Origin of the sequence: Curtobacterium sp. BH-2-1-1 (genome assembly GCF_001806325.1) — a bacterium.
In the GTDB taxonomy this organism is placed as follows: domain Bacteria; phylum Actinomycetota; class Actinomycetes; order Actinomycetales; family Microbacteriaceae; genus Curtobacterium.
On record NZ_CP017580.1, the window covers coordinates 2,770,054 to 2,824,953 of the forward strand.

Here is a 54,900-nt window from a genome sequence, read left to right on the forward strand (position 1 = left end):
TCGTTCGCCATCTTCACGTTCGCGGGGAAGACGGCGAGGAACAGCGCGGCGGCGGCCCAGCCCGCGGCACGGCGGGTGGCCGGGATCGCCAGGCCGGTCGCGATGCCGAGCTCGGCGGCGCCGGACGCCAGGGTGGTCAGGCGCGGCGGGAGGGCGTCCGGGACGATCCGGTCGTAGCCCCTCGGCCGCAGGAAGTGGGTGACGCCGGCCCCGCCCAGCACGACGGCGAGGAAGGTGGCGGTCCGGGTGGCGCGTCGTGCGCGCTCGCGTCGTCGCATGCGTCCATGGTGCCCGCGGCGCGCTCGGGACGCACGGAGAGTCCCCAGGTCGGCTCAGCTCAGCTCAGGTCAGTGCGGTCGCGACGAGGTCGAGGACGACCGTCGCGACGTCGGCCTTGCTGCCGGAGGCCTCGCGGACCACCTCGCCGCCGAGGTCGAGCACCTCGACGGCGTTCTCCTCGCGTTCGAACCCCGCGGACCAGCCGACGTGGTTCACGACGAGCATGTCCGCCGGCTTGCGGGCGATCTTGGCGCGGCCGAGCTCGATGCGCGCGGCACGGTCGGGTTCGGTCTCCGCGGCGAAGCCGACGATGATCTGGCCGGTCCGGCGGGACGCGACGAGGTCGGCGAGGACGTCGGGGTTCCGCACCAGCTCCAGCGTCATGGTGTCGCCCTGCGCCTCCTTCTTGAGCTTGTCGGCACGCACCTCGGCGGGCCGGTAGTCGGCCACGGCCGCGGTCATCACGACGACGTCGGCATCGGCTGCTGCGGCGTGGACGGCGTCGGCGAGCTCCAGGGCGGACCCCACCGGCACGACGGTCGCGTCGAGTCCGGCGGTCAGCGACGCGTCCACGTTCGCGCTCACGAGCGTCACGGCCGCGCCGCGTCGGGCCGCGTCGGCGGCGATCGCGACGCCCTGACGACCGCTCGAACGGTTGCCGACGAACCGGACCGGGTCGAAGGGCTCGCGCGTGCCGCCGGCGCTCACGACGACGCGGACGCCGGCGAGGTCGCCGAGCTCGCCGCGGGCGCCGGTGGTCCCCGCCTTCTCGGCGGCGGCTGCGGTCGGCGGGAAGGCGGTGTCGGTCGGGAGGCGCGGGTCGTCCCCGTCGCCGCGACCCGCGTCCGTCGGGTGGTCCGCGCCGGTCCGGCCGGCCGGTGCCGGGTCGTCCAGCACCGCGAGTGCCCCGGCGACGATGTCCTCGGGCTCCGCCATCCGGCCGATCCCCGCGTCGTCGCCCGTCAGGGCCCCGACCACGGGGCCGACGAACCGGACGCCGCGCTCCCGCAGGGTCTGGACGTTCGCCCGGGTCGCCGGGTGCTCCCACATCTGCGGGTGCATCGCGGGAGCCACGACGACGGGCGCCTCGGTCGCGAGCAGCGTCGTGCCGAGCAGGTCCCCGGCGAGCCCCGCGGTCATCCGGGCGAGCGCGTCCGCGGTGGCGGGGGCGACGACCACGAGGTCCGCCCGGCGCCCGAGCGAGACGTGGCGTACCTCGGCGACGTCCTCGAACACGCTCGTGGTGACCGGGTTGCGGCTGAGCGCCTCGAGGGTCGGCAGCCCGACGAAGCGGAGCGCGCCCTCGGTCGGGACGACGTGCACGTCGTGTCCCCGCTTGACGAGGTCGCGGACCACGCCGACGGCCTTGTACGCGGCGATGCCCCCGGTGATCCCGACGACGACGGTCAGACGGCGCTCTGCTGCTGCGTTCACACCGGTCACGCTACCCGGCACGTCGTGCGAGGATCGATCCCATGTGCACCGTCGTCGTCCGCGTCGACCCCGGGTCCGAGTGGCCCGTCACGATGCTCGCCATGCGCGACGAGTCGCCGGAGCGGCCGTGGGACCCGCCGGCAGCCTGGTGGCCCGAGCGCGACCCGTCGATCCGCGGCGTCCGCGACCGTTCGGCGGGCGGGGCGTGGCTCGCGGCGTCGGACGGTGCCGGGCTCGCGGTCGTGCTCAACCGGGGCGAACCGGTGCCGAGCGACGACGGCACGTGGACCACCCGCGGGGTCGTCCCGCTCGACGCGGTCACCGGTGCGCTCCCCGGCCACGACGGCACCCTGCCCACGACGCGCGCGTTCAACCTCGTGCGGGCGACGGCCGACGGCGCCGAGGTCACGACCTGGGACGGCACCGAGGTCCGGACGACCGCGCTCGGCCCCGGCGTGCACATGGTCACGCACGGCGAACCGGACGACCCCGCGGCGCCGCGCATCGGGCGGTGGCTCGACGCCTTCCGTGCCGTGGGCGCTCCGGTCGGGCCGCCGGTGCTCGGCCCCTTCGACGAACTGCGGGCGGCCGACGCCGGTGCCGACGCCGGCGACGGGTGGGGCGGCTGGTTCGGACTGCTCGCCGGGTCGGCGTCGCTGCCGGCGGACGACCCGGACGCGATCCTCCGGGACGCGCACGAGCCGGACGGGCACTTCGCGACGCTGTCGATCGTGGCCGCGGCGGTCGGCCCCGGGCGCACCGTCCTGCAGCACGCGCGGCTGACCGAACCGGGCCGGTTGGACGGTTCGGTCGAGCTGCACCGCGCCTGAGCGCGGTCCTCGCCGAGCCGAACCGCGCTGCACCGCGCCTGAGCGCACCCGCAGCGCGCACCCGCGGCCGGGCATGGCCGGAGCGCGTACCTTCACCGTTCGTGACCACCGCAACCCGGAGCGTGCTCGCCGTCCTCACGGCGGTCGTCGTGGCCGTCTCCCTCGGGGCGTGCGCCTCGAGCCCGCCGGCCGCTGCCGACGCGACGTCCCACCCGACGACGGCGACGACCCGCCCCTGGGACGACGCCGCGGGTGTCGGCGTGGTGGTCGTCGGCGACTCGATCAGCGGCGGGCACGGCCTCACCACCGCCGAGGCGTGGCCGGCCATCGTCGCGGACGCCCAGGGCTGGTCGCTCACGAACCTGTCGTGCGACGGCGCAGGCGTGGCTGCCCTCGGTGACGACGACGACTGCGCGAGCGACTACGCGACCATCGTCGGGCGTGCGGTCGGCCTCCGTCCCGAGGTCGTCCTCGTGCAGGCGAGCTCGAACGACCTCGGACTCGACACCGCCGAGGTCCGGAGCGCCACCGACCAGGTCGTCGACGAGGTGCACCGTCGGCTGCCGCACGCGCGGCTCATCGGCCTCAGTGCCATCTGGAACCAGGACGCCCCGCCCGCGCAGCTCGCGTCCATCTCGGGGGCGCTCCGGCACGCCCTCGCCCGCGAGGGCGGCACCTACGTCGACATCGGCGAGCCGCTGCGGGGGCACCCGACGTGGATGCAGTCCGACGACGTGCACCCGACCGTGCGCGGACAGCGGGCCATCGCGGCGGCGGTGACGGCCGCGTTCGAACGGGACCACGTGCGGTTCTGACGGCGGACGGGCGGGGACGAGCCGCGCCTCCTGGACCGACCGACCCGCCGACTCAGACGGGCGGGGTGGTCCCGGTGAGGTCCTCGGCGACCGCCCAGAGGGAACGCGCCAGATCGGCCTTCCGTGCCGAACCGGGGATCGACACGGTCGTGGTCGGCCCGACGAGCCCGAACGGCCCCGACGGTCCGTAGTACGCCCCGCCGACCGCGTTCGGCCCGACCGCGGCGTACAGCAGCGGCTCGGAGCCCTGCTCGACGTCCTGCGTGAAGGGCAGCGCGCGGTTCGAGGACCGGACCGGCTTCGACCGACCGAGCGACCGCCCCGCCGACTGCAGGTTCGTCCGGGTGTAGCCGGGGTGCGCGGCGGTGCTCACGAGCGGCCAGTCGAGCTCGACCGACAGCCGGTGCAGGTGCAGCGCCAGCAGCAGGTCGGCGAGCTTCGACTGCGCGTACGCCCGCCAGCCGTTGTAGCCGCGCTCCCACTGCAGGTCGTCGAAGCGGATCCGGCCGGGGATCGCCGCGAGGCTCGACATCGTGGCGACCCGGGCGTCTGGTGAGCGCAGCAGTGTCGGGAGCAGCAGGTTCGTCAGGGCGAACGGGCCGAGGAAGTTCGTGCCGAACTGCAGCTCGAAGCCGTCGACCGTCTCGAACCGCTTCGGTGGCGCCATCACCCCGGCATTGTTGACGAGGACGTCGAGCGTCCGGTCGTCCGCGGCGATGCCCGCGGCGAAGCGCCGCACGCTCGCGAGGTCGGCGAGGTCGAGCTCCCGCACCTCGACGTCGGCGCCGGGGTGCGCGGCACGGATGTCGGCTGCGGCCTGGTCGCCCTTCGCGGTCGTGCGGACGGCGAGGACGACGGACGCGCCAGCTGCTGCCAGGCGGGTGGCGGTCTCCTTGCCGGTTCCGCTGTTCGCGCCGGTGACGACGATGCGGCGGCCGGTCTGGTCGGGGATCTGCGGCATGGGCGTGACCGTACTCCGCCGGGGGTGCGGATCCGGTGCGAGGGTGCTAGATTGATGCGAACGCATGAACATGCACATGCATGGACGTGCGGTCGGGAGGACAGGACACCATGAGCAACGCATTCGGCACCGACCGCCCCTCGGACGTGCCACCGCCCGCCCCCGAACGGATCGGCCCCGTGCAGCTCGGCCTCGACACGTTCGGCGACGTCACCGAGCTGCCCGACGGCAGCGTCAAGTCGGACGCCCAGAGCATCCGCGACGTCGTCGACCAGGCGGTCCTCGCCGACCAGGTCGGCCTCGACTTCATCGGCGTCGGCGAGCACCACCGCGCCGACTTCATCGTGAGCGCTCCCGAGGTCGTCCTCGCCGCGATCGCCGCCCGGACCTCCTCGATCCGGATCGGGTCCGCCGTCACCGTGCTCTCGTCCGACGACCCGGTGCGGGTGTACGAGCGCTTCGCCACCGTCGACGCGATCTCCGACGGTCGTGCCGAGGTCATCCTCGGCCGCGGGTCCTTCACCGAGTCCTTCCCGCTCTTCGGGTACGAGCTCTCCGACTACGAGGTCCTCTTCGAGGAGAAGCTCCAGCTCTGGGCAGCCCTCCGCGGTGGCGACGCGGTCACCTGGTCCGGCACGAAGCGCGCCTCGCTCGTCGACCAGGACGTCTACCCGAAGCTCGAGCACGGCCCCATCCCGACCTGGATCGGCGTCGGCGGGTCCCCGCAGTCCGTCATCCGTGCGGCGTCGTACGGTCTGCCGCTGTTCCTCGCGATCATCGGCGGACAGCCCGCGCAGTTCGCGCCGTTCTCGCGCCTCTACCGCCAGGCGCTCACGCAGCTCGACCTGCCGCAGCAGCCGATCGCGATGCACTCGCCCGGGTTCGTCGCCGCCACCGACGAAGAGGCGGCCGAGCGCTACTGGCCGTACCACAAGGCCGTCACCGACCAGCTCGGTCGGGAGCGCGGCTGGCCGCCCCTGGACGTCGCCGGCTACCGTGCCGGGCTGTCCGCGGGCGGGTCACTCTACGTCGGGTCGCCGGAGACGGTCGCCCGGAAGATCGCGCGGAACATGCGGATCCTCGGCGTCTCGCGGTTCGACATGCGGTACGCGACGGGGCGTCTGCCGCACGAGGACATGATGCGGTCGATCGAGCTCTACGGCACGCAGGTCGCGCCGCGGGTGCGCGAGCTGCTCGCGGCGCCGGTGCCGGTCGCGTAGGCGCTGGGTCGACCGCGGAGGGTCGGCCGGGTCGGCCGGGTCGGCCGGGTGGGCGGGTCCGTCCGGGTCCTTCCGGCGGGCCTGGAGGCGCGGCTCGGCCCGTCCGCGCCGCTCACGGGGTCGCCGGGTACGGTCCAGGGCATGTCGTCACGCCCCGCTGCACTCGAACGTCGGTTCCGTGGTCGGATCATGGGCGTCGGCACGACCTCGGGCATCCGCATCGTGGTCGGCATGTGGGAGCGCTCGCCGTTCGGAGCCTTCACGGACGTCTTCCTCGAGCTGCCGGACGGCTCCTCGGTGCTCCTCGCGCCCGACGAGATCGTGGCCGCGTACGTCTCCGGGACCTACCGGTTCGACACGGTCTCGGTCGTCGACGTCTCGGCTCGCCGGACCGCCAGGGGACTCGAGCTGTCGGCGGGCGCCCTCGAGGCCTCCATCGACGTCGGCACGATCTCCCCGCTCGGGAGGGTGCTCCGCATCGTCCCCAAGCAGATCGCCCGCGACCCCCGGTGGCTCGCCGCGATCGACCCGGTCGCACGGCTCGTCGCTCCCGGATCGGGGACCGCGGGGTCGGCGGGCAACGGGCGTCGCGAGTACTACGGCGTGACCGGGGCGCACGACGTCACGGGCGTACGGGGGACCTGGGCGGGGGAGTCGCTCGGGTCGTTGGCGCCGCTCGACCCGCCCGTGGCGTTCGGGTTCGCCTCGATGCCGCGGATCCCGCAGGTCGTCGACGTCGAGACGACCATCCGCGAGCCGGTCTGAGGCGCGGCGCGCGTCCGGGTCCCACCGCGTTTCCGACGTTCCGCCAGTCGATCCACTCGCGTGGTGTCGCTCGTTGCGCACGCATCCGATGCTCGTGCATGCTCCGACATCCCATCCGTCGATCGACGTGCGGAACGTCGAACCCCGCCCGCGCCCGCGCCTGCACGGCCCCGCAGCCCCGTCCGCCGGACGCGCTCAGCGTCGAGGGGCAGACTGGCCGGAACGGACAGCGCCCCGAGGGCCGGCCGCACGTCGAGCACAACGGGGCGCACGACGCGAGAGGAGCACCATGACCGACACAGAGGCAGACCAGCGCGCAGCCATCTCGGACATCGTCCACGGAGCCCACACGGCACTCCTGACGACCGTGAGCGAGGACGGCCAGCTCCACGCACGGCCCCTCGCCGTGCAGGACAAGGCGTTCCACGGCACACTCCGCTTCCTCGTGCAGGACGGGAGCGAGAAGGTCGAGGACATCGCCCGGAACCCGCACGTCAACGTCGCGATCGAGTCGCAGGGCGGGTACCTGTCGATCGCCGGCACCGCGACGGTCAGCCAGGACGACTCCGTCATCGACGAGCTGTGGTCCCCGTTCGCCGAGGCCTGGTTCCCGGACGGCCGCGAGGACCCCTCGATCCGACTCCTCACCGTCGAGGGCGACTCGGTCGAGTACTGGACGCAGGACACCGGCCCGGTCGGCAGCCTCGTGCAGACCCTCAAGGCCGCCATCGGCAAGCAGAGTCAGCCGGACACCGGCGACCACGGCACGATCGAGCTCTAGCGCCGAAGACGGACGCCCGGCACCACGCCCGGTCCCTGCACACCGCGGGGGCCGGGCGTCGTCCGTTCGGTCAGGGCGGGCCGAGCAGCCACAGCACGGCGACGAGCACCGGCTGCCCGAGCACCGCGCAGACCACCAGGGTCCACCGCATCCACGGCTTCGCCACGAGCTCCGGCGACCCGAACAGCGGCGCGAGCGGCATCAGGAGCCGGGGCGTCGAGGCCATCGGCAACGACACCGCGAAGACGTAGAGCGCGTACGAGGCCGAGAAGACCACGGTCGTGAACCCGAGGCGCCGGGTCGACCGACGCAGCAGCCAGACCGGGTACGACACGAGCAGGAACACCACGATGAGGATCCCGCCCACGCCCAACCACCGGCCGGCGATGAGGAACCACGGTGTGAGCGGCATGAAGTCCACCCGCCCGATGAAGTTCACCCACCAGGACATCTCGGTCTCGAGGTAGGCGTTCGGCGACCCGGTCACGTGCGCGGCGATGAGCGGCCACGCGAACCCGGCGACCACCATCACGACGCCGGCGGCCACGACCCGCACGCGCTCCGCCACGGGGAACGCGTCGAGCGAGCGGACCCCCTCGGTCCGACGTGCTCGGATCCACCGCACCAGCGCGATGACCCCGAGGACCAGCGGGATCGCCAGGGCTCCGGGCCGGGTGAACGCGGCGACGACCCCGAGCACCGTGAGGAGCCCGTACCGCCGACGGTCGAGCGCGAGGAGCGCCCCGAACACGAGGGCGAGGAACATGCTCTCGGCGTACCCGACCTGCAGCAGGAACGACAGCGGACCGCACGTGAAGAAGAAGACCGCCCACATGGCCGCCGCCGACCCCGCACGGTCGCGGACGAGCCGGTGCAGCAGGTAGGTGGCGAGCAGTCCGGCGAGGAGTGCGATCGCCGGTGCGCCGACGTCGAACGGGACACCGGTCGACGCGGTCAGCATCCGGATCGTGAAGGGGAACGCCGGGAGGAACGCCCACGCGTTCTGCGCGACGTGGCCCGCGGCGTCGAGCGGCAGGGTCGTCGGGTACCCGTGCACCGAGATCTGCTCGTAGTACTGCCCGTCCCACGCCGTCAGGAAGTTGAGGAAGCCGTGGTCGTTGCCCCAGATCGCGTTCTCCGGCAGGGCGCGCCCGATGAGCGGGAACGCGAGCGCCAACCAGAACGTCGACACGATGCGCCCGCCGGTCCACACCAGGAGCACGGCGGCCCACGCCGGCAGGGCGGTCGCGAGGTCGAGGACACGGCGGCGTCCGCTCGCGATCGACTCCGTCAGGGTCCCGTCCAGGCGGCTCACCGCGGCGCTCCGCGGTGTTCGGGCATGGCAGAGGGCACGGTACGAGCGTAGACGGCGATTGCCTGGGTGTTCCTCACGGCTCGGCTCGGGAGGCGCGACTCGCGTTCTGCAGACCGGAACGAGCCCGACGGACGGCCGGGTCCGGCGCGGGGCGCTCACCTAGCCTGGGAGCGTCGTCCTCCGGCCGCGACGGCGCGGTCGGAGCCGTGGGCGACGTCCGACCGACCCCGATCGACACCGAGGAGCACCGTGCCGAACAAGACCGCCATCGTGACCGACAACGCGCCGAAGCCCGCCGGCCCGTACAGCCAGGGGATCGTCGCGAACGGCTTCCTCTACACCGCCGGCTTCGGCCCGCAGGACCCGGCCACGGGCGAGATCGCCGACGACGTCGCCGGTCAGACCGCCCAGGTGCTCGCGAACGTCGCCGCCGTCCTGGCCGAGCACGGCGCCACGCTCGACGACGTCGTGAAGTCGACCGTGCACCTCGAGCACTCCGACCGCGACTTCCCCGCCTTCAACGAGGAGTACGCCAAGCACTTCTCGCAGCCGTACCCGGTCCGCACCACGGTGCAGTCGCACCTGGCGAACATCCTCGTCGAGATCGACGTCGTGGCGGTGCTCCCGACGGCGGAGTGACCCGGCCGGCCCCGGCGTGATCGCTCGGCGTGCTCGCTGAGCGAAGCCTCATCGACCCCCGGTGCGCGCACCGCCCGGACGGCTCCACGTCGTCCGGCGGATGCCGGCACCGGGGGTCGCGTGCGTCAGGGCGCCGTCGGTGAGCACCAGGACGCCCGCGACGAGGACGTCGTCGACGCCCTCGGCCAGCAGCATCGGCTCGGCGTACGTCGATCGGGCTCGGACGCGCTCGGGGTCGACGACGACGAGGTCGGCGACCCACCCGGGTGCGACGGCGCCGCGGTGCCCGAGTCCGAAGCGCTCGGCGGGCAGGGTCGACAGGTGCTGCTGGACCTCCCACCACGTGAGCAGCCCGGGCCGTGCGTAGTCCCCGAGGTACCGTGCGAAGGTGCCGTACGCACGGGGGTGCGGGTGCGTCCCGACGAAGATGCCGTCGGACCCGCCGGTGTGGCCGCCGGACCGGAACAGCTCCGCCAGCTGCTCGGGCGTCCGCGGGTGCGGCACCCGCATCACGACCGTGACCTGCAGGTCCGAGTCGACCAGGACGTCGAGCGCGAGGTCGACCGCGTCCGTCCCGGTGGCCGTGGCGGCCTCGGCGAGGGTGCGGCCCTGCAGCGCGTGGAACTCGGGAGCGGGGACGTGCGAGAGCGTGATCTGCTCGGCCCAGCCCGGTCCGAGGTCGGCGCGCCCGAGGACCCGTTCGAGCACCGCGGCGCGGACGGCAGCGCGTCCGCCGTCCACTGCGAGCGCCCGGGCGAGGTCGTCGGTGCCCGGCCGGGCCAGGCCCGCGGGCAGGAGCAGCATCGACAGGATCGTGCAGCCGCGCGAGTACGGGTAGGCGTCGAACGACAGCGGGGTGCCCTGGGCCTCGGCGTGGGCGAGCTCCGCCAGCGCGAGGTCGACGGGAGCGTGGAGGTGCGAGACGTGGGCGCGGCCGCCGCCGGCGCGCACGATCCGGACGACCTCCTCGATGCCGGCGCCGGCGTTGGTCTCGTAGCCGCCGCGCATGTGGGTCACGTAGGTGCCGCCGGCGGCCGCGGACTCGGCGGCGAGGGCGGCGATCTCCGCGGTGCCGGCGTGGAGTCCGGGGACGTAGTCGAGGCCGGTCGCGAGCCCCACGGCGCCGTCCGTCATGCCCTGCCGCACGAGGGCGCGCATGGTGTCGAGCTGGCCGGGGTCGGCCGGGGCCGGGTCGTCGCCCGTGACCTCGTGCCGGACGGTGCCGGCCGGCACGAGGGTGGCGACGTTCAGCGCGGTCGTACCGTCGTACGTCGCGAGCAGCCCTGCGATGCCGCCGCCGCGGTACGTCGGGTGGGGACCGTCGATCGCCGCGAAGTACCGTGCGGCGTAGGAGCCGTCGCCCGGTGCCGGACCGACGCCGTCCTGTCCGGTGACGATCGTCGTGACGCCCTGCCGGAGGAGGGCGAGCTGCACGCGCTCGTCGAACACGAGGGACCCGGCGTGGGAGTGCGCATCGACGAACCCGGGCATGACGAGCCGGCCGGTGCAGTCGACCACCGTGGCGTCGGCCCCGGCCCGGAGGCGCTCGCCCGGCCCGCCGCGCTCGGCGACCAGGCCGTCGCGGACGAGGACGTCCGACCGGTGGGCCGTGCCGTCGGTGTCGACGACGGACCCGCCGGTGAGCAGGACCTCGGACGTCACCGTGCGAGCCCCGCGACGAGTCGCTCGGCGCGGGTGCGGAGGCCGTCCAGGTCGCCGGTCGTCAGGGCGTCACCGACGAGCGGCGAACCCAGGCCGACGGCGACGGCGCCGGCCGCCAGGTACTCGGACGCGTCCTCGACGCCGATGCCGCCCGTGGGGATGACGTCGACGAAGTCGAGCGGGGCGAGGACCTGCTTGAGGAACGCGGGGCCGCCGAGCTGTGCGGCCGGGAACACCTTGACCGCGCGCGCCCCGAGCTGCCAGGCGCGGACGATCTCGGTCGGGGTGGCGGCGCCCGGGTACCAGCCCAGACCACGCTCGTGCGCCCGTTCCCCGATGTCCGCGTCGAGGTGCGGGCTCACCGCGAACACGGCACCCGCGGAGGCGGCCTCGTCGAGCTGTCGTGGTTCGAGGACCGTGCCGACGCCGATCGACGCGCCCGTGCCGTAGCGCTCGGCGGCCCAGGCGATGCCCTCCCGCCAGCGGGGCGTGTTGGTCGTGATCTCGATCGCCCGGACCCCGGCGTCGACCAGTGTCGCGACGACGTCCTCGACGTGGTCACCCGTCCCGCCGCGCAGGATCGCGATCGCCGGGCCGGCGGCGTGCCGGTGCCGGACGCGGGGAGCGGCGGACGGGTCGGTGCTGGTGGTCTTCGTCATGGTCTTCGTTCCTCGCCTCAGCGGTCGACGCGGTCGTGGACGGCGTGGTCGACGTCCGTGGGGGTGGTCGGGTCGTGCAGCGCCGCCGGGTCCGGGCGGCGCCAGTCGCTCTCGACCGTGCAGGCGAGCGCACCGGCGTCGGCGGCACGGTCGAGCGCCTCGGCCGTCGTGGCTCCGCCGAGGGTCGCCGCGAGCCAGCCCGCGACGAAGGCGTCACCGGCACCGACGGGGTCGACGACGCGCACCGGGGTCGCCGGGCGCCGCAGGAACGCACCGTCCACCGACGCCACCGCGCCCCGGGAGCCGAGCTTGACGACGGCACGACCCCGGCCGAGGGCGGCGAGCTCGTGCGCGAGCGTCTCGTCGTCGCCCTCGTCGTCGCCGAGTCCGAGCACGAGTCGGGCCTCGTCGTCGCCGGCGAACACGATCGACGACCGTGCGGCGACGGTCCGGTAACGGGCGCGGGCGGTCTCGGCGTCGATGAGCGTGGGCCGGTGGTTCACGTCGAAGGACACCGGGACCCCGGCGGCGTCCGCGCGGTCGAGCGCGGCCTCGACGGTGGCCCTGGCGTCCTCGGAGAGGGCGAGGGTGATGCCCGTGACGTGCAGGAGCGCGGCGCGTTCGACGGCGCTCGCCGGCAGGTCGCTCGCCCGCAGCGCCGACCCCGCCGAACCCCGGCGGTGGTAGGTCACCCGCGTGCGTCCGTCGGCCAGGCGCTCCTTCATCATGATGCCCGTCGAGCGGTCCGGGTCCGGCACCGCGACGACGTCGACGCCCGCGCTCCGGACGTCGCGCGTCACGCGGTCCCCGGCGGGGTCGGTGCCGACGCGGCCGATCCACGTCGTCGGGACGCCGGCGCGCACGAGGCCGATCGCGACGTTGCTCTCGGCTCCGCCGGTGTCGACCCGCATGTGCTCGAGGTCGGGGACGGCACCCGTGTCCCCGCCGGTGAGGAGCAGCATCGTCTCCCCGAAGGTCAGGACGCGGCCGGTCACCGGGTGCCCTTCGCCAGGGCGAGCTGGGCGGAGGAGGAGCCGAGCGCGACCGAGATCTCCAGCGCGGTCCGGACGACGCCGTCGCCGAGTTCGCGGACGGCCGCGGCGGGGAACCGGGAGGCGAGCCCCGAGATGCTCATCGCGCCGACGACCTGGTTCGCGTGGTCGAGCACGGGCGCGGCGACGCAGCGGATGTCGGGCTCGTTCTCGCGGTCGTCGATGCCGTAGCCGCGGCCGTGCGTCCGGTCGATCTCGGCGCGCCAGCGGTCGTCGTCCACGATGGAGTGCTCGGTCATCGCCGTGGCCGGTTCCGCGAGCACCCGGTCGAGCAGCTCCGGCTCGCCGAACGCCACCATCGCCTTGCCCGAGGCCGTGTTCCGCATCGGCAGTCGGTTGCCGATCCGCGACCCCATCCGGACCGTGCCCCGCGTCTCGACCTTGTCGACGTAGACGATGTCGGTGCCGTCCGGGACGACGAGGTGGCAGGTGAGCCCCGTGCGTTCCGCGGTCCGCCGGAGGAACGGCGCTGCGGCGGCGCGGAGGTCGATGCCCTCGAGGTAGCTCTGCCCGAGCAGCAGCGCCCCGAGCCCGAGGGTGAAGCCGGCGTCCGGGGTGCGGCGCAGCAGGTCGTTCTCGAGCATCGGGGCGGTCAGCCGGAGCACGGTCGACTTCGAGGTGCCGAGCTCCGCAGCGAGCACCGTCAGTGACACCGACGGCTCGCCGTTCCGGGTGCGGTCGGCGATGCGGTCGAGCAGCCGCAGCCCGCGTCGGAGCGACAGGGCGGCGTTCCGTGCCGGAGCGTCCTCGGTCGAGGGGACGACGGGGGTGGTGGCGCGCATCAGAACCACGTCGCGATCGTGTCGAGGACGGTCTCGTCGTCGTCGACGACGGTCACCTGGCGCCACTTGTCGAAGACGGTGCACGGGTGCGAGATGCCGAACACGACGACGTCTCCGGGCGTGAGCCCGGGTGCCCCGTCCGCCAGCGCGAGGTAGCAGTGCTGGTCGTCGAGGCGGGTGACGGTGACCGCCCCGGGGTCGGGTGCGACGGGGACGACGCCAGCCGTGCCTCCTGGGCCGACTTTTCGGACGGAACGGACCACCGGCAGCCCCTCGTCGAAGGAGATGTCCCGCTTGCCGACCGCGACGAGCGCGAGGCCGGGCTCGGGGCACGACGTGACGCGTCCCCAGACCTCGATCGCGGCCAGGAGCGAGCCCTCGTCGGGGTGGCGGCCGAAGGGGGTGCGCTCGGCGTAGAAGCCGTCGTCGTGGGTGAGGGACGCGCCGGACCGGAGCAGCACGTCGAGGTCGTCGGGGCGGGTGGCGACCGCGTCGACCACGCCGTCGAACCAGGCGCTGCCGCCCATGCTGAGCAGGGCGCGCGGGGCCTCGACCAGCGGGCGGACGGCTGCCGCGACGGCGAGCACCCCCTCGACGTAGGCGCGGGCGGCGTGCACGTCGGGCAGGCCGCCCTCGTACCCGGCGATCCCGCGGAGCGAGAGCCCCCGGTCGTGGGCGAGCTGTGCGAGGTCCTGTGCCTGCTGTGCGGTGCGGACGCCGGTGCGACCGCCGGGGAACCCGACCTCGACGACCACGTGCAGGTCGCCGTCGACCGAGTCCTGTGCCGCGCGGCCGGCCTCGACCCCGGCGGGGGAGTCGACCCAGCAGAGGACGTCGGCGTCCGGGTCGGCGGCGCGGCGGGAGGCGAGCCAGGCGAGACCGGTGGGGTCGAGGACCTCGTTCGCGACGACGATCCGGTGGACGCCGTGCTCCCACGCGACCATCGCCTGCTGGACCGAGGCGACCGTGACGCCCCAGGCGCCGGCGGCGATCTGTCGTGCGGCCAGTGCCGGTGCCATGTGCGTCTTCATGTGCGGCGCGAAGAGCAGACCGTGCCGCTCGACGTACGCCTGCATCACGGCGGTGTTGTTCGCCAGGGCCGACTCGCGGAGGGTCATCACCGGCAGGTACGCGTGCTCGAGGACGTGCCGGCGTGCCGGTGCTGCCGGGTCGGGCGCGCCCTTCGTGGTGACCGTGCCGGGTGTGGTCGTCATCGATCCTCCTGTGCGTCTGCGGTGCCTCCACGCTCCCGGTGGCCGGGTGTCCGGGGCAACGCGCTCGTCCTCCTCATTCTGCGGTGCAGAACACCATCGCGTCAGCGCCGTCCCCGGACGTCACGGAAACCGATCGGGCATAGCATTTGTCCTGCCATGACGACGACGATGACGACACGACGACGGGGGAGCACCGCGGTGGCCGTGCTCGTCGCAGGGACCTTCTTCATGGAGCTCCTCGACGGCACCATCCTGGCCACGGCCGCTCCCGCGATGGGCCGGGACCTCGGCGTCGACTCGGCGGCCATCGGCGTGGCGATCACGGCGTACCTGGTCACCCTCGCGGTGTTCATCCCCGTGAGCGGATGGTTGACCGACCGGATCGGCTCGCGGACGGTCTTCGCCGGCGCGATCGTCCTGTTCACCGTTGCGTCGGGGCTGTGCGCCCTCTCCACCGGGCTCGTCGACCTGACGATCTGGCGCATCGTGCAGGGGCTCGGCGGCGCGCTGATGGTCCCCGTCGGGCGGCTCGTCGTCCTGCGGAGCGCCGGACGCGAGCAGCTCGTCACGGCCATCGCGATCCTGACCTGGCCGGCCCTCGCCGCGCCGATCATCGCGCCGTTCGTGGGCGGCGTGCTCGTCGACACCCTGACGTGGCACTGGATCTTCCTCATCAACATCCCGCTCGGGGTCATCGCGTTCGTCGCCGCGCTCGTCCTCGTGCCGCAGGAGCGGGCGTCCCAGCGGGTGCCGTTCGACTGGTTCGGGTCGCTGCTCGCCTGCTTCGGCCTCGGGTCGCTCGTGGTCATGGCGTCCCTGCTCGCCCTGGACCGCGTGCCCGTCCTGGCGGTCGTGCTCTCCGGCGTCGTCGGGGCGGTCGGCTGCTGGCTGGCGATCTGGCACTTCCGTCGGGCGCCGCACCCGATCATGGGGCTCGACTCGTTCCGGCTCGAGACCTTCCGGGTGTCGCACGCCGGCGGCAGCCTGTTCCGCCTGGCCGTCTCCGCCGTGCCGTTCGTCCTGCCGCTGCTGTTCCAGGACGCGTGGGGGTGGAGCGCCGTGCTCGCCGGGTCCGCCGTGCTGTGGGTCTTCGTCGGCAACCTCGGCATCAAGCCCATGACGACGCCGTTCCTGCGCTGGTTCGGGTACCGGCCGGTGATCATCGTGTCGAGCGCGGTCGCGGCGCTGAGCGTCGTCGCGATGGTGTTCATGACCGAGGACACCCCGTTCTGGCTCCTCGCCGTGCTCCTCGTCGTCAGTGGTGCGGCGCGGTCGGTGGGCTTCACGGCCTACAACACGATCGCGTTCGCCGACGTCGAGCAGGCGGACATGACCCCGGCGAACACGCTCTCGTCGACCCTGCAGCAGACCGCCGCCGGGTTCGGTGTCGCGGTCGGCGCCGTGGTCATCCGGGCCGCGTCGGGCCTCGGCGGATCCGGTCCGTACGACGCCGCGTTCTGGGTCATCGCCGCCCTGCTCGTCGTCGCCTGCGTCGAGGGCGTCCTGATGAGCCGTACAGCCGGCGAGACCGTCCGCCCCGCCCGTCGCGCCCGGGCCTGAGCGCGCATCGTCCGTTTTCCCCGCGGTCACACGCACGAAACCGAGGCCGCGCTACAGTCTCAGCAACAGTCCGCGAACGCCGAGTACGGTTGCCGCGGCAGGGCGACCGGAAACGCCCGGAACAGGAAGGCAGCATGGCCGCGCCAGAGCAGCAGGGGACGATCACAGCCGGGACGGCCGTGGAACCGACCGGGTTGCGCGTCGTCAGCTACAACCTCCGCGAGCACACCGCGAACGGCGAGCTCGCCTCCCTGGCCGAGGCGTCCCAGGCCGACGTCATCTGCGTGCAGGAGTGCGACAGCAACGACCTCGCCCCCTCGATCGCCGGCCTCTCCCTCGCCGCGTCGACCAAGGCGAACCGACTCGGCCTCGCGATCTACAAGCGCGACGACCGGTTCGAGGTCGAGGACTTCAGCATCCACTCCCTGCAGAAGTCGCTGCACGACCGGGTCCTCGCGCCCGCGCACGAGCGCCTGATCGCGATGCACCTGCGTGACAAGGAGGTCGACGCCGAGGTCATCGTCGCGTCCTTCCACGCCTCACCCCTCACCGCCACGAACTCGCTGCGCCGCAAGCAGATCGAGGCCGCGCACCAGTTCGTCCGCGAGCTCTCGAACGACGCCCCGGCGATCATGGTCGGCGACTTCAACTACCCCTGGTTCCAGACGAACCTGCGCCGGAAGATCGAGCAGCACGGGTTCGCGCTGTCGCTCTCCGACCAGCCGACGTACCTGCGCTACCGCAAGTTCACGGGGCACTTCGACTTCGCCACGAGCGTGGGGCTGCACATCGCCGGCGTGGAGACCCTGCCCGCGGGCATCTCCGACCACCGGCCGATCCTGGTGCGTGCGCACTACGAGCACCCGGGCGCGACGGGCACCGTCGCCACCGTGGAGTCCCCGGCCGCCTGACGCGCCCGCCGAGGTCGCGCAACACGCCGCACGTGGGTCGCCGAGGTCGCGCGAACCGCCGCGCGCTCGACGCAGGGACGGCAGGACGTGCGACCTCGGCCCGCGCGGTGACGGACGCACGCACAGGAGGCGCGGTGCCGGTCTCGTGGACCGGCACCGCGCCTCCAGGCTGTCGCGGTCGCAGGACATGCCGCCAGCGTGACGCCGAGGTCGCACGACGTGCCGCTGCGCGGTGCGGACGGCGGCACTTCGTGCGACCTCCGCCCCGCGCGGCGCGCGCGGGGCGCGCGGGCGCGCGGGGCGCCCGCGCGTCAGCGACGCAGGGTCGCCCGCGCCAGCCGGTTGCCGATGAACTGGCCGAGCTGCACGATGATGACGATCGCCGCCACCGACACGTACACGATCCACCAGTCGTACCGCTGCGACCCGTACGTGATCGCGTACTCGCCGAGCCCACCGCCACCGATCAACGCCCCCTGCGCCGTCATGTCGACGATGCCGATGTAGATGAACGTGTAGCCGAGGATGAGCGGGCCGAGGCCCTCGGGGATGAGGACCGTGAGCAGGATCGACAGCGGGTGCGCTCCCGATGCCCGAGCCGCCTCGACGACGCCGGGGTCCACCGACAGCAGGTTCTGCTCGACGATCCGGGACACCGCGAACGACGCCGCGAGCGAGATCGCGAAGGTCACCGCGGGGACGCCGATCGTGGTCTGCACGACCACGCGGGAGAGCGGGGCGATCGCCGCCAGGAAGATCACGAACGGGATCGGCCGGACGAGGTTCACGACCACGTTGATGATCGTGTACGCGGCCCGGTTCCCGAGCAGGTTGCCCGGGCGGGTGGCGTACAGCGCGAGGCCGAGCGCCAGACCGATGATGCCGGCGATGACGAGCGACACCAGGGACATCACGATCGTGTCGCGGATGGACGCGACGAAGACGTCGAACGTGTCGATCACGCTCTGGAACGAGTTGTTCACGCTGCGCCCTCCTCGTCGGTGGTTATGCGCGCGGCACGGAGAGCCGCGACGGCCGCGTCGATCTCGGACGGACGGGCCGCGGTCAGCTCGTAGGTGAGCGACCCGATCCGGCGTTCCCGGATCTCGCCGACCCCGCCGTAGACGAGCTCGGCGGTCACCCCGGCGGAGCGGAAGACCTGGTCGATGCGGTTCTGCAGCCCGGCCTCGTCGGTGATCTGGACCGTGACGAGGCGACCGGGGTGCCGTTCGCGGAGCCGTGCGACGGTCTCCGCAGAGGGCCGGTCGTGCAGAGCGGTCCGGACGAAGCGCTGGGCCGCGCCGGTCTGCGGGTTCGCGAACACGTCGTAGACGTCCCCGACCTCGACGACGCGCCCCTGCTCCATGACGGCGACGCGGTCGGCGATCTGTCGGACGGCGTCCATCTCGTGCGTGATGACGATGATCGTGACGCCGAGCTCCTTGTTCACCCGGCGGAGGAGCCCGAGGACCTCGGACGTGGTCTCGGGGTCGAGCGCGCTGGTCGCCTCGTCGGCGAGGAGCAGGTCGGGCGACGCCGCGAGCGCCCGGGCGATCCCGACGCGCTGCTTCTGCCCGCCGGAGAGCTGTTCGGGGTAGGCGTACGCGCGGTCGAGGAGCCCGACGAAGTCGAGCAGCTCGGCGACCCGGCGGTCCCGTTCCTCCTTCGGCACGCCCGCGACCTTGAGCGGGTACGCGACGTTGCCGGCGATGTTGCGCGACCGGAAGAGGTTGAACTGCTGGAAGATCATCCCGATGTTGCGCCGTGCCGTCCGGCGGTCCCGCTCGGGCAGCGCCGTGAGCTCGTTGCCGGCGACCGTCACCGACCCGGACGAGGGCAGTTCGAGCGCGTTGACGAGCCGGACGAGCGTGGACTTGCCGGCACCGGAGTACCCGATGACGCCGAGGACCTCTCCCTGGTGCACGTCCAGGGAGACGTCCTCGACGGCCACCACGGTCTCGCCGGTGTCGGCGCGGCGGTAGTGCTTCGAGACGCCGCGGAGTTCGACGAGGACCGGCACTACTGCTTGGCCGCCTTCGCGTCCTGCTCGACCTTCGCGAGCTCCTCTTGCAAGGTGGACGCGCTCTCGTCACGGCTGACCGCCTCGGGCAGGTCCTTCTTGAAGACCTTCTGCACGGACTCGTCCTGGAAGAGCTTCGCGAGGTCGAGGTAGGTCGTGTTGTCCTTGTCGGCGTTGCGCACGGCGAAGACGTTGACGTACGGTGCCGCGCTCGCGCTCGAGGGGTCGTCCTGGTAGATCGCGTCGGAGATCGGCAGGCCGGCGGCGGTGGCGTAGTTGTTGTTCACCACGGCGGCCGCGACCGAGCCCTGCTGCAGGGCGTTCGCCGTCTGCGAGGCGTTGAGCGGCTGGACGTCGACCTTCGACGACTCGATGTCGGTGGTCGTCGAGAAGGCCGACCCGCCGTCCTCGAGCGTGACGAGCTTCGCCGCCTGCAGGATGAGCAGCGCGCGGGCCTGGTTGATCGAGTCGTCCGGGATCGCGACCTTGGCGCCCTCGGGCAGGTCGGCGACGTCGTCGTACTTCGTCGCGTAGAGCGGCAGCGGGTAGACGGCCGTCGAGCCGATCGGCTGCAGGTCGTCGTTCGAGGTGACGTTGTAGTCGGCCAGGTACTGGATGTGCTGGAACTGGTTGAGGTCCAGCTGCTTGTCCTTGAGCGCAGGGTTCGGCAGCGAGTAGTCCGAGAAGTTCGTCAGCTTGACCGTCACGTTGAGCTTCGACTTCGCGAGCTTCGTGTAGGTGCTCCAGTACGAGAGCGACTTGTCCGCGACGCCGATCGTGACGGTCTTCGGCGAACCACCGGCGGCAGCGCCGTCGTCGGACCCGCCGGAGCGGACGGCGCCGACGATGAGGGCGACGACGATCGCGACGACGACCACCGCGGCGGCGATGATCCAGCCGATCGGGCGCTTGCCCTTCGGCTTCTCGGGCAGAGCGGGTGCAGCGGACATGACGGAGCTCCTCGTGGGCAGTGCTGTGGGGGTCCGCGGTGGTCCGCGGCGTGCAGTCGAGTGTGACGGCCCGCCCGGCACGGTGCGAGTTCCGTTCCGCCGTGTTACATCGCTGTCACACGGTTCATTGGTTCACTCGGTACGTGCGCAGTCTCGAACTCGTCCTCGATCCGTCGTCGGACGCCGCCGTGCGCGCCGCGTGGGACGCGCTGGTCCGTGCGGACCTGCCGAGCCTCGGACGGTCGGACACCAACAGCCCCCACGTCACGCTGGCCGCGGGCGACGACCTCCGGAACCCGAGCGGGTTCGACGTGCCGGTGCCGTCGCGGCTCCGGCTCGGTGGCGTCCTGCTGTTCCCCGCGGGACCCGGGCGCTCGGTGCTCGCCCGGGCGGTGGTCGTCGACCCAGCGCTCGCCGCGTTCCACGAGGCGGTGCACCGGGCGTCCCCGGGAGGGATCGAGACCACGTCGCCGGGGGCGTGGTCGCCGCACCTGACGGTCGCGCGACGGGTCCGGGACGAGGACCTCGGTGCGGCCGTCGCGGCGCTCCGCGGGACCCCGCTCCCCGATCTCGTGGTCGGTGGCGTGCGGTTCTGGGACGGAGAGTCCAGGACGGTCACGCCGGTCGGGTGACGCGGGTTCGGCTCACGTCCGCGTCGTGACGATGGCCCAGGAGGCGCGGCTCACGTCCCCAGGACCCGCTCGCCGAACGACGACGCGAACGTCCGCTCCGGGTCGGCCGCCGCGACGAGGTCGCGGAAGTCGGCCAGCCGCGGGTACAGCCCGGCGATGGCGGCCGCGTCGCGGGAGCTCATCTTGCCCCAGTGCGGTCGTCCGTCGAACGGTGCGAGGAGCGCCTCGAGGTCCGGGAGCAACGCGGCCACCTCGACCGGGTGCTTCTGCCACGTGAACGCGATGCAGAGCACGTCCTCGCCCTGCGTCGGGCTCAACCAGAACGGATCCGCCGCCATCGTGCGGAGCTCGCAGACGTGCAGGTGCGGCTGGATGCGGGCGGCCATGGTCCGGACGGCGTCGAGCGCCGCACCCGCGTGCCGGAGCGGGACGAAGTGCTCGCTCTGCACCTCGGAGCCGTGACTCGGCACGGAGTCGATCGGGAAGTGCGGCAGCCGGTCCCACCACGGCCCGACCGAGCCGTCCCGGGCGGTGTGGTGTCCGTCGCCGGGCGAGCCGGGCAGCCGGGGCGCGCCGAACAGCTCGTCCGGGACGGCCACGTCGTCGTCGCCGTCCGGCACGCGCGACTTCAGGAGGACCTCGCTCACCGTGTCGCCGAACACCGTGTACGAGCAGACGGACGTCGCGGCGGCGTGGACCTCGGCGACGTGGGCGGTGAAGGTGCCCCACGGGATCGGTCCGTAGGTGTCCTGGCGCATCCGGTAGCTCGGCTGGACGTCGAGCGTGACCCGGGTGAGGACGCCGAGCAGGCCGAGGTGGAGCACGGCGCCGTCGAACGCCGGGTCGTCGCGGGCGATGGTCCTTGCGGACCCGTCGGGCCCGAGCACCTCGAACGACCGGACCGCGGTGCTCAGCGACCCGAGTGCGGTGCCGGAACCGTGCGTGCCGGTCGCGATCGCGCCGGCGATCGAGATGTGGGGGAGCGACCCCGTGTTGTGCAGCGCGAACCCGGCGCGGTCGATCTCGGGCGCGACGACGCCGTAGCGGGTGCCGGCGCCCATCGTGACCGTCCGTCGCTCGGCGTCGACGGCGAGGTCGGTCGGGATCCCGGTGAGGTCGAGCAGCACGCCGGGGGCGTCCGGGGCGTCGTTGAACGAGTGCCGGGTGCCGAGGCCGTGCACCCGGGGCGACCGGGCGACGATCTCGGCGGCCTCGTCGATCGACGTCGGGCGGAGGACCCGTTCGGCCGTGTAGGTGACCGTGCCGGACCAGTTCAGCTCGCTCGTCGTCGACCGCATGACGCCCACGATGCCACGCGCACCCCGGCGCGTGCGGTTCCCGTCAGTGCATCGACGGTGCGGGGGCACCGTCCGGGGTCGCCGGGCGACGCACGAGGGAGCACATCACGATCCCGAACAGCGAGATCACCGCGCCGACGAGGAACGCCGTCCGCACGCCGGAGGCCGTGGCCTCGGCGAGGCCCGCGGCGCCGCTGCCGGCCGCCGCACCCGAGGCACCGATGGTGAGGAGCGTGACGAACAGCGCCGTGCCGGCGGCTCCGGCCAGCTGCTGCGCCGTGCCGAGGACCGCGCTGCCGTGCGAGTAGAGCTTCGGGGGCAGCCCGCCGAGTGCCGCGGTGAACAGCGGCGTGAAGGTGAGGGCGAGCCCGATGCTCAGGACGACGTGGGCGCCGAGGACGAACCACACGCTGGTGTCGACGCCGACGGTCGAGAGCGCCCAGAGGACGGCGCTGACGATGATCGAGCCCGGGATGAGCAGCACCCGCGGACCACGGCGGTCGTAGACGCGACCGACGATCGGGGACAGCAGACCCATGATGAGGCCGCCGGGCAGCAGGAGCAGGCCGACGTTCAGGACGTCGAGCCCGAGGACCCGCTCGAGGTAGATCGGCAGCAGGATCAGCGTGCCGAACATCGCCATGAAGCTCAGGCCCATCGCGACGATCGGGACGGTGAAGCCCTTCGTCTGGAAGGTGCGGAGGTCGAGCAGGGCGCGGTCCGCACGCTGCAGCCGGGTCTGCCGGAACACGAACAGGGCGAGGGCGAGGGCGCCGACGACGAGGGAGACGATCGGCACGAGCGGCCCGGTGGTGCCGGCCTCGCCGATGCTCGAGAGGCCGTAGACGATGCCGCCGAACGCGAAGGCGGACAGCACGACCGAGAGCACGTCGAGCGGGGCCTTGCGGGGCGTCGACACGTTGCGGACCTTGACCATGCCGAGGATCAGCGCGGCGATGGCGATGGGCAGCACGAAGCCGAAGAGCCAGCGCCACGAGAAGGCGTTGAGGATGAGCCCGGAGATGGTCGGACCGATCGCCGGGGCGACGGAGATGACGATCGAGATGTTGCCCATCACACGGCCGCGGTGCGCCGGTTCGATGAGCGTGAGGACCGTCGTCATGAGCAGCGGCATCATGATCGCCGTCCCGCTGGCCTGCACGATGCGCCCGAGCAGCAGCATCGAGAACCCGGGCGCGAGCAGCGCGATCAGGGTGCCGGCCGAGAACAGGCTCATCGCCCAGACGAACACCGGCCGGGTGTTGAAGCGCTGGAGCAGGAACCCGGTGATCGGGATGACGACCGCCATGGTGAGCAGGAAGCCCGTGGTGAGCCACTGCCCGGTCGCGGCGCTGATGTCGAGGTCGTCCATGAGCCGCGGGAGCGCGACACCCATGATCGTCTCGTTGAGGATGACGACGAACGCCGAGACGAGCAGCAGCCCGATCACGAGTCGGGTCTCGCCGGCGGAGGGCTGCGCGACGCTCCCGGTGCGGGGTGCGGAATCGACGGCCTGGGTCATGCGGGGCTCCTGGTGGATCACGACTGGTGGAACGAGGGGGCGCCATGGGCGCAGACAGGGCAACCGCCTGAGTGGATTCGATTATTCCGCTTCGGTCCGACATCCGTCGACGTCGGGCGGCGACCGGGTCAGTGCAGGATCGCGAAGCCGTCGACGTCGCCGTGCGGCACCACCGCGCGGCAGGTCACGCCGGTGACCTCGGCGGACGGCGGGCCGGTCCGGATGAACGTCATCAGGGCGTCGACCGCGGGGGCCGGACCCTCGGCCTCGACCTCCACCGTGCCGTCGAACAGGTTCCGGGCGTACCCGGCGAGTTCGAGCCCGTCGGCCTTCCGTGCGGTCCAGTACCGGAAACCGACCCCCTGGACCGTCCCCGACACGACGGCGTGCATCCTCGTCACCGTAGTCATGCGGCTCAATGTAGGCGTGCGGTCCGACCAGGAGTTTTCGACGCTGTTTCCGTCTCGTGAAACCCGGTGATAGTGTCATCCCAACCCGAACACTTCGAGTCATCATGACACTTACTCCCGAGCTCCCCATCCGCGTCGCGGTCTCCACCGTGATCGTGGCGCTGCGCCCGCACCCGGACACCGGGGCACCGGCGCTGTGGATGCCGCTCGTGCGTCGGGTGGCCGAACCGTACGAGGGGGCGTGGGCGCTCCCGGGCGGTTGGGTGCGGCCGGACGAGGGGCTCGAGGACTCCGCCGCGGCCCGCCTCCGCGAGACCACCAACGTGCAGCCGCGCTACCTCGAGCAGCTCTACGCCTTCGGTGACGTCGACCGCTCGCCGAGCCGCGTCGTGTCGATCGTGTACTGGGCACTCGTCCACCCGGACGAGGCGAGTTCGGTCCCCGACGACTGGAACGTGCGGTGGTTCCTCGCCGACGAACACCCGCCGCTCGCCTTCGACCACGACCGGATCGTCGCGTACGCGCTCTGGCGGCTCCGCAACAAGATGTCGTACTCCCGGATCGCCCAGGCGTTCCTGGGGGACCGGTTCACCCTCGCCGAACTCCGCGGGGTGTACGAGGCGGTGCTCGGGCGTGCGCTCGACCCCGCGAACTTCCGTCGCCAGGTCGAGAAGACCGACGCGATCCTGCCGACGGACGAGACCACGAGCGGGGACCGGCACCGTCCGGCCCGGCTGTACCGCTCGAACCCCGACCTGGCCTACGCGGACAACGGTCCGCTGCAGCAGGGCAAGAAGCCGTAGAACCGAAGGAACACCCGTGTCCATCGCCACCACCATCGAACTGATCTCCAACGGTCAGGCCGCCGGCAGCACCTGCACGCCCGACCTGGCGATGCCGACGTGGGACTTCGACTCCCGGCCCGGCTACGGCCCCGGCTCGTCGATGTCGGACGTCATCCCGACCTCGGCGCCCCGGCAGGGCGTCATCCCGGACGAGTACCGGAACGCCCCGGACGACGAGCTGCACGAACGCATCGAGCGGGCGAAGGCCACCCTCGGCGACCGCGTCGTGGTCCTCGGACACTTCTACCAGCGCGACGAGGTCGTGCGGCACGCGGACTTCCTCGGCGACTCGTTCCAGCTCGCGAACGCCGCGCTGACGAAGCCCGACGCCGAGGCCATCGTGTTCTGCGGCGTGCACTTCATGGCCGAGACCGCGGACATCCTCGCCCGCGACGACCAGCGCGTGATCCTGCCGAACCTCGCCGCGGGCTGCTCGATGGCCGACATGGCCGACATCGACAGCGTCGAGGCGGCGTGGGCCGAGCTCGAGCAGGTCTACGGCACCGAGCCCGACGCCGACGGCCGCGTGCCGGTCATCCCCGTCACGTACATGAACTCCGCCGCCGACCTCAAGGCGTTCTGCGGGCGGCACGGCGGCATCGTGTGCACGTCGTCGAACGCCGCGACCGTCCTCGAGTGGGCGTTCGAGCGGGGGCAGCGCGTGCTCTTCTTCCCCGACCAGCACCTCGGCCGGAACACCGCCAAGGCGATGGGCATCAGCACCGACCTCATGCCGATGTGGAACCCGCGGAAGCCCCTCGGTGGCAACGACGAGCAGACCCTGCAGGACGCCAGGGTCGTCCTCTGGCACGGCTTCTGCTCGGTGCACCGCCGCTTCACCGTCGACCAGATCGACCAGGCCCGTCGCGAGCACCCCGGCGTGCAGGTCATCGTGCACCCCGAGTGCCCGATGGCCGTCGTCGACGCCGCCGACCACGCCGGCAGCACCGACCTCATCCGGAAGACCGTCGCAGCCGCCACCGAACCGACCACGTTCGCGATCGGCACCGAGATCAACATGGTGAACCGGCTCGCCGCCGAGTACCCGCAGCACACGATCTTCTGCCTCGACCCCGTGGTGTGCCCCTGCTCGACGATGTACCGCGTCCACCCCGGCTACCTCGCCTGGGTCCTCGAGGCGCTCGTGCGCGGCGAGGTCCTCAACGAGATCGTCGTGCCGGCGGACGTCCAGGCCGACGCCAAGGTCGCACTCGAGCGCATGCTCGCCGCCCGACCCACGGTCTGACCGTGCACGTCGTCATCGTCGGCTCCGGCATCGCCGGACTCACCGCAGCGATCCGCGCGAGTGCCCGTCACGACGTCACCCTGGTGACGAAGGGCGCGCTCGCCGACGGCGCGACGGCGTACGCGCAGGGAGGCGTCGCCGTCGCGCTCGGCGCCGATGACTCCGCCTCGCTCCACCAGGCGGACACCCACGTGGCGGCAGCGGGCAGCGCCGACGCCCGCGCCGTCGAGGTGCTCTGCACCGACGGCCCTGCGCGGGTGCGGGACCTGCTGTCGCTCGGCGTCCCCTTCGACCGCACCACCGACCCGACGAGCCTCGACCGGTACGGCGACGACCTGGCCCGCGGGCGCGAGGCAGCGCACGGCCGGTGGCGCGTCGTCCACGCGGACGGCGACGCGACCGGGGCCGCCATCGAGCGCACCCTCATCGCCGCCCTGCACCGCCGGCACGTCACGATCCTCGAACGGACCTGCCTCGTCGACCTCGTGGTCCGGGACGGCTCGGTCGTCGGGGTCGACGTCCTCGACCTCCTCGGCGAGCCCCGGCGGATCGACGCGGACGCCGTCGTGCTCGCGTCCGGTGGCGCCGGACACCTGTTCCGCGAGACCACCAACCCGCTCGTCGCGACGGGCGACGGGCAGGCAGCCGCCTGGCGTGCCGGTGCCGTGCTGGCCGACCTGGAGTTCGTGCAGTTCCACCCGACCCGCCTCGCGGTCCCCGGCGGCGGGCTCGTCTCCGAGGCGGTCCGCGGCGAGGGAGCGGTGCTCCGTGACGCACGCGGGCACCGCTTCATGGTGGACGTCCACCCCGACGCCGAGCTCGCCCCCCGCGACGTCGTCGCCCGGGGCATCGCGGCCGCCGTCCGGGAGCAGGACGGAGAGCCCGTGCTCCTCGACGCGACCGGCCTCGACCCCGCCTTCCTCGTCCGGCGCTTCCCCGGGCTCACCCGCGCCACCCGGTCCGCCGGCTTCGACTGGACCCGCGAGGGCGTCCCCGTCTCCCCGGCCGCGCACTACTCGATGGGCGGGGCCGCCACCGACGCCGAGGGACGGACGAGCCTGCCCGGCCTCCTCGCGATCGGCGAGGTCGCCTGCACGGGCGTCCACGGCGCCAACCGGCTCGCGTCGAACTCGCTGCTGGAAGGACTCGTCTTCGCGGTCCGCGCAGCGGACGCGCTCGACGTGCCGCGACCCGGCAGACTCCGCCTGCGCGGCGACGCGGGTCTCCCCGTCACCAGCGTGCCGAGTGCGACCGACGTGATCCGCGCCTCCCGTCCCCTGCTCCCAGGAGGCGCGGCTCGACCCACCGACGCCGCCGACGTCCGCCAGGCGGTCCAGTCCGTCATGACGGACCGGGTCGGGCTCCTCCGCGACGCGAGCGGTCTCGCGAGCGCACGACGCGACCTGGCCGCCCTCGTCGCGCCCGAGCCGACCGGCGTCCGTGACCTCGAGGACCGGGCACTGCTCGACCTCGCCCGGGTCACGGTGCTCGCCGCCGAGGCCCGGACCGAGTCCCGTGGGGCCCACGCCCGCACCGACCACCCCGACACCGATCCAGCAGCCCCCGCGTCGACCGCGTGGGTCGCCCAGCACACCGCCGTCCCGCAGGAGGTACCCGCATGACCGTCGACCCCGGAACGATCCCCCCGCACGCCCTCCGACGCGTCATCGACACCGCGCTCGAGGAGGACGCCCCCTGGGGCGACGTCACGAGCGAGACGCTCATCCCCGCAGACGCCACGGCGACCGCGACCCTGGCGGCGCGCGAGCCCGGCGTCCTCAGCGGGGGCGACGTGTTCGTCGCCGTGATGCACGCGGTCGACCCGACGATCGACGCGGTCCTGCACGTGCCGGACGGCAGCCGGTTCACCGCGGGCGACGTCCTCGCGACCGTGAGCGGTCCCGCCCGGTCGGTCCTCCGTGCCGAGCGGGTCGCACTGAACCTCGCCCAGCGGATGTCCGGCATCGCCACGGCGACCGCGACCTACGTGGCGGCCGTCGCCGGCACCCGTGCCCGGATCGTCGACACCCGCAAGACCACGCCCGGTCTGCGAGCCCTGGAGCGGTACGCCGTGCGGTGCGGCGGCGGGCACAACCACCGGACCTCGCTGTCCGACGCCGTGCTCGCGAAGGACAACCACCTCGCCGTGCTCCTCGCCGGCGGGATCGGCATCGGGGACGCGATCGTCGCGGCGCGCGAGCGGCTCGGGCACACGGTCCACCTCGAGGTCGAGGTGGACCGCATCGACCAGATCGAGCCCGTCGTGGCGGCCGGCGTCGACACGATCATGCTCGACAACTTCACCACCGACCAGCTCGAGGCCGGGATCCAGGTCGTCGCCGGGCGAGCCCTCGTCGAGGCCTCCGGCGGGGTGTCCCTCGACACCGTCGCCGCGATCGCCGCCACCGGGGTCGACGTGATCTCCGTCGGGGCGCTCACCCACTCGGCGCGGGCACTCGACCTCGGGCTCGACGTCGACGTGGCCGTCGGCGCCGGCGTCTGACGTGTTCTACCTGGACCGCGCGGCCACGACGCCCGTGCGCCGCGAGGTGCTCGAGGCGATGTGGCCGTACCTCACCGGGACCTTCGGCAACCCGTCCTCCACGCACGGGGTCGGCGACGCCGCAGCCCGGGGCCTCGCCGACGCCCGCGCCACCGTCGCCGCGGTCCTCGGGTGCCGCCCGGCCGAGGTGGTGTTCACCACCGGCGGGACCGAGGGTGCGAACACCGCGGTGAAGGGCATCGCCCTGGCGTCTCCCCGCGGTCGCCACGTCGTCACCAGCGCGATCGAACACGAGGCGGTGCTCGAGAGCTGCCGGTACCTCGAACGGTTCCACGGGTTCGACGTCACGGTCCTGCCGGTCGACCGCGACGGGGTCGTCGATCCGGACGTCCTCGCGGCAGCGCTCCGCCCCGACACCACCCTCGTCTCGATCGCACACGCCGACAACGAGATCGGGACGGTGCAGGACGTGCCGGCGCTCGCCGCGGTCGCCCACGCCGTCGGGGCCCGGTTCCACACCGACGCCGTCCAGTCGGCGCCGTGGCTCCCGGTCGGACTCGACGTGCTCGGCGCCGACGCGGTGTCGGTGTCCGGGCACAAGCTCGGCGCACCGAAGGGCACCGGCGTGCTCGCCGTCCGGTCCGGCGTGGCGCTCGAACCACTGCTGCACGGTGGGGGACAGGAGCGGGGGAGACGCTCCGGCACCGAGGACGTCGCGGGTGCCGTCGGCGTCGCCACGGCCTTCGCGCTCGTCGCCGCGGGCCGGGACGACGCGGCCCGGACCGCGACCGCCACCCGGGACGCCGTGCTCGACGGGGTGCTCCGGTCGGTGCCCGGGGCGTTCGTCACCGGGTCGCGGACGTCGCGGCTGCCCGGCCACGTGTCGTTCTGCTTCCCCGGGGTGAACGGCGAGACGGTCCTGCTCGAGCTCGAGGAGCGCGACGTCGTGTCGTCGTCCGGAAGCGCCTGCGCTGCCGGCAGCACCGAGGCCTCGCACGTGCTCACGGCGCTCGGCCTGTCCGACGAGGTCGCCCGGACGGCGCTGCGTCTGACGTTCGACGCCGGCCTGACCGCGGCGGACGTCCCGGTGGTCGTCGATGCCGTCGCCGCAGCCGTCGCGACCGTCCGCGCCCTCGCCTGACACCCGACGAGGGTGTACTAGACGTTCTACTCCATGAGTGGGGTCGTGTCCCCCCTTTTGCGGACCTGCGAAGTGCGCCAGAGTGTTCACATGGCAAACGCGATGACGACTCGGGTCCGGCAGGAGGACCACTTCCGGGCGGTCCAGCTCCTCCCCGCACCCGCGACCGTCCTCGCGCTCGTCCTGGCCGCGCAGCACGACCTCGGCACCGCCCCGCTCGGGCTCATCGCCGTCGTCGGAGCACTGGCGACCATCGGGAGTGCCCTGCTCCCCATGGTCCGGCCCGCCGCGGCCCGACGGTCGATGCCCGCACCGACCGAGACGGACCGGTACCGAGAGGACACCGAACACCCTTGAGGACCAGCACCGTCGAGTCCGACCCCTGCGGACTCGCCGGTGCGACGAGCCGGACCAGGTTCCCTGACCTGCGTCCGGCGCGGGGCACGACACCCCCTGATCCGTCGTGCTCCGCAGCACCTGTGACCCGTCGTGGGCGCGGGCGTCGCTTCCCCTGTGCGATGCCCGAACCCCCTGTGCCCACGGCGGGTCACGGTGCGCTGCTCCGCGCCCACGAGCCCGGGCGCTCGCACTAGCGTGGGACCGTGCCCTCCTACCGTGTGACCCTCGCCGTCGGAGCGCTCGCACCCGGCACCGCCCCGGACGCCGTGCTCCCCGAGGCCGCCCGGCTCGTCGCCGAGCTCGTGGTGGTCGAGGCGCGGGACGTCCGTCTGCTGGGCGGTGTCCCGTGCGCAGTGGTCCGGTTCGAGTCGCCGTCGGACGACGTGGCCGGAGCCGTCGCCGAGCACGCGGTCACCGGGCTGCGAGCGACGGCCGAGGTGCGGTCCGTCGCGGTCACCCGCCGTGACGGCGGTCGCTGGACCCCGATCGCCTGAGGCGACGAGGAGGACGCGTCGTCAGCGCGGCACCGGCGCGACCGTCCCCGGCCAGACGTAGTCGAGGTCGTCCGGTACGTCGGGGAACAGCGGCCGGTAGTGCTCCGGCGCCTTCTGCACGAGCTTCGACCGGTGCGAGCGGTGTACGGCGGGGTCCGCGTTCCACGACGGCACCGGGTAGTCGGCCCGCTCGTACGCGTCGAGGTCCTCGGGGACGAGCGCGAGGTCCGCGAGCGTTTTCTCCAGACAGGTGTCGGCGTACCCGCGGTCGGTCCACGCGCGGCACGTGGCCTGCTGGTACGCCATCAGGGCCGGACGGTACCCACGCCACATCGCCACGACGGGGTGGTGCTGCCAGCCGTAGTCCGGCAGCGTCAGTGCCCGCATCACCTGCAGCGTCTCGACCCGTTGCTTGCCGAGCCGCCGGTCGTCGAGCGCCTCGGCCGAGGCGCGGAAGTCCGGGTACGGCAAGAACGTCTGCATGGCGCGGACGGTACGCGGTGGCGCTGGAACCCGACACATGCCGTCACACGCCGACCGCCGGGAGTCCAGGCGTGTGAGCATCGAGCACATGAGCGAAGAACTCGTCGTCGGCGTCAGTGGCAGCCCCTCGGACCCCTCGCGGACGTCCACCCTGGTGGCTGCGACGGTGGCGCGCCTCGGGCAGGAGATCGACGACGCCCGCACCGAGACCGTCGAGATCGGGCCACTGCTCGCCGACCTCGGCGCGGCACCGTCCCGCGAGGCGATGTCGGACCGCACGCGACGCGCGCTCGAGACGGTCGAGGCGGCGGACGTCCTCGTCGTCGGCAGCCCGGCGTTCCGTGCCGCGTACTCCGGTGCGTTCAAGCTCTTCTTCGACTGGATCGGGCAGTACGACCTCGTCGACACCCCGGTGCTGCTCACCGCGACCGGCGGGAGCGATCGGCACGCCCTGCTCGTCGAGCACCAGATGCGGCCCCTGTTCGGCTTCTTCCAGTCGACGACGCTGCCGATCGGCGTCTTCGGCAACGAGCGGGACTTCGCCAAGCGCGAGGGCGGCTACGACATCGCGAACGTCGACCTCGAGCTCCGGATCGACCAGGCCGTGCAGCGGGCGCTCCCGATCATCCGCGGGGGCTTCGCCACCGCTGCCACCACCGAGGTCCGGCGCCCCGCCGACTTCTGACCCGCCCCGTGGGTTGGACGAGACCGCGCGTGGGACGGGAGGCGCGGTGCGGGCCCGACCCGCGCCTCCTGGACCCGACTCAGCCGAGCAGGGACGCGACGTGCGCGACCGCCAGGCGGTAGCCGTCCGCACCGGCGCCGGCGATGACGGCCGTCGCGGCCGTCGCGACGTGGTCGACGTGCCGGAACGGCTCCCGCTTCCACGTGTTCGAGAGGTGCACCTCGACGACCGGCACCGACAGTGCCTCGACCGCATCGTGCAGTGCGACCGAGGTGTGCGCGTAGGCGGCGGGGTTGATCACCACGCCCACGAAGTCGTCGAGTGCCTCGTGCAGCCACTCGACGAGCTCGCCCTCGCGGTTCGTCTGCCGGAAGTCCGCCTCGAGCTCGTGCACCGCGGCCTCGGTGTGCACGATCGCCTCGATCTCAGCGAGCGTCACCGTGCCGTACTGGTCCGGGTCGCGCCGTCCGAGGATGTCGAGGTTCGGGCCGTTGAGGACGAGGATGCGCGGCTGCTCGGTCATGCCAGGAGCCTACCGAGCGCCCGCAGTCTCATTGCGGGTGCGATGCATACCTCGGCTATGTGAACGGTCACAATTCGGTGTAACGTTCCCGTCCGGGTCGGCGGAGTTGTCGATCGCAACACACTGACGTGGAGTTTGAATGGTTCTCGCTGCAGCGAACAACGGGATCCGGCTCGATCTGGGCTGGGTCGACTACCTGATGATCATCGTGTACTTCGCGGTCGTCATCGGGATCGGTTTCACCGCCCGGAAGCAGGTCCGGACGAGCATGGACTTCTTCCTGTCGGGCCGCTCGATGCCCGCGTGGATCACGGGCCTCGCGTTCGTGTCCGCGAACCTCGGCGCGACCGAGATCCTCGGCATGGCCGCCAACGGTGCCCAGATCGGCATGGCGACCCTGCACTACTACCTGGTCGGTGCCGTGCCGGCCATGGTATTCCTCGGGCTCGTGATGATGCCCTTCTACTACGGGTCCAAGGTCCGCAGCGTGCCGGAGTTCATGCTCCGCCGCTTCGGCAAGGCCCCGCACCTGGTGAACTCGATCGCGTTCGCGGTGTCGAACGTACTCATCGCCGGCATCAACCTCTACGCCATGGCCATCGTCATCGAGGCGATGCTCGGCTGGCCGGAGTGGCTCGCGATCATCGTGTCCGCGGGCTTCGTGCTCGTCTACATCACCCTCGGCGGGCTCTCCAGCGCGATCTACAACGAGGTCATGCAGTTCTTCGTGATCATCGCCGGCCTCATCCCGCTGACGATCGTCGGTCTGCACCGCGTCGGCGGCTGGGACGGCCTCAGCAAGGCGATCACCGAGACCCAGGGCGTGCAGCACCTGCAGGCGTGGGCCGGCACCGGCTTCGGCGACGTCACGAACCCGATCGGTGCGAACTGGCTCGCGATCGTGCTCGGCCTCGGGTTCGTCCTCGGCTTCGGCTACTGGACGACGAACTTCACCGAGGTGCAGCGCGCGTTCTCGGCGAAGAACATGTCCGCCGCCCGCCGCACCCCGCTCATCGCCGCGATCCCGAAGCTCTTCATCCCCGCGATCGTCGTCATCCCCGGCCTCATCGCCGCGGCCGTCGTGGGCAACCAGTTCGCCTCGGGTGCCCTCGACTACAACGACGCGATCCCGAAGCTCATCCAGATGTACCTGCCGACCGGTGTGCTCGGCGTCGCGGTCACGGGTCTCCTCGCCTCGTTCATGGCGGGTATGGCGGCGAACGTCTCGTCGTTCAACACCGTCTTCACGTACGACATCTGGCAGCGCTACATCAAGCCGAACATGCCTGACGTGCACTACCTGAAGACCGGGCGCTGGGTCACCGTCGTCGGCGTGCTCGTCGGCATCGCGACCGCGTTCATCGCCGCGCAGGCGTCGAACATCATGACGTACATGCAGACGCTGTTCTCGTTCTTCAACGCGCCGCTGTTCGCCGTGTTCATCCTCGGGCTGCTCTGGAAGCGGATGACCACAGCCGGTGCGCTGTGGGGCTACATCCTCGGCATCGTGACGCCGACGATCACGTGGATCGCGTACCTCGTCAACCCGGACCTCTTCGCCACCGCGACCGCCGAGACCCTCTACGGCGCGATCATCTCGTTCGTCACCGTGCTCGTCGTCGGGTTCGTCGTGTCGATGGTCACGAAGCCGAAGGACGAGAAGGAGCTCGGCGGGCTGGTGTACGGCGTCGGCAAGATCGACCTGCACAGCGACTCCGTCGCGACCGACATCGCCTGGTACCGCTCCCCGGCGCTGCTCGGCACCGTCGCACTGATCCTGTGCGTCGTCCTGTACCTCCCGTTCCTCTAGGCCCGCGAAGACCCGCGAAGGAGATCTCCCATGAGCGACACCAACACCGCCATGACCGAGGAGCAGAAGGCCGCCCTCGTCCGCTCCACCCGCCGACTCGACCTGCGTCGCATCCTCGGTGGCCTGTTCGTCCTGTACGGCGTCATCGTGACCATCGTCGGTATCGTGCACTGGAACACCGACCCCGAGAAGACCGGTGGCATCCACATCAACCTGTGGGTCGGGCTGTCGATGCTCGTCAGCGGGCTGCTCTTCTTCCTCTGGGACCGGCTGAACCCCGTCCCGGCGGAGGACATCATCGGCCAGGCCGAGGCCGAGGAGCACCAGAAGGCGGCCGGCGAGGGCCGCGAGCTCGCGTGACCAGCTGAACAGACCGACGGACGGGAGGCGCGGTGCCGGCTGGCACCGCGCCTCCCGTCCGTCTCGGTGCCGGTTGACGGCAGTTCGGCGGCGGTCCTAGTATTGATATGTCGACCGCGTGCTGCTCGGTCGGAAGTGAGCCCCGGAGCATCCTGCAGCCAGCGCGGGACCGGGGTGTTGCGCTGTCCGGCTCGGGTCACGGCACACGGACGACCGATCCGTCGAACTCGTGGTCGAGTGCGGCGACTTGTGCGCCGCACGCCAGGTCGGCCAGCGCGACCAGCGGCTCGTCGTCCGGGCGCACGTGCTCGTGGCGGACCGAGCGCCCGACCCCTCGACGTCGGAGCGCATCGAACATCGATCGGTCGGCGTCGTCGTGGGTCCGTCCGCGGGACTCGATGACGATCTCCCCGACGCCGCGTTGTTCGAGTTCCCACACCAGGCGTTCGGGACAGTGGCGCCGTCGGCGTTCGACGCGCGCGGCCGCCCCGTCGTAGCGGACGACGACGACCGCGACCGCACGACGGAGGAGTTCGAGCCACGAGATCCGCTGCGCGTGCAGCGCTTCGTACCAGTGCAGCTTGCGCATCCGACGGGGCGTCGCGGCTCGGATCCCGGCGCGGACGTCGTCGCGCTCCCGGTCGTGCACGACCACCGCGGCCATCACGTACGCGGTGTGGTCGCGACCGCCGCCGGGCTCGGACTCGTCGACGTACGCGCGGTGCATCGATCCAGTATATTGCGTACCGGTTGCTTCGCCGATGAAACGGTTGCGCTCCGACTCCGGGCGCGCCAGGTTGAGCACGACGAAAGGATCCTCCCCATGGACACGATGGTCTTCATCAACCTGCCCGTCGCCGACCTCGAGCGCTCGAAGGAGTTCTACGAGGCCCTCGGCTACTCGATCAACCCGGCGTTCAGCGACGACACCGCGGCGTGCGTCGTGGTGAGCGACACGATCTACGTCATGGTGCTCACCCACGCCAAGTTCGCGGAGTTCACCACGAAGACCATCGCCGACGCCGACACGATCGAGGTCATCAACTCGCTCAGCGCCGACTCCAAGGACGAGGTGCACCGGATCGTCGACGCAGCGGTCGCCGCCGGTGGCTCCGAGGACCGCCCCGAGATGGACCTCGGGTTCATGTACCAGCGGAGCTTCGTCGACCCCGACGGGCACCGCTGGGAGTACGTGTGGATGGACCCGCAGGCAGCGCAGGACGGTCCGCCCGCCGAGTGAGCGACGACGGGTGTCGGCGGTGGGTGTCGGCGGCGACGGCCAGGATGGTGCCATGAGCTCCGAGCCCGTCGCCGCTGCCCCGTCCGACCTCGTCGTGGGAGACGACGGCCTCGCCCGGCCCGTGTGGGCATCGAGTGACGAGCTGTTGCGCGACTACTACGACACCGAGTGGGGCATGCCCGTGCGCGACGAGCGCGGAGTGTTCGAACGCCTGTCGCTCGAGGCGTTCCAGTCCGGGCTGTCGTGGCGGACGATCCTCGCGAAGCGTCCGGCGTTCCGGGCAGCGTTCGCGGACTTCGACGCCGACACGGTCGCGGCGTTCGGCGAGGACGACGTCGCACGGCTCATGGCCGACGCCGGCATCGTGCGGAACCGGGCGAAGATCCTCGCGACGATCACCAACGCGAACGCCACGATCGCCCTGCGCGAGGACGGCGGCCTGGCCGACTTCGTGTGGTCGTTCCGGCCGGCGACGACGCCCGAGCCGGTCACGTACGCCGACGTCCCGACGAAGTCGGACGAGTCCGTCGCACTGTCGAAGGCGCTCCGGAGGCGGGGTTTCGCCTTCGTCGGGCCCACCACGATGTACGCGCTGATGGAGGCGCTCGGCATCGTCGACACGCACCTCGTCGGCAGCCACCGCCGGGGGACCTCCGGCGTCTGGAGCTGACCCCGACGGTGCCGACGGTGCAGGGCTAGGGTCGCGGCATGAGCTCCGAGAACCCGCGCGTCCGCCCCGTCCACCCGGTCGAGGCCGAGGTGGTGGAGGTGCCCCTCGACGCCGAGGTGCCGACGCCCGAGCCGTCCGACGACCCCGGTGCCGGCACCCCCGAGCACGACCCGGCCGAGATCCGGATCGCGTTCCTGTTGTTCCCCGGCCTGACGCAGCTCGACCTGACCGGGCCGGCGCAGGTGCTGTGCCGCGTCCCGGGAGCCCGCGTCGAGTACGTCGCGGCGACGCTCGACCCGGTACCGAGCGACTGCGGGCTGTCGCTCGTACCGACCACGACCATCGGTGATGCCAGCCCGGCCGACGTGCTCGTCGTCCCCGGCGGCGACGGCGCCTTCGACGCGATGCTCGACACCGCGGTGGTCGCGTTCGTCCGGCGCGAGGCCGAGCGCGCCACGTGGGTGACCTCGGTGTGCACCGGCGCGTTCGTCATCGGCGCGGCGGGGTTGCTCGCCGGCAAGCGCGCGACGACGCACTGGGCGTCGAAGCCGATGCTCGCGGCGTTCGGCGCGCAGCCGGTCGACGACCGAGTCGTGGACGACGGAGCCGTCGTCACCGCGGCCGGGGTGAGCGCCGGCATCGACATGGCGCTCTGGCTCGCGGCCGAGCTGGCCGGGCAGCCTGCAGCCGAGGCGATCCAGCTCCAGATCGAGTACGACCCGCAGCCCCCGTTCGACGCGGGTTCGGCCGTCCGGGCGGACACCCGGATCGTGACCGAGGCGCGTGCCGCAACGGAAGCGGCACGTGGTGACCGGGTGGCGCGGGCGGCCGCGGCCGTGATGCGCTGAGTCAGTCGAGCGGGAGCTGCATCTGCGTCGCGGTGACGCCGTAGCCGAGTCGCTCGTAGAGCTCCTGCGCACCCGTGTTGTACCCGAACACGTTCAGGCCGATGGTCCGGGCGCCGTTCGCGCGGGCGACCTCGTGCGCCTGCTCGAGCGCTCGGCGGGCGTGCCCCCTGCGTCGGTGCGGCTCGTCGATCTCGACGTCGAACACCCACCAGTCGGTGCTGCCCGGTGCGAACGGGCCGATCCAGAGGTACCCGACCACGGCATCGGCACCGTCGAGGACGTCCCAGACGAAGTGCTCGGGCAGCGGCGTGCCGTCGGGGAACCACTTGTCGAGGGACTGCTGCTTGTTCGCCTCGGCACGCTCCCGCGTCTCGCCCGCCCGGATGCGTGACTCGACGTACTCCGCCATCGTTCGGTCGAGCCACCCGGGCAGTCGCTCGGCCGGCATCGCGACGAGGTGCGTGTCCGTCACCGGTTGCCCTTCGACCCGCGCTTCGGCTTGCCCTTCATGCCGCGCTGCACGCGCCCGCGACCGGTCGAGTTCTTCCCGCCGCCGCTCTTGCCACCGGTGCCCTTGGTGGCGCCGCGCTTGGCGACCGTCTTCGCGTTCGACGGTGCGGCCTTGCCGCCGCCCTTCGCCGGACGCGACCCGTCCTTCGGGTCGGGAGCCGCGCCTCCTGGCTGGTCCTGGTCGCCCCGCGAACTGTTCGCGGTGCGCCCGCGGACCACGCCGATGAACTCCTCGGTGGTCTCGGTGGCGTCCTCGGAACGCCAGACGAGCACGATCCGGGTGCCGGGCGAGCCCGCGAGCGTGCGGCTGACGAGCTCCTTGCGGCTCGCGGCACGGAAGAGGGACTGGGGGAGGACGGCCACGCCGACGTTCGCCTCGACCAGGTCGAGCGTGGCGTCGACGTCCTCCGGGACCGGGCCGGGGTCGACGACGTGCACGTCGGTCGCGGCGAGGTCGACCTCGGCGAGGTCCGCGAGCGGGGAGTCCTTCGGCATCGCGACGACCGCGGTCTCGGTCCAGAGCGGGATGGCGTTGTGCGCGTCGGAGACGGGGACCCGGGCGAACACCATGTCGGCCTCGCCGGCGAGTGCGTCGTCGACCTCGTCCGCTCCGATCGGGCGGAGTCGGAGCTCGGTCGTGGGGAAGCGCTCGCGCCAGACGCGGGCCCACTTCGCGGGGGACACCCCCGGCACGAAGGCGATGGTGAGTGCCGCGGTCATGCAACCGAGCATAGGGGCCGTACCCTTGTGTCCATGGCGCAGGAACAGACCATGAAGCCCGAGACGGCCGCGAAGAAGCTCGGCATCCTGCTGGCGGCCGCCCCGGAGACCTTCCGGGACGCGCCGATCAGCCGGACCGCGTTCGACGAACTCCGTACGGAACCCCCGACCTGGCTCGAGGACCTCCGTCGCGACGGACCGCACCCGCGACCCGTCGTGGCGCAGAAGCTCGGCGTGTCGATCTCGGGGCTGACCCGTGCGGGCATCGACGAACCGCTCACCACGGCGGAGATCAAGACGCTGCTCGAGCAGAAGCCCGAGTGGCTCGTCCGCGAGCGCGCGACGCAGGCCGCGGTGCACGCCGAGAACGCCCGCGTGAAGCAGGAGCGTGCCGCGAAGGCCGCTGGCCGCACCGAGGACTGACCCCGACCCGCACCACCCCGCCGCCCGAGGACACCCCGTGCACGAGACCGTCGCCGACGCCATGCTCGTCGTGCCGCAGTTCGCGTCGGTGTGCTGCATCGTGGGGGACCGGTACCGGCCTCGCCCGGGCGTGATCGTCCCCGCGGCGGTGATGCTCCTCGCGATGCTCATGCCCGTCGTGCACGCCGGAGCGGTGTGGACGCTCCTCGCCGCCACCGTGCTCCTGCTCCTCGCGCCGCTGCCTGTCATGCGGCGGCGCCGCGCCGACGGCCGCCGCGCTGAGCCGATGGACGTCCACCGGGCGCTGTCCGCGGTCGTGATGTCCGGGATGCTCCTGATGGGGCACGCCACGGGCATCGCCGACGGACACGCGGGCCACGGCATCGCCCTGACCGCGGTGCTCGGCGCCGGAGTGATCGGCTACGCCGCGTTCAGCGGGTGGCTGCTCCGCCACGAGTGGGCGCGAGAGGACCGGCGTGCCGTCCGGAGCGGCGAGGTCTTCGCGATGACGGTCGCCGTCGTCGGCATGACGCTCGCGATGTAGTCAGCGGTTCGCCACGCGCTCCTGCACCTCGTGGATCGTGTCGGACGGCACCGGCGGCACACCCCGACGGATGCCGGCGATGCCGACGACCGCGAGGACCGCGGTGACGACGCCGAACACGACGAGCGTGATGCCGGTCGCGGCCCAGAGCGGGAGGACGAGCGCGAGCAGCACCACCACGAACCCGGCGAGCAGGACGAGGGTCGTCAGCGCGAACGCCACCGCGACACCGGTGAGCACGAGGCCCGTCTTCGCGCCGCTGACGCGGTCGCCGATCTCGCGTCGTGCCGATGCGACCTCGTCACGGACGGCGCGGAGCACCGGCTCGAGCGCCTTCTGCACGAGCCCGGCGGTGACGGTGTCACGGAAGGACGGCTTGCCGGTCGTGGTGTCGTCGTGGTCGGTGCTCATGGTGTCTCCTGTTCCTCGGGCGCGGTCGTCCGCACCCACCAGGGTGACGCGTCGGGGACGGGAGTCGTCACGTGTCCGACGCGCATGCTCGGCGGGTTCCCAGGACCGGCGGTGACGAGCAGGTTCCGTCCGGCGCGTGACCGTTCTGGTTCGCGGATGCCGGGGATCGCGAACCGGAACGGTCACGCGCCGAGAAGAACACGGGCTTCGGCGCGTCCGCCGCGGGGACGAGCGGGTGACGGACTGGAGGCCCGGCTCGCGTCGACGACGCAGGCCGGGCCTCCGGAGACGGTCGGGTCTCGACCACCGTCGTGCGCTAGGACGCGATCTCGTCCAGGTCGTCGATCCCGCGTGCGGCGGCTGCGGCCCGCCGTGCCCGGATCGACGGTGCCGCGACGGCGGCCAGGACCGCGAGGACGGCCACGCCCGTGCACGCCCAGAACCCGATCGTGAACGCGTCGTCGGTCGGCAGCCCCTGCGCGGTGGTGTGGGACGTGATCAGCGCCGCGATGACCGCGGTGCCGACGCTGGAGCCGATCGTGCGGACGACGGTGTTGGCGCTGATGGCCTCGCCGGTCTGGTTCGCGGGGACGCTCTCGATGATCGCGTTCGAGCACGCGGCGAGGGCGAGGCCGATGCCGATGCCCGTCAGGACGCCGGACACGACGACCTCGGCGATCGCGGCGTGCGAGATCGCGGGGATGAGGAACGCGGCGACGATGGCGACCCCACCGAGCAGCATCGGCGGCTTCGGGCCGACCTTGCGGACGAGGATGCCGGCGATCGGCCCGGCGATGATCATCATGACGACGGTCGGGAGCAGGAAGAGCCCGGCTTCGGTCACGTCCTTGCCGAACCCGTACCCGAGGGCGGTCGGGAGCTGGAGGAGCGTCGGGACGAGGACGAACGTGCCGAACATCGCGAAACCGAAGACGAGCGCGACCACGTGGGCCGTCCAGACGCCGCGGACCGCGAACAGCCGGACGTCGATGAGCGGTTCGGCGACGCGGAGCTCGACGAGCACGAAGGCGACGAGTGCGACCGCGCCGAGGATCAGCAGACCGACGGTCTTGCCGTCGCCCCAACCCCAGGTCTCGCCCTCGCTGATCGCCAGCAGGATCGCGACCAGGGAGACCGCGAGCACACCGGTGCCGAGCATGTCCAGGCGACCGGGCTTCCGGACCGGGGACTCGGGCATGCCGAAGACCGCGCCGAGCAGAGCGATGACGACGAGCACGGCGGGGAGCCAGAACAGCCAGTGCCACGAGAGGTGTTCGACGATCGGGCCCGCGGCGACGATCCCGACGCCCGCGCCGATGCCGAAGATCGCCGACAGCAGGCCGATCGTGACGCTGACCTTCTCCTTCGGGAGCTCGTCGCGGACGATGCCGATCGACAGCGGCATCACGGCGCCGGCGGCGCCCTGGAGCGCGCGACCGACGATCAGCGTGCCGAGGTTCGGTGCGAGAGCGGCGAGGATGGCGCCGACGAGGAGGATCGACAGGACGACGATGAGCACCTTGCGCTTGCCGACCATGTCCCCGAGCCGGCCGAGGATCGGCGTGAGCACCGACGCCGAGAGCAGGTACGCCGTGAGCACCCAGCTCGTCGCGCTCGTGGAGGCGCCGAGGTCCTGTCCGATGGTCGACAGCGCCGGTGCGACGAGCGACTGCAGGACGGCGAAGGACAGGCCGCCGAGCGACAGGTAGACGATGATCGCCGTGCTGTTCGGTCGGCGCGCGCCGGTGGTGGGGTGGGACCCGGTCCGCGGGGTCTCCATGGTCTCGGTCATCGTGCTCCGTAGGCTCGGATGTAAACAGTTGCTGACTTGACGAGGGTACGCGGTTCCAGGCGGATGTCAACACTTGCTTACATCAGTCCCCGACCCGCTACGCTCGGATCATGAGCAAGGACGCCGAGGCAACCCGCCGACTGCTCGTGCAGGCCGCGCGACGTCGGTTCGCCTTCGACGGCTACCGGGCCACCACCGTGCGCGACATCGCCGCGGACGCCGGCGTGAACGTCGCCCTGATCAACCGGTACTTCGTGTCGAAGGAGGGGCTCTTCCGGGAGTGTCTCGACCGCGTCGCCCGCGACCTCAGCGCCGAGGAGCGGCCTGTGCCGGACCTCGAGCGGTCCCTCGCCGGCATGATCGAGCACGCCGTCCGGTCCCCGACCGACGACGACTCGCTCCAGCTCATGCTGCTGCTGCGCTCCTCGGGGGACGACGGCGCGGACGCCATCCGCCGCGAGACACTGCGCCGCTACGCCGAACGACTCGCCGGGGCGGTCCGCGACGAGGTCACCGACGACCTGCTCCTCCGCGCCGAGATCGCCCTGGCGGTGGTGCTCGGCATGACCATGCTCCGGACGTCCACGAAGGTCGAGCCGCTCGCGTCGGCCGACCACCAGGCGGTCTCGGACGCGCTCACCGGGGTCCTGCGGCAGCTCCTCGCCGGGCCGCGGTAGCGTCGAGCCGTGTCCGATCGCCACGTCCGTCGCCCCGATCCCGCGCCGCGCCTCGACGAGGTCGACGAGCGGATCCTCTGGACCCTCGCCGCCGATGCCCGGATCCCGAACAACCGCCTCGCCGCTGCGGTCGGCATCGCCCCGTCGACGTGCCTGACGCGCGTCCGCGCACTCGAGGACGCCGGGGTCATCCGTGGCTACCGGGCCGACGTGGACGTCGCACGGCTCGGCTTCGCGATCGAGGCGATGGTCTCGGTCCGGGTGCACGCCGCAGCGCGCCACGAGCTCCGCGACTTCGCGAAGCGGCTGCTCCGGGTGCCCGTCGTGCAGGACGTGTCGTTCCTGGCCGGCGACAAGGACTTCCTCGTGCACATCGCGTGCACGTCCACCGAGCAGCTCCGCGACTTCGTGGCCGACGAGCTCAGCGGCGACCCCTCGGTGGCGACGACGCAGACGAACATCGTGTTCGAACGGCTCGTCGCCGACCGTGCACAGCAGGGGCGGTCGTTCGACGAGCTCCGGCGCTGGCGGGCCTGACTCAGCGCGTGCGGGTCATCGGGAGGTGGGGGATCCCGTCCTCGTTGAAGTCCTCGCCCGAGCGCACGAACCCAAACCGGGCGTACCACTGCTCGAGGTGCGCTTGGGCGTCGATCGCGATGCGCGGGGAGCGTGCCTCGGCGATCGCGGCCTCCATCAGCAGCGACGACAGCCCCTGCCCCCTGGCGGCCTTCGCGGTGGCGACGCGGCCGATGCGCTCGGTGCCGTCGTCCTCGCGGAGGAGCCGGAGCGTGGCGTCGACCGAGCCCTGCCCCGCCCAGAACTGCAGCGTGCCGGGCTCGAGGTCGCGCCCGTCGATGTCCGGGTAGGCGGCTGCCTGCTCGACCACGAACACGTCCTGCCGGAGTCGCAGGATCTCGTGCAGGGTGACGACGTCCAGGTTGCGCGTCGGGGCGTTGAAGATCGAGACCAAGACCGGCCTTTCCTGACGATTTCTTCCGAAACAGGGTGCGTTCCGGAACGGAGCGGCGTACATTGCCGGACAACCACTCTACGTGCGCAGCCGAGATCAGGAGGTGAGCGCATGGACCAGCCGTTGCGCGCACCCTGGCGCGCGATGATCCGGTACGTCGTGTTCGGCGTCGGCATCGCCGCTGCCCTCGTGCTGCTCTCGTTGGTGCTCGGCGCTCGTCCGGCCGCGGCGGCCCCCGCGCCCGCCCAGCAGACGCTGCAGACCCACCCGTCGCAGCAGCGCGGGCTGGTCGGCGGGGTCGTCGACGGCCTCGGCGACACCGTCCAGGGCGTCGCTGGTGGAGTCGGGCACGTCGTCGACGGCGTCGTCGCCCCGGTCCGGAAGGCCGTCGCCCCCGCCGCTCCGGCAGCCCCGGCCGTGCCCACGCCGAGCGCCCCGGCAGCGCACCCGGCACCCGCGGCCCCCGCGGCCCCGGCCCCCGCAGCTCCGGCACCGACCCACCCGTCGAGCGCCGCTCCGGCCCACACGCAGCCGTCGAGCGCCGCTCCGGCACCGTCCACACCGGCACCCGCCGCACCCGCCCCGGCTGCACCCGCAGCACCGGCAGCGCAGCCCGCGGCGGCACCCGCAGCGACCAGCGCGACCCCCGCAGCACCGCAGGCCGGACCGGCGGAGGCGAGCAGCGCCTCCAGGCCCGTCACCGGCACGGTCGCGACCGTCCTCCGTCCCGTCACCGGCGCCGTCCAGATCCTCACCGACGCTCGCCCCGTGACCACCGTCGTGCACTCGCTCGACCAGGTGGTCGGCGGCCTCCCGGTCGTCGGCACGGTCCTCGGCGACGACACCCTCGGCACCGTGACCGACCCGGTCAGCGGGCTGGTGGACGACACCCTCGGCGGCGTCGGCACGGTCGTCGGATCGGTGCCGGACGTGCTCACCGGCCTGCCTCCGACGGTCGGCGGTGTCCTGCCAGGAGGCACGGATCCCGTCGTCGGACTCCCCACCGCTCCGGTGGGCGGCACGTCCACTGCCCCGGTCGCGTCGACACCGTCGCTCACGTCCCCGGGCGCCGCCAGCGCTGTCGCGCCGGCAACCGTGGCGGCGGACAGCGCTGCGGAGCGGACGGACGCCGTCGCCACCGTGCGGGCCTCCGTGCTCGCCGGAGGTGCGAGCGCCGCCGCTGCACCGGGCGTGCAGGACGCGACGTTCGGCGGCCGGGCACTCCTCGTCCCCGAGGGCCACGGCGTCACGTTCGGCGGCCCCGCGGACGGCTCCGCCACCGGTGCTCTCGGTGGCAGCGCTGCCGGTTCCGCCGGGTCGGCAGCAGCCGTCGGCATCGTCGGTTCCGACGACCAGGTCTCCCTCGCCGCGGGGTCACGCGGCACCGTCGCCGATGACGCCGTTCCCGCGTCCATCGTCGGCGAGCACGACGTCGCCCCTGACTGAGATCGGTGCGCCTGTCCGACACGGCAGGCACGCACCACCGGCCGCCATCGCGGTCGGTCCACATCTCATCTCGATCAGGGAGCAACGATCATGAACAAGTACGTCTCGAGAGGGCTCTGGTTCGCCCTCTTCGTCGGCGGTCTGACGCTCGGGGGTGCGGTCGCGGCGAACGCGGCGACGACCTCCGGAGCGGACGGCACCGCCTCGGGCACACAGGTGGCACCGTCGATCGACGCGCCGGTGTCCGCGACCGGCAACGCACTCGGGGTCCTCGGCGACGCCGTGTCGTCGGTCACCCGTCCGGCAGCGCCCGCGGCCCCGGCCGCACCGTCGTCCTCGGCTCCGGCCGCGACACCGTCCACGTCGGGTGCCGACGGCATCGCCTCGGGGACGCAGGTCGTGCCCGACGTCGCGGCGCCCGTGCAGGTCGCGGGCAACGCGATCGCGGTCGGTGGCGACGCTGCCGCGGCATCCGCACCGGCTCCGGCAGCTTCGGCTGCTCCGGCGGCCCCTGCTGCTGCGCCCGCTGCGGCGCCGACGACCTCCGGGTCGGACGGCATCGCCTCGGGGACCCAGGTCGCCGGTGCGGTGACCGCGCCGGTCTCCGCGACGGGCAACGCGGTGGCGGTCGGCGGCGACGCCGTGTCCGCTGCCGCCACTCCTGCCGCGTCGGCGCCCGCTGCCTCGGCGCCTGCTGCTCCGGCGGCGGCGCCGACGACCTCCGGGTCGGACGGCACGGCCTCGGGCACGCAGGTCGCGCCCGTGGTGTCCGTGCCGGTGACGGTGTCGGGGAACGGCATCGGGCTGCTCGGTGACGGTGCCAGCTCGGGGTCGACGGCCCCGGCTGCCGGCACCACGACGCCGGCCGCGGGTGGTTCGACCTCGGGGTCGGACGGCACGGCCTCGGGCACGCAGGTCGCGCCGGTGGTGTCCGTCCCGGTGACGGTGTCGGGCAACGGCATCGGGCTGCTCGGTGACGGCACCTCGGCGGGCGCAGCTGCCCCGACGGCCGGCACCACGACGCCGGCCGCGGGTGGTTCGACCTCCGGGTCGGACGGCACGGCCTCGGGCACGCAGGTCGCGCCGGTGGTGTCGGTTCCGGTGACGATCGGTGGGAACGGCATCGGCCTCGTCGGTGACGGCACGAGCACGGGTTCCGCCGCCCCGGCGACCGGGACCACGACGCCCACCACGGGCGGATCCACCTCGGGTGACGGGGGACTGCTCTCGGGCAGCCAGATCACACCCGTGATCAGCCTCCCGATCACCATCGGCGGCAACGGGATCGGCATCGTCGGCGACGGCACCAGCTCGACGACGACGCCCGGTGGCGGCACCACCCCCGGTGACGGCACCGACCCCGGCGACGGCACGGACCCGGGCGACGGCACCACCCCTGGTGACGGCACGGATCCCGGTGACGGCACCACCCCTGGTGACGGCACCGACCCCGGCGACGGGAACGGCGCTGGCGACGGCACCACGCCCGTCTCGGTGACCACCCCGGCCACCGGGGCCGGCGCGGCCGTGGCGACCAGCGCCTCCCGGCCCGCGACGGTCGTGGCGACGACCGCCGGTGCCTCGACGGTCGTCCAGGCCGCCGTCCGCACGGTGGCTGCATCGAGCAGCCAGCCGGCCCTCGCCTACACGGGAGCGTCCTCGCCGGTCGTCCCTGCCGGCATCGCCCTGCTGCTGCTCCTCGCCGGAGCCGGGACCCTGGTGCTGCGCAAGCGGCACTGACGTCCGACGGGCTCGAGGGGCACCGCGCCGCGGTGCCCCTCGCACCCGTGCCCGCCGTCGGCCGGACCTGTGTCCGCCGTCCGCCGTCCGCTGGACGAACGCCGAAGGCTCTCTGGGAGCCGACCATGGCGAACCTGTGCGGAGCAGAAGCGCCTCCGAGGCCACCCGGCAGCAGGGCAGCGCCACGATGAGAGCGTGCTCCACGACCTCCTGCGCATCCCCATCACGGGCTCGACCGTCCTCGTACCGGTCGACGTGCTCGCCGCCGTCCTCGTCGTGTGGGCGCTCCTCGCCCGGCCGCGATCGCTCGGCCGCGTGCTCGTCCGGATCGCCGCCCTCGGCGTCGGTGCGGTCGCCGGCCTGGCGCTCGTCTGGTGGTTCGGCGACGTCCAGGACGCGTTCGGTGTCGCGTTCACCTCGGTGACCCGGATGTGGGTCGCCCTGGCGTGCGCCGGGATCCTGCTGCTGGTCGTGCTGCTCGTGCAGGGCGGCTGGACGGGCCGGGTGGTCGCCGGGGCCGCTGCCGCGAGCCTGCTGCTCGCAGCGGGACTCGGCATCAACGTCGACTTCGGCTTCTACAAGAACGTCGAGCAGGCCATCGCCACGAACCCCTACAAGACGCGGACCCTGGCGGAACGGAACCCTGCGGTCGAGCGGCTCGTCGACCTGCACGACTGGCACGCCCCGGCGGACATGCCGAAGGAGGGCGAGACGTTCAGCGTGACGATCCCCGGCACGATCTCGCACTTCCACGCCCGGAAGGCCGTGGTGTGGCTCCCGCCGGCCGCGCAGGTCCGGAACGCCCCGGCGCTGCCCGTGCTCGTCGCACTCTCCGGGCAACCCGGCGAACCGGCCGACCTCTTCCAGACCGGCGACATCGGCCACTACCTTGACCGGTATGCAGCAGCGCACGACGGCCTCGCCCCGATCGTCGTCGCCCCGGACCAGCTCGGCGCCCCGAACCGCAACCCGATGTGCGTGGACTCCCGGCGGCTCGGGCGCAGCGAGACCTACGTCATGACGGACACCGTCGACTGGATCCGGAAGCACCTCGCGGTCGCCACGGCACCGACGGGCTGGGGCGTGCTCGGCTTCTCCGAGGGGGCCACCTGCGCGATGCAGTTCTCGTCCGCCCACCCCGACGTCTTCGGGTCCGCGCTGGCGATCTCGAGCGAGATCGCCCCGAAGAACGGCAGCCTGCAGCACACCATCGCCGTCGGCTTCGGCGGTTCCCGCTCGACCTACGACGCCGCGACGCCGGTCGCCGAGATGCGCGCCCACGGCCGGTACGCCGACCACCTCGTCGTGTTCGGGGTGGGCGGGGACGACGCTCCGTACAAGGCGTCCACCGCCACGCTCCGTGCGGCGGCCGAGCGGGAGGGCATCGCCACGCAGCTGGTCGTCTCACCGGGGTCGGCGCACGACTGGAACACCGTCCGCTACGTGCTCGCACACGGCCTCCCACCGGTGCTCGACCACCTCGGGCTCCCCGCGAGCGGACCGCTGTGAGCGGCGTCGCATCGGCAGTGGCGACGGTCCGCCGGGTCGTCGTCACCCGCCCGGTCACCACGGCGATCGTCCTGCTCGTGCTCGCGACCTCGACGCTCGCGTTCGTGCTCCGGCTGGAGCACGGAGCGCACGCGACCGTGTTCGGTCCGTTCCGGGTCTTCGCGGCGTCGACCGGCGTGCTCGCCCTGCTGCTGACGCTCGCCGGGGTGGTCGTGCTCGTCGGGGCGTCGGAGCGGCTCATGGGGTCCTGGCGCACGGCACTGGCCTTCGTGGTCACGACCGTCGTCGGTACGGGCATCGCCGCGTTCGCCGTGCTCGTCGACCTCGACGGCAAGGGCGCCGTGCCGATGGTGCTCGGCCGGGCGACGAGCTTCGACCCCTGGACCGCCATCGTCGGCACGGTCGTCACCGCCAGCGCCTTCGCGGGGACGCTGTGGCGGCGGCGGATCCGGGTGAACGCCCTCGCCGTGGTCGCCGCCCTCCTGCTCTACGCCGGGCACGTCTCCGACCTGTCCGCCGTCCTCGCCGCGGCCGCCGGGTGGCTGCTCGGCGAACTCTTGCGCCGCACGCCGAAGCGGCAGGGCTGGGTGCGCAGCTCGCACCGCGAGATCCGGGTGCTGCTCGGCACCGCGGTGCTGGTGTCCGCCGTCGGACCCGTCATCGCGCTGGTGTCCCGCGCGCGGGTGGGGCTCCTCGCACCGATCGCCGCGGTCGTCGGCGCGGGCCCCGTCACCCCGGTGCGGGGCTGCCGTGCGGACGCGGTCGCGGGGGAGTGCCTCCGCGGGCTACTGTCCTTCCGTGCGACCGACCCGTGGACCCTCGTGCTCGCCGTCGCGCCCCTGCTCGTGCTCGTCGTCGGTGGACTCGGGCTCTTCCGCGGCAGTCGCTTCGCGGTGTGGCTCGTGGTCGTCGTCGACACGGTGACGGCGATCGCCGCCGCGATCACCTACGGCCTCGTCCCGGGGCGCGTCGTCGCGCAGCACGGCCTCGAGGACCAGTTCGTCACCGACGTGTCCATCGTCGCGTCGATCGTCGTCCCGCTCGGGACCGCGGTCGTCCTCGTCGTGTTGCGGCGGTCCTTCACGGTGCTCACCAGCCGGCGCCGCGTCGTCGCCTTCGCGGTGACCGTCGGTGCGGCCGCGGTCGGCATCGTCGTCGTGGTGCTGGTCGTAACCGCGTCCTCGGCGCACCACGTCGAGGACCCCCTGCGGCTGGCGCTCGCCGCCCTGGGTCCGCTCGCACCGGTGAGCTTCTGGGACCGGCTCCCGTCACTCGACCACGCGCTCCGGCTCGTGCTCGGGCTGAGCGGACCGGTGCTCTGGCTGGTCGTGGCGATCGCCGCCGTCCGGCCGACCGGGGCCGTCGAACCCGACACCGACGCCGACGCTGCACACGCCGACCGCGAGCGCGCCCGCGCCCTGCTCGTCGCCGGCGGCGGGGACGCATTCGGCTGGATGACGACCTGGCAGGGCAACGCCTACTGGTTCGCCGAGGACGGACGCGCCGGCGTCGCCTTCCGCCGCAACGGCCGCGTCGCGGTGACGGTCGGCGGACCCTTCGGCTGGCCCGACGCCCGCACGGCGGCGATGACCGCGTTCGCCCGGTGGTGCGACGACAACGGCTGGACGGCGGTCTTCTACGGCATCGGCGCGGAGACCGCCGGGGTGCTCACCGCGCAGGGCTGGGCGACGCTCCCGGTGGCCGAGGACGCCGATTTCGACCCCCGGACGTGGACGACGAGCGGGAAGAAGAAGCAGGACGTCCGGACCTCGGTGAACAAGGCGGCGCGCGAGGGCCTCACCGCGACCTGGTCGAGCTGGCAGCAGCTGCCCGCGTCCACCACCCGGCAGATCGAGGCGATCTCCGAGGAGTGGGTCGCCGAGCGCGAGCTGCCCGAGATGGGGTTCACCCTGGGCGGGGTCGACGAGATGCGCGACCCCGCGGTGCGCACCCTCGTCGCGCAGGACCCCGAGGGCACGGTGCTCGCGGTCACGAGCTGGTTGCCGGGGTACCGGGACGGCCGGGTCGTCGCCTGGACGCTCGACGTCATGCGACGCACGCCCGCGGCACCGAACGGCGTGATGGAGTTCCTCGTCGCGAGTGCGGCCGACCGGATGCGCGAGGACGGCGTCGAGCGACTCAGCCTGTCCGCGGCCCCGCTCGCGCAGGCCGCCGAGGGCCCGCAGGCGAACGACGGCGTGCAGAGCCTGCTGGACCTGGTCGGCGGGGTCCTCGAGCCGGTCTACGGGTTCCGGTCGCTGCTGCGGTTCAAGCAGAAGTTCGGCCCCGAGCTGCACCCGCTGGTGCTCGCCTACCCGGACCCGGTCGCGCTGCCGGCGATCGGGATCGCGGTGGTGCGCGCGTACCTGCCGGACCTGTCGCTCCGGCAGGCGGTGGCGTTGGCGCGCGGGCGCGGCTGAGCAGACGGACCGACGGACGGTTCGGGAGGCGCGGCGCACGTCCGCCCCGCGGCCAGCGGGACCGGGTGGCGGACGCGGGTCGCGGGGTCGGCCGCACCGCGCCTCCTGGCCCGCAGCGCGGTCACGCGACGTCCGGTTACGCCCACGGAACCGGCGCAACGTGTCCGTCACCTGCGTGGGGTATCGTTCCCGGTACGCAAGCGCTCCGGGGTCGGTGCAAGTCCGAACCGGTGGTGACAGTCCACGAACTGATGACGGGTGCGAACCCGGCAGAGGTTGACCCGGTGGAACTCCGGGACCGACGGTGAAAGTCCGGATGGGAGGCGCGCTGGCGGACGAGACGTCCCACGATCCGTGGGTGCGACCCGTCCGTCGATGCCGACGATCGTCGAACGCCCCCGGAGTCCCGTTGAGAGGACACCAGTGTTCACCGGCATCATCGAGGAACTCGGCACCGTCACCGCCGTCGAGCAGCACGGCGACTCCGTCGCGCTCACCGTCCGCGGGCCCGTCGTCGTGCAGGACGCCCGGCACGGCGACTCCATCGCGACGAGCGGCGTCTGCCTGACCGTCGTCGAGCAGACCCCGGAGTCCTTCACGGCCTTCGTCATGAAGCAGACGCTCGACATGAGCGCGCACGGGTCGCTCGCGGTCGGCGACCGGCTCAACCTCGAACGCGCGGCCTCGGTCGGCGACCGGCTCGGCGGACACATCGTCCAGGGCCACGTCGACGGCACCGCCACCGTGCTCGAGACCGCGGACGGCGACGGCTGGCGGCGCGTCCGGTTCTCGCTCGCGCCGGACCTCAGCCCCCTGGTCGTCGACAAGGGCTCGATCGCGATCGACGGCGTCTCGCTGACGGTCAGCGCCGTGTCCTCCGAGGACACCCCGGCCGCGGACGCCTGGTTCGAGGTGAGCCTCATCCCCGAGACGCTCGAGGCCACCACGCTCGGCGCCCGCGTGCCGGGGGACCGGGTGAACATCGAGACCGACGTCCTGGCCCGGCACGTCCGGCGGATGCTGCGGCTCGACGCGGCGGTGCGGCCGCTCGAGGGTGCCACGGGTCCGCTCGAGGGCGACGCGCGTCCGCTCGAGGGTGCCACGCTCGGCCAGGAGGAGCGGTGATGGTCGCCGGGGCACGTCCCGCCGGGTCCGGTGCGGTCGCCGGGGCCGGGGCCGGTGTCGCGGGGCCGTCCGGCGGGGCCGGCGTGCTCGGGTTGTCGAACGTCGACGAAGCCATCGCCGCCATCGCCGCCGGCCGCCCGGTGATCGTCGCCGACGACGAGGACCGCGAGAACGAGGGCGACGTCATCCTCTCCGCCGAACTCGCCACCCCCGAGTGGATCGCCTGGACCGTGGCGCACTCGTCGGGGTTCATCTGCGCACCGGTGAGCGTCGAGATCGCCGACGCACTCGACCTCCCGCCGATGGTCGCCCACAACGAGGACGTCCGCGGGACGGCCTACACCGTGACCGTCGACGCCGCCGTCGGGGTCACCACCGGCATCAGCGCCCACGACCGAGCGCACACGTTGCGGGTCCTCGCCGACCCGGCGTCCGTGCGCGACGACCTGCACCGGCCCGGACACGTCGTGCCCCTGCGTGCCCGTCCGGGCGGAGTCCGCGAGCGTGCGGGCCACACCGAAGCCGCGATCGACCTGGTCACCGCCGCAGGGCTCCGACCCGCCGCGGCGATCTGCGAGATCGTCGACGAGGACGGCGGCATGATGCGTCTGCCGGGACTCCTCGGACTCGGGGCACGCGCCGGCGTGCCCGTCATCACCATCGCCGCGCTCGCCGAGTGGCTCGACGCGGCAGACCGGGCAGCGGCGGAGTCCGCGCCCACGGAAGGAACGGCACGATGAGCGGAGCAGGCGCGGCGGACCGCGACCACGTCGACGGCAGCGGCATCCGGGTGGCGATCGTCGCCGGGCAGTGGCACGACGAGATCGCCGGGGGCCTCCTCGCCGGGGCGCAGCGCGAGGTCGAGCGGCTCGGTGCCACGGCGGAGGTCATCCCCGTCCCCGGGAGCTTCGAGCTGCCCGTGGTCGCCAAGGCCGCGCTCGAGGCCGGGTTCGACGCGGCGGTCGCCCTCGGCGTGATCATCCGCGGTGGGACCCCGCACTTCGAGTACGTCTCGGACGCGGCGACGAGCGGCCTCACCCGGGTCGCGATCGACGCCGGCAAGCCCGTCGGCTTCGGCGTGCTCACCCTGGACGACGAGCAGCAGGGCCTCGACCGTGCCGGACTGCCCGGTTCGAAGGAGGACAAGGGGGCCGAGGCCGTGCACGCCGCAGTGTCGACCGTGGTGACCCTGCGCCGGCTGCGCGTACTCGCGTAGGCGACCCGCGCCTCCTGGCCCGCCGCGCGTCAGCGCGTCGCTCCTGCGCTCGCACAACCGAAGTCACCCCGCGCCACGCGATCACGTGGTGCGGGGTGACCCTCGTTGTGCGAACGGCCCCGCACCTGTTCAGGTGCGGGGCCGTTCGTGTGCGGTGGTGCTGACTACCGCTTGCCGAACACGTGGATCGGCAGGAAGAAGGAGAGGCACATGAGCACGAGACCGCCCATGAAGATAAACGCCTGACCCGAGCTCACCTGGAACGCGAAGCCGAACAGGTACATCGAAACCAGCAGCAGCAGGATCGAGAAAACAGCGGCGATGACGCGGCCCACAGTGGTACCTCCGGAATCAGGCGGGTGGATCGGACCCAGTCTATCCCCAGGAGCGACGAACTCGGTTCACGCGCCGGGGCGGGTGGCGATCAACCGGTCGACCACGGCGAGGAGCGGTTCCATGTCGACCGAGGCGCGGTCCGGTCGGACCTCGCTGGCCGCGCCGAGGGACGCCGCGTGGTAGAGCCCGTCGCCCATGAGCTTGATCGCCTGCGCCGTGGGGACGTCCCCGAGCGAGTCGACGAGCGTGGCCAGCCAGGCGTTCTCGGTCTCGTCGAGGGTGCGGCCCGCCTCTTCGTAGCCGGCCTGCTGCAGCCGGCTCGCCGCGAGGAGGGCGAGGTCGAGCTCGCTGCCCACGAACTGGCAGTTCCGCACGAAGTAGCGGGCGGCGCCGTCCTCGGCGTCACGCATGCGCTCGACGTCGATGGCGGAGAGGTCGGACAGGCGTTCGCAGAGTCCCTCGACCAGGGCGGCCTTCGAGCCGAAGTGGTAGAGCAGTCCGCCCTTGGACACCCCGGCCCGGGCGGCCACGGCGTCGAGGGTCGCCGGACGCTCTCCTTCCTCGCACACGATGGCGACGAAGCTGTCCAGGACACGATCGCGGGCGCTTGCCATGCCGGAAGTCTGCCATGGGACGCGGGCGTGCCGCGTCCGGCGGGCGCAGCGCAGGCCCGGAGCGGGCGCAGCGCAGGCGCAGCGCAGGCGCCGTGGGCCATCCTCCACGGCGCCTGCGGGTCCGGTCAGCCCTTCAGCGCTCCCGCCGCGATGTTCGCGATGAAGTGCCTCGAGCCGATGATGAACACCCCGATGAGCGGGAACACGCTGATCACCGCGCCGGCCATCACCGAGCCGAGGTCGGTCGCGTTCACCGAGCTGAGCGAGGCGAGTGCCACCTGGAGCGTCTGCCCCTTCGGGTCGATCAGCACGATCAACGGCCACACGTAGTCGTTCCACGCCGTGATGAAGGTGAAGATGCCGAGGAACGCCAGCCCTCCGCGGAGCATCGGGACCGCGATCGACCACCAGGTGCGGAAGAACCCGGCGCCGTCCACGCGCGCAGAGTCGATGACCTCGTTCGGGATCGACCCGGTGGCGAACTGCCGCAGGAGGAAGATGCCGAACGCGTTCGCCGCCCCGGGGACGATGAGCGCCTGGAGTCCACCGATCCACCCGAGGTGCGCCATGAGCACGAAGCTCGGCACGAGCGACAGGCTGCCGGGGACGAGGAACGTCGCCAGCATGACGGTGAACAGCGAGCGCTTGAACGGGAACTCGTACTTGGCGAAGGCGAACGCGGCCAGCGAGTCGAACAGCATGACCAGGACCGCGGTGCCGCCGGCGACGATGACGGTGTTGCCGAGCGCCCGCAGCATGTCGACGCTGCTGAACACCGTGGCGAGGTTCTGCATGGTGTGGTCGCTGAACCAGAGCGACGGCGGGTAGCCGAAGATCTGCGCGTTCGATGACGTCGACATGACGAGCAGCCAGTAGAACGGGAAGATCGACAGCACGACGCCGACGATGAGGCACAGGTGCGTGACGAGCCGTCCGACCCAGCCGTGCCTGAACCCCCGGCGGTGGTCGTCGGGCCCGTCGGTGACGGCGTTGGGCCGGCCGAGTGCGGCGGCGGTGTTCGTGGTGCGGGGTGCGGTGTCGGCGCTCATGCGCGGGGTCCCTTCGCGCTGGTCGTGACGGTGCGCGGGGCGCGCAGTCGCCGTGGGGTCTTGAGCCCGTCGCGCTCGCTGAGCAGTCGCCAGTTGATGATCGCGAAGACCACGGAGAAGAAGAACAGCACCCAGGCGATCGCCGAGCCGTACCCGAAGTCGAACTGGTTGAACGCCTGGTCGTACTGGTAGAGCACGATCGTCATGCCGGCCTCGTCGGGGCCACCGACCGCCTGCCCGTTGAACAGGATCTGCGGCTCGGTGAAGAGCCCGAGGCCACCGATGGTCGACGTGATGACGGTGAACAGGATGACCGGCCGCAGCATCGGGATCGTGATGCGCGTGAAGATCTGCCAGGTGTTCGCGCCGTCCACCTTCGCCGCGTCGTACAGCTCGGTCGAGATCGACTGCAGGCCGGCGAGGTAGATGATCGCGTTGTA

Annotated in this window: 60 protein-coding genes and 1 riboswitch (2 of these 61 cut by a window edge); of the genes, 33 read left to right on the plus strand and 27 right to left on the minus strand. The window is 72.6% G+C overall.

Annotation, left to right across the window (positions count from 1 at the left end; all coding sequences use genetic code 11):
- On the minus strand, positions 1-278 hold the 5' portion of the coding sequence (locus BJK06_RS13250) for a hypothetical protein (protein ID WP_070418292.1). 121 nt of this gene lie to the left of the window's left edge; only the first 278 of its 399 coding nucleotides appear in the window; its start codon is at positions 276-278; its stop codon lies off the left edge, out of view.
- 64 nt (positions 279-342) lie between these two features.
- Positions 343-1,689, minus strand: coding sequence for a phosphopantothenate--cysteine ligase family flavoprotein (locus BJK06_RS13255; protein WP_070419461.1), 1,347 nt, complete (start codon positions 1,687-1,689; stop codon positions 343-345).
- Between the two features lie 65 nt (positions 1,690-1,754).
- On the opposite strand from BJK06_RS13255, the gene BJK06_RS13260 reads away from it, so the two are divergent.
- Positions 1,755-2,543, plus strand: a complete 789-nt coding sequence (locus tag BJK06_RS13260) for an NRDE family protein (RefSeq protein ID WP_070418293.1) — start codon at positions 1,755-1,757, stop codon at positions 2,541-2,543.
- Positions 2,544-2,644: 101 nt separating this feature from the next.
- Entirely contained in the window at positions 2,645-3,358 is a 714-nt protein-coding gene (locus tag BJK06_RS18860; protein WP_181015094.1) for an SGNH/GDSL hydrolase family protein, read from the plus strand.
- 52 nt (positions 3,359-3,410) lie between these two features.
- Here BJK06_RS18860 and BJK06_RS13270 read toward each other — a convergent pair whose 3' ends face one another.
- Positions 3,411-4,319 carry an SDR family oxidoreductase gene (locus BJK06_RS13270; protein WP_070418294.1) on the minus strand — a complete coding sequence of 303 codons (909 nt, stop codon included), beginning with the start codon at positions 4,317-4,319 and terminating at the stop codon, positions 3,411-3,413.
- A gap of 110 nt (positions 4,320-4,429) precedes the next feature.
- On the opposite strand from BJK06_RS13270, the gene BJK06_RS13275 reads away from it, so the two are divergent.
- The 3 genes from BJK06_RS13275 to BJK06_RS13285 all read left to right on the plus strand — a co-directional run bounded on the left by BJK06_RS13275 (position 4,430) and on the right by BJK06_RS13285 (position 7,085).
- Positions 4,430-5,539, plus strand: a complete 1,110-nt coding sequence (locus BJK06_RS13275) for an LLM class flavin-dependent oxidoreductase (protein ID WP_083295248.1) — start codon at positions 4,430-4,432, stop codon at positions 5,537-5,539.
- Positions 5,540-5,680: 141 nt separating this feature from the next.
- Complete coding sequence (locus BJK06_RS13280; RefSeq protein WP_070418295.1) at positions 5,681-6,304, plus strand: hypothetical protein; 624 nt, start codon at positions 5,681-5,683, stop codon at positions 6,302-6,304.
- 289 nt (positions 6,305-6,593) lie between these two features.
- A complete protein-coding gene (locus tag BJK06_RS13285; protein WP_070418296.1) occupies positions 6,594-7,085 on the plus strand; it encodes a pyridoxamine 5'-phosphate oxidase family protein in 492 nt (163 codons plus the stop codon).
- Positions 7,086-7,155: 70 nt separating this feature from the next.
- On the opposite strand, the gene BJK06_RS13290 is transcribed toward BJK06_RS13285, so the two are convergent.
- Entirely contained in the window at positions 7,156-8,400 is a 1,245-nt protein-coding gene (locus BJK06_RS13290; RefSeq protein WP_083295250.1) for a hypothetical protein, read from the minus strand.
- Between the two features lie 249 nt (positions 8,401-8,649).
- Here BJK06_RS13290 and BJK06_RS13295 point away from each other — a divergent pair, with 249 nt between their 5' ends.
- Positions 8,650-9,039: a RidA family protein gene (locus BJK06_RS13295; protein WP_070418297.1), complete on the plus strand. Its 390-nt coding sequence runs from the start codon at positions 8,650-8,652 to the stop codon at positions 9,037-9,039.
- Between the two features lie 48 nt (positions 9,040-9,087).
- On the opposite strand, the gene BJK06_RS13300 is transcribed toward BJK06_RS13295, so the two are convergent.
- From BJK06_RS13300 to BJK06_RS13320, 5 genes are read right to left on the minus strand one after another with little or no spacing between them, the layout of a single operon-like run.
- Positions 9,088-10,701 (minus strand): amidohydrolase family protein, encoded by a 1,614-nt coding sequence (locus BJK06_RS13300; RefSeq protein WP_070418298.1) that lies wholly within the window; start codon positions 10,699-10,701, stop codon positions 9,088-9,090.
- A complete protein-coding gene (locus BJK06_RS13305; protein ID WP_070418299.1) occupies positions 10,698-11,360 on the minus strand; it encodes a bifunctional 4-hydroxy-2-oxoglutarate aldolase/2-dehydro-3-deoxy-phosphogluconate aldolase in 663 nt (220 codons plus the stop codon). Before BJK06_RS13305 ends, BJK06_RS13300 begins: the two co-directional genes overlap by 4 nt.
- 17 nt (positions 11,361-11,377) lie before the next feature.
- On the minus strand, positions 11,378-12,355 hold the full coding sequence (locus BJK06_RS13310) for a sugar kinase (protein WP_156794865.1): 978 nt from the start codon (positions 12,353-12,355) through the stop codon (positions 11,378-11,380).
- Entirely contained in the window at positions 12,352-13,194 is an 843-nt protein-coding gene (locus tag BJK06_RS13315; RefSeq protein WP_070418300.1) for an IclR family transcriptional regulator, read from the minus strand. The genes BJK06_RS13310 and BJK06_RS13315 overlap by 4 nt, the downstream gene beginning before the upstream one ends.
- On the minus strand, positions 13,194-14,408 hold the full coding sequence (locus tag BJK06_RS13320) for an alanine racemase (protein WP_070418301.1): 1,215 nt from the start codon (positions 14,406-14,408) through the stop codon (positions 13,194-13,196). The genes BJK06_RS13315 and BJK06_RS13320 overlap by 1 nt, the downstream gene beginning before the upstream one ends.
- Before the next feature lie 156 nt (positions 14,409-14,564).
- Here BJK06_RS13320 and BJK06_RS13325 point away from each other — a divergent pair, with 156 nt between their 5' ends.
- Complete coding sequence (locus BJK06_RS13325; protein WP_070418302.1) at positions 14,565-15,968, plus strand: MFS transporter; 1,404 nt, start codon at positions 14,565-14,567, stop codon at positions 15,966-15,968.
- A gap of 134 nt (positions 15,969-16,102) precedes the next feature.
- The gene (locus BJK06_RS13330; protein WP_083295251.1) at positions 16,103-16,879 is read left to right on the plus strand and encodes an endonuclease/exonuclease/phosphatase family protein; all 777 of its coding nucleotides are present in this window, start codon (positions 16,103-16,105) and stop codon (positions 16,877-16,879) included.
- Between the two features lie 311 nt (positions 16,880-17,190).
- Here the strand turns inward: BJK06_RS13330 and BJK06_RS13335 are convergent, their stop codons facing one another.
- From BJK06_RS13335 to BJK06_RS13345, 3 genes are read right to left on the minus strand one after another with little or no spacing between them, the layout of a single operon-like run.
- Positions 17,191-17,862 (minus strand): methionine ABC transporter permease, encoded by a 672-nt coding sequence (locus tag BJK06_RS13335; protein WP_217642545.1) that lies wholly within the window; start codon positions 17,860-17,862, stop codon positions 17,191-17,193.
- Positions 17,859-18,899, minus strand: a complete 1,041-nt coding sequence (locus BJK06_RS13340) for a methionine ABC transporter ATP-binding protein (RefSeq protein ID WP_070418303.1) — start codon at positions 18,897-18,899, stop codon at positions 17,859-17,861. Before BJK06_RS13340 ends, BJK06_RS13335 begins: the two co-directional genes overlap by 4 nt.
- Positions 18,899-19,849 (minus strand): MetQ/NlpA family ABC transporter substrate-binding protein, encoded by a 951-nt coding sequence (locus tag BJK06_RS13345; RefSeq protein ID WP_070418304.1) that lies wholly within the window; start codon positions 19,847-19,849, stop codon positions 18,899-18,901. Before BJK06_RS13345 ends, BJK06_RS13340 begins: the two co-directional genes overlap by 1 nt.
- Before the next feature lie 143 nt (positions 19,850-19,992).
- Here BJK06_RS13345 and BJK06_RS13350 point away from each other — a divergent pair, with 143 nt between their 5' ends.
- Positions 19,993-20,481: a 2'-5' RNA ligase family protein gene (locus BJK06_RS13350; protein WP_070418305.1), complete on the plus strand. Its 489-nt coding sequence runs from the start codon at positions 19,993-19,995 to the stop codon at positions 20,479-20,481.
- Between the two features lie 50 nt (positions 20,482-20,531).
- Here BJK06_RS13350 and BJK06_RS13355 read toward each other — a convergent pair whose 3' ends face one another.
- From BJK06_RS13355 to BJK06_RS13365, 3 genes are all read right to left on the minus strand, one after another.
- The gene (locus BJK06_RS13355; protein WP_070418306.1) at positions 20,532-21,779 is read right to left on the minus strand and encodes a D-arabinono-1,4-lactone oxidase; all 1,248 of its coding nucleotides are present in this window, start codon (positions 21,777-21,779) and stop codon (positions 20,532-20,534) included.
- Between the two features lie 43 nt (positions 21,780-21,822).
- A complete protein-coding gene (locus BJK06_RS13360) occupies positions 21,823-23,301 on the minus strand; it encodes an MDR family MFS transporter (RefSeq protein ID WP_083295252.1) in 1,479 nt (492 codons plus the stop codon).
- Between the two features lie 128 nt (positions 23,302-23,429).
- Complete coding sequence (locus BJK06_RS13365; RefSeq protein WP_156794866.1) at positions 23,430-23,693, minus strand: acylphosphatase; 264 nt, start codon at positions 23,691-23,693, stop codon at positions 23,430-23,432.
- A gap of 122 nt (positions 23,694-23,815) precedes the next feature.
- Here BJK06_RS13365 and BJK06_RS13370 point away from each other — a divergent pair, with 122 nt between their 5' ends.
- The 7 genes from BJK06_RS13370 (at position 23,816) to BJK06_RS13400 (ending at position 30,339) form a co-directional block, all read left to right on the plus strand.
- Positions 23,816-24,514 carry an NUDIX domain-containing protein gene (locus BJK06_RS13370; RefSeq protein WP_070418308.1) on the plus strand — a complete coding sequence of 233 codons (699 nt, stop codon included), beginning with the start codon at positions 23,816-23,818 and terminating at the stop codon, positions 24,512-24,514.
- Between the two features lie 16 nt (positions 24,515-24,530).
- The gene (gene nadA / locus BJK06_RS13375) at positions 24,531-25,802 is read left to right on the plus strand and encodes a quinolinate synthase NadA (protein ID WP_070418309.1); all 1,272 of its coding nucleotides are present in this window, start codon (positions 24,531-24,533) and stop codon (positions 25,800-25,802) included.
- Positions 25,803-25,804: 2 nt separating this feature from the next.
- Entirely contained in the window at positions 25,805-27,424 is a 1,620-nt protein-coding gene (gene nadB / locus BJK06_RS13380) for an L-aspartate oxidase (RefSeq protein ID WP_070418310.1), read from the plus strand.
- Positions 27,421-28,305 (plus strand): carboxylating nicotinate-nucleotide diphosphorylase, encoded by an 885-nt coding sequence (nadC, locus tag BJK06_RS13385; protein ID WP_070418311.1) that lies wholly within the window; start codon positions 27,421-27,423, stop codon positions 28,303-28,305. Before nadB ends, nadC begins: the two co-directional genes overlap by 4 nt.
- Before the next feature lies 1 nt (position 28,306).
- Complete coding sequence (locus BJK06_RS13390) at positions 28,307-29,446, plus strand: cysteine desulfurase family protein (protein ID WP_070418312.1); 1,140 nt, start codon at positions 28,307-28,309, stop codon at positions 29,444-29,446.
- 90 nt (positions 29,447-29,536) lie between these two features.
- Complete coding sequence (locus BJK06_RS13395; RefSeq protein ID WP_070418313.1) at positions 29,537-29,803, plus strand: hypothetical protein; 267 nt, start codon at positions 29,537-29,539, stop codon at positions 29,801-29,803.
- 245 nt (positions 29,804-30,048) lie between these two features.
- Positions 30,049-30,339 carry a hypothetical protein gene (locus BJK06_RS13400; RefSeq protein ID WP_070418314.1) on the plus strand — a complete coding sequence of 97 codons (291 nt, stop codon included), beginning with the start codon at positions 30,049-30,051 and terminating at the stop codon, positions 30,337-30,339.
- Between the two features lie 21 nt (positions 30,340-30,360).
- Here BJK06_RS13400 and BJK06_RS13405 read toward each other — a convergent pair whose 3' ends face one another.
- A complete protein-coding gene (locus BJK06_RS13405; protein ID WP_070418315.1) occupies positions 30,361-30,822 on the minus strand; it encodes an MSMEG_6728 family protein in 462 nt (153 codons plus the stop codon).
- A gap of 88 nt (positions 30,823-30,910) precedes the next feature.
- On the opposite strand from BJK06_RS13405, the gene BJK06_RS13410 reads away from it, so the two are divergent.
- Positions 30,911-31,507, plus strand: a complete 597-nt coding sequence (locus tag BJK06_RS13410) for an NAD(P)H-dependent oxidoreductase (RefSeq protein WP_070419469.1) — start codon at positions 30,911-30,913, stop codon at positions 31,505-31,507.
- Positions 31,508-31,586: 79 nt separating this feature from the next.
- Here BJK06_RS13410 and aroQ read toward each other — a convergent pair whose 3' ends face one another.
- Positions 31,587-32,030 carry a type II 3-dehydroquinate dehydratase gene (aroQ, locus tag BJK06_RS13415; protein WP_070418316.1) on the minus strand — a complete coding sequence of 148 codons (444 nt, stop codon included), beginning with the start codon at positions 32,028-32,030 and terminating at the stop codon, positions 31,587-31,589.
- A 139-nt stretch (positions 32,031-32,169) separates the two neighbouring features.
- On the opposite strand from aroQ, the gene BJK06_RS13420 reads away from it, so the two are divergent.
- Positions 32,170-33,840, plus strand: a complete 1,671-nt coding sequence (locus BJK06_RS13420) for a sodium:solute symporter family protein (RefSeq protein ID WP_070418317.1) — start codon at positions 32,170-32,172, stop codon at positions 33,838-33,840.
- A 30-nt stretch (positions 33,841-33,870) separates the two neighbouring features.
- Positions 33,871-34,200 (plus strand): hypothetical protein, encoded by a 330-nt coding sequence (locus BJK06_RS13425; protein WP_070418318.1) that lies wholly within the window; start codon positions 33,871-33,873, stop codon positions 34,198-34,200.
- Between the two features lie 196 nt (positions 34,201-34,396).
- Here BJK06_RS13425 and BJK06_RS13430 read toward each other — a convergent pair whose 3' ends face one another.
- Positions 34,397-34,927, minus strand: a complete 531-nt coding sequence (locus BJK06_RS13430; protein ID WP_070418319.1) for a DUF3800 domain-containing protein — start codon at positions 34,925-34,927, stop codon at positions 34,397-34,399.
- A gap of 96 nt (positions 34,928-35,023) precedes the next feature.
- Between BJK06_RS13430 and BJK06_RS13435 the strand changes: the two genes are divergently transcribed.
- The 3 genes from BJK06_RS13435 to BJK06_RS13445 are packed head-to-tail and all read left to right on the plus strand — an operon-like array spanning position 35,024 to position 36,958.
- Positions 35,024-35,440: a VOC family protein gene (locus BJK06_RS13435; protein ID WP_070418320.1), complete on the plus strand. Its 417-nt coding sequence runs from the start codon at positions 35,024-35,026 to the stop codon at positions 35,438-35,440.
- Between the two features lie 52 nt (positions 35,441-35,492).
- Positions 35,493-36,110, plus strand: a complete 618-nt coding sequence (locus BJK06_RS13440) for a DNA-3-methyladenine glycosylase I (protein ID WP_070419470.1) — start codon at positions 35,493-35,495, stop codon at positions 36,108-36,110.
- Positions 36,111-36,148: 38 nt separating this feature from the next.
- Complete coding sequence (locus BJK06_RS13445) at positions 36,149-36,958, plus strand: DJ-1/PfpI family protein (RefSeq protein ID WP_083295255.1); 810 nt, start codon at positions 36,149-36,151, stop codon at positions 36,956-36,958.
- 1 nt (position 36,959) lies between these two features.
- Here the strand turns inward: BJK06_RS13445 and BJK06_RS13450 are convergent, their stop codons facing one another.
- Together BJK06_RS13450 and BJK06_RS13455 are read right to left on the minus strand one after the other, a co-directional pair.
- On the minus strand, positions 36,960-37,430 hold the full coding sequence (locus BJK06_RS13450) for a GNAT family N-acetyltransferase (protein WP_083295256.1): 471 nt from the start codon (positions 37,428-37,430) through the stop codon (positions 36,960-36,962).
- Positions 37,427-38,188 (minus strand): LysR family transcriptional regulator substrate-binding protein, encoded by a 762-nt coding sequence (locus BJK06_RS13455; RefSeq protein WP_181015095.1) that lies wholly within the window; start codon positions 38,186-38,188, stop codon positions 37,427-37,429. Before BJK06_RS13455 ends, BJK06_RS13450 begins: the two co-directional genes overlap by 4 nt.
- A gap of 33 nt (positions 38,189-38,221) precedes the next feature.
- Between BJK06_RS13455 and BJK06_RS13460 the strand changes: the two genes are divergently transcribed.
- Both BJK06_RS13460 and BJK06_RS13465 read left to right on the plus strand, forming a co-directional pair.
- Entirely contained in the window at positions 38,222-38,611 is a 390-nt protein-coding gene (locus tag BJK06_RS13460; RefSeq protein WP_070418322.1) for a DUF5997 family protein, read from the plus strand.
- Positions 38,612-38,648: 37 nt separating this feature from the next.
- Positions 38,649-39,155, plus strand: a complete 507-nt coding sequence (locus tag BJK06_RS13465) for a hypothetical protein (protein ID WP_070418323.1) — start codon at positions 38,649-38,651, stop codon at positions 39,153-39,155.
- Here BJK06_RS13465 and BJK06_RS13470 read toward each other — a convergent pair whose 3' ends face one another.
- Together BJK06_RS13470 and BJK06_RS13475 are read right to left on the minus strand one after the other, a co-directional pair.
- Positions 39,156-39,566: a phage holin family protein gene (locus tag BJK06_RS13470; RefSeq protein WP_070418324.1), complete on the minus strand. Its 411-nt coding sequence runs from the start codon at positions 39,564-39,566 to the stop codon at positions 39,156-39,158.
- Between the two features lie 316 nt (positions 39,567-39,882).
- The gene (locus BJK06_RS13475; protein ID WP_070418325.1) at positions 39,883-41,358 is read right to left on the minus strand and encodes an MFS transporter; all 1,476 of its coding nucleotides are present in this window, start codon (positions 41,356-41,358) and stop codon (positions 39,883-39,885) included.
- 110 nt (positions 41,359-41,468) lie between these two features.
- On the opposite strand from BJK06_RS13475, the gene BJK06_RS13480 reads away from it, so the two are divergent.
- Positions 41,469-42,035, plus strand: a complete 567-nt coding sequence (locus BJK06_RS13480; RefSeq protein WP_070418326.1) for a TetR/AcrR family transcriptional regulator — start codon at positions 41,469-41,471, stop codon at positions 42,033-42,035.
- A 9-nt stretch (positions 42,036-42,044) separates the two neighbouring features.
- On the plus strand, positions 42,045-42,572 hold the full coding sequence (locus BJK06_RS13485) for an Lrp/AsnC family transcriptional regulator (RefSeq protein ID WP_070418327.1): 528 nt from the start codon (positions 42,045-42,047) through the stop codon (positions 42,570-42,572).
- Between the two features lies 1 nt (position 42,573).
- Here BJK06_RS13485 and BJK06_RS13490 read toward each other — a convergent pair whose 3' ends face one another.
- Positions 42,574-43,005, minus strand: a complete 432-nt coding sequence (locus tag BJK06_RS13490; protein ID WP_070418328.1) for a GNAT family N-acetyltransferase — start codon at positions 43,003-43,005, stop codon at positions 42,574-42,576.
- 111 nt (positions 43,006-43,116) lie between these two features.
- Between BJK06_RS13490 and BJK06_RS19090 the strand changes: the two genes are divergently transcribed.
- From BJK06_RS19090 to ribH, 7 genes are all read left to right on the plus strand, one after another.
- A complete protein-coding gene (locus BJK06_RS19090) occupies positions 43,117-44,451 on the plus strand; it encodes a hypothetical protein (protein ID WP_070418329.1) in 1,335 nt (444 codons plus the stop codon).
- A 90-nt stretch (positions 44,452-44,541) separates the two neighbouring features.
- Positions 44,542-46,191 carry a hypothetical protein gene (locus BJK06_RS13500; protein ID WP_070418330.1) on the plus strand — a complete coding sequence of 550 codons (1,650 nt, stop codon included), beginning with the start codon at positions 44,542-44,544 and terminating at the stop codon, positions 46,189-46,191.
- A gap of 195 nt (positions 46,192-46,386) precedes the next feature.
- Positions 46,387-47,700: an esterase family protein gene (locus BJK06_RS13505; protein WP_258027641.1), complete on the plus strand. Its 1,314-nt coding sequence runs from the start codon at positions 46,387-46,389 to the stop codon at positions 47,698-47,700.
- On the plus strand, positions 47,697-50,120 hold the full coding sequence (locus BJK06_RS13510) for a bifunctional lysylphosphatidylglycerol flippase/synthetase MprF (RefSeq protein WP_070418331.1): 2,424 nt from the start codon (positions 47,697-47,699) through the stop codon (positions 50,118-50,120). Before BJK06_RS13505 ends, BJK06_RS13510 begins: the two co-directional genes overlap by 4 nt.
- A gap of 197 nt (positions 50,121-50,317) precedes the next feature.
- Positions 50,318-50,452, plus strand: a riboswitch (FMN riboswitch).
- Between the two features lie 91 nt (positions 50,453-50,543).
- Positions 50,544-51,245: a riboflavin synthase gene (locus BJK06_RS13515; RefSeq protein ID WP_070418332.1), complete on the plus strand. Its 702-nt coding sequence runs from the start codon at positions 50,544-50,546 to the stop codon at positions 51,243-51,245.
- Positions 51,245-51,985, plus strand: a complete 741-nt coding sequence (gene ribB, locus BJK06_RS13520; RefSeq protein WP_308447481.1) for a 3,4-dihydroxy-2-butanone-4-phosphate synthase — start codon at positions 51,245-51,247, stop codon at positions 51,983-51,985. The genes BJK06_RS13515 and ribB overlap by 1 nt, the downstream gene beginning before the upstream one ends.
- Positions 51,982-52,461 (plus strand): 6,7-dimethyl-8-ribityllumazine synthase, encoded by a 480-nt coding sequence (gene ribH, locus BJK06_RS13525; RefSeq protein WP_070418333.1) that lies wholly within the window; start codon positions 51,982-51,984, stop codon positions 52,459-52,461. The genes ribB and ribH overlap by 4 nt, the downstream gene beginning before the upstream one ends.
- Positions 52,462-52,625: 164 nt before the next feature.
- On the opposite strand, the gene BJK06_RS18670 is transcribed toward ribH, so the two are convergent.
- The 4 genes from BJK06_RS18670 to BJK06_RS13540 all read right to left on the minus strand — a co-directional run.
- Positions 52,626-52,796: a hypothetical protein gene (locus tag BJK06_RS18670; RefSeq protein ID WP_156794867.1), complete on the minus strand. Its 171-nt coding sequence runs from the start codon at positions 52,794-52,796 to the stop codon at positions 52,626-52,628.
- A gap of 66 nt (positions 52,797-52,862) precedes the next feature.
- On the minus strand, positions 52,863-53,411 hold the full coding sequence (locus BJK06_RS13530; protein WP_070418334.1) for a TetR/AcrR family transcriptional regulator: 549 nt from the start codon (positions 53,409-53,411) through the stop codon (positions 52,863-52,865).
- A gap of 125 nt (positions 53,412-53,536) precedes the next feature.
- On the minus strand, positions 53,537-54,460 hold the full coding sequence (locus BJK06_RS13535) for a carbohydrate ABC transporter permease (RefSeq protein ID WP_083295259.1): 924 nt from the start codon (positions 54,458-54,460) through the stop codon (positions 53,537-53,539).
- A protein-coding gene (locus BJK06_RS13540; RefSeq protein ID WP_083295260.1) for a carbohydrate ABC transporter permease crosses the window boundary here: on the minus strand, positions 54,457-54,900 show its final stretch. The gene runs 597 nt beyond the window's last position; only the last 444 of its 1,041 coding nucleotides appear in the window; its start codon lies off the right edge, out of view; its stop codon occupies positions 54,457-54,459. The genes BJK06_RS13535 and BJK06_RS13540 overlap by 4 nt, the downstream gene beginning before the upstream one ends.

Excerpts from the sequence above, each read along its gene's own strand:
- BJK06_RS13260 (WP_070418293.1), top strand. The coding sequence starts at position 1,755 with ATGTGCACCGTCGTCGTCCGCGTCGACCCCGGGTCCGAGTGGCCCGTC.
- BJK06_RS13270 (WP_070418294.1), bottom strand. The coding sequence starts at position 4,319 with ATGCCGCAGATCCCCGACCAGACCGGCCGCCGCATCGTCGTCACCGGC.
- BJK06_RS13275 (WP_083295248.1), top strand. The coding sequence starts at position 4,430 with ATGAGCAACGCATTCGGCACCGACCGCCCCTCGGACGTGCCACCGCCC.
- BJK06_RS13280 (WP_070418295.1), top strand. The coding sequence starts at position 5,681 with ATGTCGTCACGCCCCGCTGCACTCGAACGTCGGTTCCGTGGTCGGATC.
- BJK06_RS13285 (WP_070418296.1), top strand. The coding sequence starts at position 6,594 with ATGACCGACACAGAGGCAGACCAGCGCGCAGCCATCTCGGACATCGTC.
- BJK06_RS13305 (WP_070418299.1), bottom strand. The coding sequence starts at position 11,360 with ATGACGAAGACCACCAGCACCGACCCGTCCGCCGCTCCCCGCGTCCGG.
- BJK06_RS13315 (WP_070418300.1), bottom strand. The coding sequence starts at position 13,194 with ATGCGCGCCACCACCCCCGTCGTCCCCTCGACCGAGGACGCTCCGGCA.
- BJK06_RS13320 (WP_070418301.1), bottom strand. The coding sequence starts at position 14,408 with ATGACGACCACACCCGGCACGGTCACCACGAAGGGCGCGCCCGACCCG.
- BJK06_RS13325 (WP_070418302.1), top strand. The coding sequence starts at position 14,565 with ATGACGACGACGATGACGACACGACGACGGGGGAGCACCGCGGTGGCC.
- BJK06_RS13330 (WP_083295251.1), top strand. The coding sequence starts at position 16,103 with ATGGCCGCGCCAGAGCAGCAGGGGACGATCACAGCCGGGACGGCCGTG.
- BJK06_RS13345 (WP_070418304.1), bottom strand. The coding sequence starts at position 19,849 with ATGTCCGCTGCACCCGCTCTGCCCGAGAAGCCGAAGGGCAAGCGCCCG.
- BJK06_RS13355 (WP_070418306.1), bottom strand. The coding sequence starts at position 21,779 with ATGCGGTCGACGACGAGCGAGCTGAACTGGTCCGGCACGGTCACCTAC.
- BJK06_RS13360 (WP_083295252.1), bottom strand. The coding sequence starts at position 23,301 with ATGACCCAGGCCGTCGATTCCGCACCCCGCACCGGGAGCGTCGCGCAG.
- BJK06_RS13365 (WP_156794866.1), bottom strand. The coding sequence starts at position 23,693 with ATGCACGCCGTCGTGTCGGGGACGGTCCAGGGGGTCGGTTTCCGGTAC.
- BJK06_RS13370 (WP_070418308.1), top strand. The coding sequence starts at position 23,816 with ATGACACTTACTCCCGAGCTCCCCATCCGCGTCGCGGTCTCCACCGTG.
- nadC (WP_070418311.1), top strand. The coding sequence starts at position 27,421 with ATGACCGTCGACCCCGGAACGATCCCCCCGCACGCCCTCCGACGCGTC.
- BJK06_RS13395 (WP_070418313.1), top strand. The coding sequence starts at position 29,537 with ATGGCAAACGCGATGACGACTCGGGTCCGGCAGGAGGACCACTTCCGG.
- BJK06_RS13405 (WP_070418315.1), bottom strand. The coding sequence starts at position 30,822 with ATGCAGACGTTCTTGCCGTACCCGGACTTCCGCGCCTCGGCCGAGGCG.
- BJK06_RS13410 (WP_070419469.1), top strand. The coding sequence starts at position 30,911 with ATGAGCGAAGAACTCGTCGTCGGCGTCAGTGGCAGCCCCTCGGACCCC.
- aroQ (WP_070418316.1), bottom strand. The coding sequence starts at position 32,030 with ATGACCGAGCAGCCGCGCATCCTCGTCCTCAACGGCCCGAACCTCGAC.
- BJK06_RS13420 (WP_070418317.1), top strand. The coding sequence starts at position 32,170 with ATGGTTCTCGCTGCAGCGAACAACGGGATCCGGCTCGATCTGGGCTGG.
- BJK06_RS13425 (WP_070418318.1), top strand. The coding sequence starts at position 33,871 with ATGAGCGACACCAACACCGCCATGACCGAGGAGCAGAAGGCCGCCCTC.
- BJK06_RS13430 (WP_070418319.1), bottom strand. The coding sequence starts at position 34,927 with ATGCACCGCGCGTACGTCGACGAGTCCGAGCCCGGCGGCGGTCGCGAC.
- BJK06_RS13435 (WP_070418320.1), top strand. The coding sequence starts at position 35,024 with ATGGACACGATGGTCTTCATCAACCTGCCCGTCGCCGACCTCGAGCGC.
- BJK06_RS13440 (WP_070419470.1), top strand. The coding sequence starts at position 35,493 with ATGAGCTCCGAGCCCGTCGCCGCTGCCCCGTCCGACCTCGTCGTGGGA.
- BJK06_RS13445 (WP_083295255.1), top strand. The coding sequence starts at position 36,149 with ATGAGCTCCGAGAACCCGCGCGTCCGCCCCGTCCACCCGGTCGAGGCC.
- BJK06_RS13455 (WP_181015095.1), bottom strand. The coding sequence starts at position 38,188 with ATGACCGCGGCACTCACCATCGCCTTCGTGCCGGGGGTGTCCCCCGCG.
- BJK06_RS13460 (WP_070418322.1), top strand. The coding sequence starts at position 38,222 with ATGGCGCAGGAACAGACCATGAAGCCCGAGACGGCCGCGAAGAAGCTC.
- BJK06_RS13470 (WP_070418324.1), bottom strand. The coding sequence starts at position 39,566 with ATGAGCACCGACCACGACGACACCACGACCGGCAAGCCGTCCTTCCGT.
- BJK06_RS13475 (WP_070418325.1), bottom strand. The coding sequence starts at position 41,358 with ATGACCGAGACCATGGAGACCCCGCGGACCGGGTCCCACCCCACCACC.
- BJK06_RS13480 (WP_070418326.1), top strand. The coding sequence starts at position 41,469 with ATGAGCAAGGACGCCGAGGCAACCCGCCGACTGCTCGTGCAGGCCGCG.
- BJK06_RS19090 (WP_070418329.1), top strand. The coding sequence starts at position 43,117 with ATGGACCAGCCGTTGCGCGCACCCTGGCGCGCGATGATCCGGTACGTC.
- BJK06_RS13500 (WP_070418330.1), top strand. The coding sequence starts at position 44,542 with ATGAACAAGTACGTCTCGAGAGGGCTCTGGTTCGCCCTCTTCGTCGGC.
- ribB (WP_308447481.1), top strand. The coding sequence starts at position 51,245 with ATGGTCGCCGGGGCACGTCCCGCCGGGTCCGGTGCGGTCGCCGGGGCC.
- ribH (WP_070418333.1), top strand. The coding sequence starts at position 51,982 with ATGAGCGGAGCAGGCGCGGCGGACCGCGACCACGTCGACGGCAGCGGC.
- BJK06_RS13530 (WP_070418334.1), bottom strand. The coding sequence starts at position 53,411 with ATGGCAAGCGCCCGCGATCGTGTCCTGGACAGCTTCGTCGCCATCGTG.
- BJK06_RS13535 (WP_083295259.1), bottom strand. The coding sequence starts at position 54,460 with ATGAGCGCCGACACCGCACCCCGCACCACGAACACCGCCGCCGCACTC.